Here is a 56,359-nt window from a genome sequence, read left to right on the forward strand (position 1 = left end):
GTACCGCCTGTACAACAATATTTCCTCTGAAACGGTTTCCATCTCTTTCGCTGATGACGATGGCAAAATTTGATTTTATTTTTTCGAAGTTCTGAAGTCTTTTACCGGTCCAGCTGGTGTTATTGATAAAATCCCGGAGGCTTTTCTCCAAGGCCTTGTAAGCGGCCTGGTTACTTCCTCCCAGCTGTTGGGCATTCACCTGCACGGTAGCCAGCAGTTCCTGAGAAAAACTAAAATTACACAAAAAGAGAAGTAAAAATATGCTTAAAAATTTTTTCATTTTTATAGTAAAGATTGAGAACGGAAATTTATTAAAATTATTCTTATCAAACGACAAAAATATCCGGAATTGAGTGCCGCATATCCGCATTTTCTGCTAAAAACGGAAATCCAAAGGAGCAAAGAGAAAATTGTCCATCAACTTGCGTAAATAATCCATTTTAAAGTTCCCTGCGCTGTAGCAATTTTGTACTGTCAATAATGACACAACATAAAACATAAAAAAAATGACACATTTTCAAGTTCCGGCAAGAGATGAAGTATCTGCGGAAAACCAGGAGATTTTTGATAATCTTAAAAAAAATTTAGGAATGGTTCCAAATCTGTATGCGGTAATGGCATCATCTGAAACCGCACTAAAAAACTATCTCGCTTTTCAGAATGCTAAAACCTCCTTTTCAAACAAAGAAAAACAGGCTGTAAATTTAATAGTAAGCCAGGTAAATGATTGTCACTACTGTCAGTCGGCACATACACTGTTAGCTACACTTGCCGGATTCACCGAAGAGCAGACTATAGAAATCAGAAAAGGAGATGTTTCTTTTGATCATCAACTGAATGCCCTGGTTGCTCTTGCAAAAGAAATAACCGTTAAAAGAGGATTTGCCTCAGACGAGACTGTCGACGCTTTTATCAATGCCGGCTATACAAAAGCACATCTGGTAGAGCTCGTATTATTGGTTACAGAAAAAACAGCAATGAACTATCTGCATGCGGTCACTAAAGTAGAAATCGATTTTCCTCCGGCTAAAGTTATTTAAATTTTAATTCTAAAAATGATGCTGTCATTTTATCATATTGCAGCATCATTTTTTTAACAAAAAAAGAATGGAAGAAAAAAGATTACCTCTGCCGCCGTTTACAATGGAAACTGCTTTACAAAAAGTTCAGATGGCCGAAGATGCATGGAATACAAGAGACCCCGAAAAAGTATGTTTAGCTTACACGGAAAATACCGAATGGAGAAACCGCACCGAATTCATTAACGGAAGAGGAGAAGTGAAGCAGTTTTAAAAAAAGAAATGGGAAAAGGAACTGGAATATAAACTTAAAAAAGAACTGTGGGGTTTCAGAGAAAACCGAATGGCTGTCCGGTTTGAATATGAATGGCGCGACAAGAGCGGGCAATGGTTTCGCAGCTATGGAAATGAGCTTTGGGAATTTGATGGAAACGGATATATGCAAAAGAGATTTGCAAGCATCAATGATATTCCGATTAAAGAAACAGAGCGTAGATTAAAATAATATATTTGTGATATGGAAAATCAAATGGTGCATACTCTTATCAATCCCCAGAACGGAAATCTGGCGTTCAAAATTTTCGCATTTGAAGATGGCTGTTATTTTGATCATATTCAACGCAATAATTATTATTCTCTGATATGGTTTCATCAGGGAAATGGTACTGTAAGAGCTGATTTTTCCGAGTATGAATTTGCTGCCGGAAGCCTTTTTGCCTTTTCACCGTATCAACCCTTTATGATAAGTTCAGGGGAACAGATCAGCGGTATTGTATTACAGTTTCATCCGGATTTTTTCTGCATCCACAAGCACCAGACAGAAGTTGCCTGCAACGGGATATTGTTCAATAACATTTACAACCCGCCATTTGTAACGATTGATGAAGGTACTTCATTAAAACTCAGCACGCTCATAGAGCAAATGAAAGCTGAGATACAAAACCCGGCGTTAGCTCAATATGAGCTATTAATTTCTTACCTGAAAATATTTTTAATTGCATTATGCCGGCTAAAGACAGAACAGGAACCAGGTGCTTTCCAGACTGCAGCCGATCTGAAAGAGCCATTCATTCTTCAAAACCTTAAAGAGGCCATTGAAAGGGATTTTAAGACGAAACATTCGGCAAGTGATTATGCGGAATCTTTAAATATTTCTGTTAAAGCTTTAGCTAAAATTACAAAGGGCCATTTCAACAGAACACTTACGGAACTGATTTCAGAAAGAATAATTATTGAAGCCAAAAGAGAGCTTTATCTCAGCAACAAAGCAGTAAAAGAAATTGCATTTGAACTGGGTTATCAGGATGAATATTATTTCAGCAGATTCTTCAAGGCCAATGTAAGCATTTCTCCTCAAATGTACAGGGAAACCGTAGGTTTTGGCCGTAGCATGTTTAATTAACCAAATTGTTACTTTTCATGAACCGCAAAAACTTTAAATAAAATAAATAATTTAAACTTATTATTTATTTAAAAGCTGATCTTCGATACAGTCCAGAATATCTTTAGCGACCTCATCTTTAGATTTCAGATCAAATACTTTCTTTTCGGTCTTTGTAAATATTTTTATCTTATTGGTATCATTTTTAAATCCTGCTCCTTCATCACGAAGAGAATTCAGGACGATCATATCGAGATTTTTCTTTTCAAATTTTGCTTTGGCGTTTTCTTCTTCATTTTGAGTTTCCAGCGCAAAACCAACCAAAAACTGATGCGTTTTCTTTTCGCCCATGGTCCTCAGAATGTCAGGATTTTTAACCAGTTCAATGGTTAAATTTTCATCATTCTTTTTAATTTTTTCCGGCGCCACTTCTTTGGGAGCATAATCTGCGACTGCTGCGCTGGCAATTCCTATATCTGCGGAATCATAAAATTCAAAAACTTTTGCCAGCATTTCTTTTGCCGAGGTTACTTTGTGCAGTTCAATGTTTTTGTGAACTGCTTTTTCAGCGCTTGGTCCCGAAATCAAAATAACCCTCGCACCTCTTCTGGAAGCTTCTTCTGCAAGGGAGAAACCCATCTTACCCGAAGAATGATTTCCGATAAATCTTACAGGATCAATCGCTTCGTAAGTGGGTCCTGCTGTAATTAAAACGGTTTTGCCTTCCAGCGTTTTATTTATCTCCGAATTAAAAAAATCTTCAATGATCCGGGCGATGGTTGAAGGTTCCGACATTCTTCCCTGTCCGCTCAGTCCACTTGCCAGTTCCCCGGTCTCCGCAGGAATAATAACATGTCCGAAGCTTTCTGCGAGCTCAAGGTTTCTTTTTGTTGAAGGATGTGCATACATATCGAGATCCATTGCAGGAGCGATAAAAACAGGACATTTTGCGGACATATAGGTTGCTATTACCAGATTATCACACATTCCGTGAACCATTTTGGAGAGGGTATTTGCCGTACATGGAGCCATAATCATCACATCTGCCCACAGCGCCATCTCTACATGGCTGTTCCACGTTCCGTTATCGCTGTAAAAATCTGAGTATACCGGTTTTTTGGAGAGTGTGGAAATACTGAGCTTTGTCACGAAATGTTCTGCGTCAGGGGTCATAATGACCTGTACTTCTGCACCTTTTTTAATAAAATCCCTGATCAGAAAGTGAATTTTGTATGCTGCAATTCCTCCAGAAACCGCGATGAGAATTTTTTTCCCGGAAAGACTCATTCCATTTAATTTTAAGAATACTAAATTACTTATTTTTTCTTAGAAAGCTGTTTCAACAACAAAGGTCATAAAGAAAAGATTTCCTTTATGACCCTCATTTATTAAAAATACGTTGATTCTTATTTTCTTTCTTCAGTTTTTCTGAAGTAAATATCTTCGTTCAGCCATTCTTCGATAGCAATGGAAGTTGGTTTCGGAAGCTTTTCGTAATGCTTTGAGATTTCGATCTGCTCTCTGTTTTCGAAAACTTCTTCTAATGTAGAATTGTGAACAGCAAACTCATCAAGCTTATTGTGCAGTTCCGTACGGATTTCAGCATTGATCTGCTCTGCTCTTTTTCCCATGATAACAATCGCTTCGTAGATTGAACCTACTTTGTCTTCAATCTTATCCTTATCGTAAGTAATGGTATTTACTTCTGCTTTTGTATCTTTTACACTCATTTTGAGAATATTATTTTTATTTAAGTTCGCAAATTTACGAATTATCTTTGAATTTTGAAAGTCGCTGCCGGCGGAGGGGTGTTAATCGCTGCACTGTCCCTCTGGATCTGCATTGCTTTCTTCTCTGCCTCTACCTGATCTTTCATCTGCTGCTCAGTTTTTGTCTTTTCATCGTTCTGAGCCTGCAGTTTTTTCTGTCTTTCGGTTAATGCCGCAATTCTTGCTTCGGTCTGCTTTTTAACAACTACGAAATCTTTCTTTTCTTTTTCAAGCCTTTCTCTGATATCCAATGCTGTTTTGGCAAGCTCCGTATTCGGCATTTCTTTTTCGATCTGTCTGGAAAAGGCCAATGCGCTCTCTATACGCTCGTCTTTCAGGTCATAAACCGATTTTGTAGCCAGTTCATATCGTGATTTTATGATGTAATCATAAATCTGCGGACGAAGTTTCGTGCTTGGGAAATCTTCAAGAACATTCTCCAATGCTACGTTTGCTGCTTTATATTCACCCATTTTGAAGTACTGCCTTGCGTTTTCATACGCTTTGAATTCAAGCTTGTAAGACAATTCATCAATCAGGGTATTGATATTTTTAGATCGTTCCGAATTCGGATAGTTGTTAAGGAAATCCTGCAATTCTGTGATGGCAGACTGTGTGGTAGACTGATCCAGGTTGTAATCCATAGATCCTTCGTAATAACATAAAGCCGCCATGTAAGCTGCTTCTTCTGCTCTGGGATCTTTCGGGAAATTCACCGAAAAGTTTTTAAACTGGTTTCCGGCTAATCTGAAATTCTTATCATAGTAGTTGGCATACGCTGTATTAAACGCCACATTCGGGAAGTCATCCGTTCCTGCCACTAAGTTGGCAAGCCTGTCATAAAGAGCCAATGCATTCTTCCATTTCTTTTTAGCGAAATTTTCATTGGCGGTTTTCAGGATGAGGTTTTTATCCGCACTTTTCATTGCTCTTTCCTGCTTGCTTACGCACGATGAAAGTACAGCTACAGCAAAAAGACCTAAAATATATTTTTTCATATAAAAAATTCAACAGTTTTCGGATTATACAGCCGATTTACTAATTTGCAAAAATATAACTTTTTTGTCAATAGATTTTTTTTTATGATTATTTAACGTAATTTTAGTCTGCTGCGTATCCCAAAATGGCAAAAACACTCATTAAGAGATTCATTCTTACTTTTTTTTCGGCCTCTTTGGAATACGTTTCTTCACTTTTGCTGGGAACATAGAGTTCATAAAAATTCCGGTTCCGGATGACAAATAACGTAGACCCGATAATGGTTGTGAGAATATCTTCAGGCTTCGGAGTAAAGGTAAATACTCCTGAAGTCACTCCTTTTTTGATAACTTCATCCAGTTTTTTAACAAACAGCTGGTAGAAATCCATTAATTCGTCTTTGAGGTTTTCCGTATGCCGCAGTTCCTGGGTAACAAACCCGTGAAAGTAATTGTATTTAAATAATTGTGCGACAATATATTTGATGATTTCTTTCATCTGCATTTCAGGTTTACCTTCTTTAATGGTATCTGCAAATTCGGAAAAGTTTTCTCTGGTCTTCAAAACCCTGTATTGATAGAGATAAGACATCATTTTCTCTTTAGATCCGAAATAATAAGAAATCATTGCAACATTGATATTTGCTTTGGAACAGATGTCTCTTACTGATGTGCCCTCGTAGCCTTTTTTTGCAATAAGCTCTTCGGCGATGTCTAAAATGTGGATTTGTTTTTCTGTAAATTTTTTCTTCATGCAATGTACTTTTAAGTAAAGTTAAGAATTTTTAACAGATTTATAAACGTTCGTTTAAGGAATTTTACAGAACTTCCAAATTAATAGTATTTTTGAATATGGATTTTTTTGATTTTCATCACCATAAGAGAAATACTGCCTTTGGAATTTACAATCTGGATATGAATGATATTCCTCCGGGTGTCCCTTTTTCCGTCGGAATTCATCCTAAAGCAATTGATATACGCCTTATCGAAAAGCAGTTCCAGTGGCTTGAGGAGAGCATTACCGAAAAGTGTATCGCCATCGGAGAATGCGGACTGGACTCTTTTGCTGAGACGGATCAGAAAGTCCAGGAAGATGTTTTTCTGAGACAGATCAGGATTTCCAATGAGGTTAAAAAGCCTTTGATCATTCATTGTGTACGGAAATTTTATGAAGTGATTTCTTTAAAAAAATATGCAGAACAGCCGATGATTATTCATGGTTTTAATAAAAAAGAACGCATCGCGGAAGACCTGCTGAAAAATAATTTTTACCTGAGTTTTGGAAAAGCGGTTTTGTATAATTTATCTTTGCAAAATACTTTGAAAATTACTCCTTTAGACAAAATATTTTTAGAAACCGACAATGATGATTTCAAGATCAGGGATCTGTATCTTAAAGCTGCGGAAATAAAGGGTATTTCCCCGGAGAATTTACATAAACAAATTTTAGAAAATTTAGAGACAATAAAAAATGGATAAATACTGGTTGGAAAGAACAGAGCTTCTGATCAAGGAGGAAGGTCTGGAAAAGCTGACAAAGGCGAATGTGCTGGTGATAGGTCTGGGCGGTGTCGGCTCTTTTGCCGCGGAATTCATAGCCAGAGCCGGCGTCGGCAATATGACGATTGTAGATGGCGACACGGTAGATATTACCAACATCAACAGGCAGCTTCCTGCTCTGCATTCAACCGTAGGAAAGCATAAGGTGGAAGTCGTGGCAGAAAGGCTTTTAGACATCAATCCTAAGCTGAATTTAACCCAAATCAACGAATTCCTCAACCCGGAAAGAATGGGCCAGATTCTCGATGAGGGAAAATTTGACTACATCCTCGACTGCATCGACAGTGTAACGCCCAAACTGACCTTGCTAATTGCAGCAAGAAGAAGAAAAATAAAAGTGGTAAGCTCTATGGGAGCCGGCGGAAAAACAGACCCAAGTAAAGTCATGGTGCGGGATATCAGCAAAACCCACAACTGCTACCTTGCAAAACAGGTACGAAAAAGACTGAAAAAAGAGAAAATCAATAAAGGAATCCGCTGTGTTTTTTCAAATGAAATTCAGAATGAGGAAAGTTTAAAAATGACCGACGGAAGCAATTATAAGAGATCTTTCTACGGAACCATCAGCTATATCCCTGCGATTTTCGGGTTGTATGCAGCTGCAGAAGTAATTAATCATCTGGTAAAAAAGGATTAATTTTTACATATCTAAAGTGCCGGACTCGCTGCAGTGCATATCAGTTATGAATAACAATAATGCCGGACCGGTCTGAGTTATCATCACTATACTAAAAAATTATCCCTTATATTTACAATCTGTACATGACGAACTTCACCTATCCCAGAGCCGAAAAACTCAAAAAAAACACCGAGATCTCTTTGCTTTTTGAAAAAGGCAAATGGAAGAGTAATGGCAATCTCAGGATTATTATTCTGAAAGACAAGCCTGCCGCTCCTGTTGAGAGCACGAAGTTTGCGGTTTCGGTTTCCAAGAAATATTTCAAAAAAGCGGTGCATAGAAACCGTATAAAAAGGCTGCTCAGGGAATGCTATCGTCTGAATAAGGATCTTTTCAGAGAGAGTTTTGGGGAGAAAACAATGGCCATGCTTTTCTGGGTATCTCCTGAATTGCCGGAAAAATTCCAGGATGTCGAGAAGCAGTTTATGGCGCTTTGCCAGTCGATGAAAAAAAGTTCCTGAAGAACGATAATGATATATTAACTACCAGCAAAATAAAACGGGGCGGAAAAAATTTCCGCCCCGTTTTATTTTAATTTCTTTTTATAATCTCCCAGAATAATTCCCAAAGGTCCTATCACAGGAAAAAGAATGAGCGCCAGATAAGGCAAAAGGCCAGATTTGTTTCTAAAAAGTTTCGCTACCGCTGTAATATACAATACAGCAATGATCATAAGAACAGCTATTATCTGAAAACCGTTTATTGAAAGTAGATTCATAAATTTATCCTTTGGTTCTGAAGTCTTTTATTTCCTGAATCCTGTTTTCGTAATATTCTTTCTTTTCAGGCGTCTTTTTAATTAAAATCTCAAATGCTTTAATTGCTTTCATATAAAGCTTTTGTTCAAAGTAAAGAGTGGCTAGGGTTTCTGTCATTAAATGAGAGATATCGTCTCCCTTTTCTTTTACGATGAAACTGCTTTCTTCCTTTAGCTGACTGATTTTCGGATTATTTTCAATAAATGCTTCAATAACCTTTTTCTTGATTTCAGTTTTCTCTTTGGGCGCTTCCTCCGATCTGTCGATCTTCAGCCAGCTCTGCCAGGTGTTGATGAATCCCGGAATATTGCTGTCAAGGATATTGGATTTCTTCTCTTCAGCGGTATTATCAACAGAAGGTGTCACCTCATTTTTTTGCTTGATATCTTCCTTTGGCTGTTCTGTATTGTTCTCCTGCTGTTTTTCAGGTTTCGGAATCGTCCAGCCGGAACCGAAGAATGACACGTTCATTACAGGAGCTTCTTCTTTACTTTCCTCTACCCCCGGAACAGAATCTTCTTTCCGTACATTTTCTGCAGATTGATCTTCAACTGATTCTGTTATTTGTTCTTCTTTAGATTCAGAGATTGCCTCATCAGAAATATTTGGTTCAGGCTTTACTTCTACAGTTTCTTTGTGTACGGATTCCGTCGCTGTTTCTGCCGGAATTTGGGGTATTGACGGACTTGCTTCAGATGATTTACTCAATAGTGAATCAGGAAGATTGGATTCGAGTGACATCGGTTTCCAGGCAGCATTCAAGTTCGGAGTATTTTCAGTGACAGCCTCTGAACTATTTTCTGAAACCTCTTCTGCCGTTTTTTCCGAAGGTTCAGGCTGAACATTCGCTTCAGCAACAGATTCATCAGTTACCTGCTCAGATTTTGGCTCTTCAGGTTTAACCTCAAAGCTTTGTGTTTCTGAAAAGCTGATATCGTGTCCTTCATTTTCGGGCTCTTCTTCTTTTTTAGATGTTTCGGAAGCTGCTTTTTCTTTCATCTTTTTCTCAACCTCTTCAATCAGCCTGCGCATTTCATCTTCATGCTTACTGAAATTCGACCGGGAAATTTCAGTTACTTTTTCTTCCGTGTTGGGTTGTATTTTTACTTCAGGAAGGAAAGATTCCATGCCGTGAAAGCTTAATTCAGCATCATCATGAATTGGTTTTTCTTCTTCTGACGATGATATCCTGTCTTCATTAATAATTGTTTCCGGGGTGAAATCTGCAGTTTTTTCTGTTTCATTTAAAGAAGATTTGTCATCTTCATTAGTCTCCTCAATTTCGATTTCATGAGCTTTAGTTTCGCTTGCAGACACTTCAATCTCCGGAAGGAAAGATTCAGTTTCGTGAAAACTTAATTCGGAGGCATCCAGTAGCTCTTCTTTTTCAGATTCTGAAGTTATTTTTTCTTCTTCAATAATGGTTTCCGGCGTAAAATTATCAGCCTCAACAATTTCAGAATCTTTATTTTCGTGACTATTGTCTGTATCTTCTTCCTGTACTTCTTCTTTTTTATCCAGTTTCTGAGTGATGATAGATCCTGATTCTAATGTAGCTTCAAGATCAATAACTTCCACATTTTCATCTTCAAGAAAATTTTCTTCCCCTTCGAATAAAATTCTGTTCCGCTCTCCTTTTACGAAAACTTTCTTTATTTCAGGTTTCGGCGCAGGAGGTATGCCAAAACTGCTTTCAGCTTCTGGCATTGTCTCTTCTTCTGCTTCCATGATTTCAGGCCTTTCCTGAACCGTCGGTTCCTCTTCTCTTTTTAGAGGAAAAACGGAAGCTTTGGACCGTAATAGAAGCTGAAGCGGATTTTCTGTCGGAATGATTTTCTCTTTTACCGTCTCCACAGGAGCTTCAGCTTTGAGTTTCTGCTGGATTTTACCGTTGATCAGCTGATAAAGGATTTTTTTATCCGTCGTATATGCCGCCGTAGTAGACAGTACTTTCTGATAATTTTCTTTATCATACAGATGAACCCCGTATAGATATAAGGCTCTGATATTTTGAATATAGGGAAAAGAATTAATTTCCTCTTTCAGAAGATGGAGATCTTCCGACTGAATGCTTTTTGGCGTCTTTAATAATTCTAAAACTCTATGATTCATCTTACCAGTTCGCTACAATGTCGTTAAATATTTTATTAATAATCCTGTCGGTCGCAATTTTCACCTGAGAGCTTTCGATATCAGACTGGGATAAATTGCTGTTGAAAACCGCTTCATCAGAATAGGTTCTGTCGAAACTCAGCTCAGGATGAATTCTGTTTTCATAATGTACCTTCACCGTAATCGTAAGCTTATTCTGGGATTCCTGAACGGTACCTCCTGTATTGGTAGGGACGGTATTCGAGCTGATGGTCGTCGGGGTAATGGAATAATCCGTAATTTCCCCTTCCACCAGAATATCCGGGTTTTCTTTGGTTCCTTTCAGCGTTGTTCTCTGTAAAAACCGGTTCTGAATATCCGTAGAGAACTGTTGTGACAGCGTAGGGTTTACCAATGGTGCGTTATTGGGGAACTCGTTGATCTGAATGGTTTTCTCATCTTTAAGCGATGAACCCGAGAAAGTGTAACATGAGTTCAGCATTGATAAACACAGCAGTAAAAGCCAGAATTTTGGCTGTCCGATTTTAATATTTTTAATTTTAAAGTTCATTTTTAATTCCAATTTCCTGAATTTCATCATATGTAATCTGCTTCAATGCATCTTCATAGGCAAAATAATGAGATGCATATGCAAAAGGTATTGTAAAAATCAACCCGATAAAGCAGGCAATAATTCCAAGTTGAGATAAAAATCCTACCGCCAGTGAATACAAAAAGATTGATAACAGATTTCCTTTAGTCATTACAGAAGAGATCTTCCATGCTTCTTTAATGTCTATAATTCTTCCAAGAGAAATTAATGCAGGCATATAAAACCCTTTTAGACAAACAATCAAAATAGCTATATACACGAAAATCATATAAATTATAAAGATAACCGGAAGACCTGCAGAAGGATCTCTGTCTGCCATCATCGGCATCATAAACAGCATCGGAATATAGATAGCCATTACTCCGGCAAATAAAACCAGCTGTATCAAAAAGTAAGGCGTAAAATCATCGAAATTAAAAATATCTCCTGCACTTACATTTTTACCCGCTTTTAAATCACGGCAATATTTATAAAAATTTCCCACTGCCAAAAGTCCGCAAAAAGGAATAATGGACATGATCATGGCAAGGAGAAAAGCTCCCAGCAAACTTCCAAAATTTGCTTTATAAAACTCGTATCCGTTGCTTATGTAATCTCCTAATTTGAAATTGACAGGTTTTGCATTAATTTTAATCATGATTATTATTCTTCTAAATTATATTGTTTTATTTTTCTGTACAGGGTTCTCTGGGAAATCCCCAGTTCATCTGCCGCTTTATTTCTTCTGCCTTTATGCTTTTCCAACGCTTTGATGATCAAATCCTTTTCATTATTCTGAAGGGATAAAGATTCAGGTCTGTGTTCCTCAATTTCTATATCTTCCACATCTTCATAACTGTCTTCCTGCCCGGAAATGATCGTAGGATTCTGAATAACCGGCGCGTCATTATTTTTATTTTCAAAGAACAATAATGAATTCGGGGCTACATTCTGCTGGCTTTCAGGGGTATAAATCCTGTTGATCAGATTTTTCTCGTGGCTGCTGAGATCTGAGGTTCCGCGGTTTTTTATCAATTCCGAAGTTAAGGATTTTAAATCATTAATATCGTTTCTCATATCAAAGAGAATTTTATACATGATTTCCCTTTCACTGCTGAAATCGCTTTGCTTTTGAGTATTAGGCGTATTTACTACCATCGGAAGATGCGATTCCATCGGGATGTACTCTGCCAGTTTCTCCGGGGTTACGTGTCTGTTTCTTTCTACAACGGTCATTTGCTCAACAAGATTTCTCAGCTGACGCACATTTCCGGGGAACGTATAGTTTTCGATATAATGTACCGCACCGGGCTCAAGTTCCAGTTCCGGCATTCTGTATTTCTCGGCAAAATCGATGGCAAATTTCCTGAACAACAGATGAATGTCTCCTTTTCTTTCTCTCAAAGGCGGCATATCAATCTGTACTGTATTTAAACGGTAATAAAGATCTTCCCGGAATCTTCCGTCCTGGATGGCCTTCATCATATTAACATTGGTGGCTGCTACAATCCTCACATTGGTCTTCTGAACCTGTGAAGATCCTACTTTCATGAATTCTCCGCTTTCTAAAACCCGTAACAGGCGAACCTGCGTCTGCAAAGGTAATTCTCCTACCTCATCAAGAAAAATAGTTCCGCCGTCTGCCACCTCAAAATATCCTTTTCTGGTTGCTGTTGCGCCGGTAAATGCCCCTTTTTCGTGTCCGAATAATTCCGAATCAATGGTTCCCTCCGGAATTGCTCCGCAGTTTACCACAATATAAGGCTGGTGTTTTCTTTTGGATTCTGAATGGATGATTTTTGGGATAAATTCTTTGCCGACACCACTTTCTCCGATAACAAGGACTGAAATGTCTGTTGGTGCTACCTGAATGGCTTTTTCCAAAGCGCGGTTTAAAGCCGGAAAGTTTCCGATAATTCCGAAACGGTTTTTTATATTTTGAAGCTCGTTGCTCATATGTAAAGTTTTAGATTATTTTTTTACAGTTTTGCTGTAAGGTTTAGTTAAATGTTCGATTTTGTCTGAATATTAACCAATTGCACTTAAATAATCTTTATTTCTGACTTTTGAAACTTTAGTTTTAAAATATAAAATTTTAGCAAAAAATACTTGCTTGCTGTTTTTCTCGAAATTTTTAAGGAGCAGTTTATGTTTTTGCTTTTCGGCAATATCTGCTCCGTACTTATTTTTAAAAGAAAATTTTTGATCCTGATCAGGATAGCTTCGTCCAATAAGATCAGCAGCATTTTCTTTATGACTGATTGCAAAATTCCGTACGGACCTTGTATGAACATCAAATTCTTTAGAAGCTTCATGATCCTGCTGCAAAATCTTACTGTATAGCCTGTACAATTGCTGGCAATCGGTGCTTTCCACACAGCCATTGCTGACATGCGCCGAGATGTTAGTACAGATAATTACCAACAATACACTTAGGCAATACTTATGAAGCTTTTCCATTGTCTGAGTTTAAAATGTTAATAAAATCCTGTTTTCAGTTTCATAGAATTTTTCTGTCAAATGTAATGACAAATCTTTAAGAACAGCTTTACCATATTCTGCTCTATTTTCTCCATTCTGTTCATCCTTCACAATCATTCTTCCTATTTCGTAATAGGTAAGTACAATGGTTTTATTTACTGCCACAGTAGCTTTTTTCCTTGCATTATCGAGTAATGAAGAAATGTTTTGTAAAAGCTGTGTATTTTGTAAATCTTTCATTTGAAAGAATATATTCTAAATTTTATTTTACCGTTGAATTGCACGCAGCCCGACTTGAGTGACTAAAAAGGGTAGTCCTTCGACAAGCTCAGGATAAACTCCAAAACTGCCCAAATAATCTACTTCACGGTTTCCCCTAAAAGTGTGCCCTGTGTATTATCAAAAACAAAAACGTCCACAATGTCACCAATTTTCTGTCCTTCCAGTTTATCAAAAACGCAAACAGCATTCTGGGAATTTCTTCCTTTCCATTGGTTTTCATTTTTTTTGGAAGTTCCTTCGATTAAGATCTGATGGGTTCTTCCTACGTAAGACTTCATTCTTTTTCTGGACAATTCTCCCTGTAAAGCAATTACTTCCGCAAGACGTCTCTGTTTAACATCAGCCGGAATATTGTCCTCCATTTTCTTGTGAGCAGGCGTTCCAGGCCTTTCTGAATAGGCAAACATATAACCGTAGTCATACTCTACTTCTCTCATTAAGCTTAATGTATCCTGGTGATCTTCCTCTGTTTCATTGCAGAAACCAACGATCATATCCTGAGAAAACGCTACTTCCGGAACGATTTCTTTGGCCTTTTTAATTAAATCTAAATATTCTTCGCGGGTATGCTGTCTGTTCATTGCCAAAAGCATATTATTGCTTCCGCTCTGAACCGGTAAATGCACATATTTGCAAATATTGTCGTGCTTCGCCATCATTCTGAATACGTCCAGACTCATATCCTGAGGATTTGAGGTTGAAAAACGGATTCTCATCTGGGGAACTGCTTTTGCTACTAAATCCAGCAATTGCGCAAAATTAACAGCAGTTGCTTTCTGCATTTCAGATGCTTTGATAAAGTCTTTTTTCGGGCCGCCTCCATACCAAAGATAGGAGTCTACATTCTGCCCTAAAAGTGTTATTTCTTTATATCCGTTTTCCCACAGGCTTCGGCATTCTTCTAAGATTGAATGCGGATCGCGGCTTCTTTCGCGACCTCTGGTGAACGGTACAACACAGAATGTGCACATATTATCACAACCTCTGGTAATCGTAACATAAGCCGTAACACCGTTTCCTCCGAGACGGACAGGATTGATGTCTGCATACGTTTCCTCCTTAGAAAGAATGACGTTGATGGCATCTCTTCCATCTTCGGTTTCTTTCAACAAATTAGGCAAATCGCGGTACGCATCGGGACCTACTACAAGATCTACCAATTGTTCTTCTTCCAGGAATTTTGTTTTCAGCCTTTCAGCCATGCAGCCTAAGACTCCAACCGTCATATTGGGTTTTTCTTTTTTCAGGTTTTTGAATTGGGAAAGTCGCATTCTCACCGTCTGTTCTGCTTTTTCACGGATGGAACATGTATTGAGGAGAATAAGATCTGCTTCTTCTACTTTAAGTGTTGTATTATAACCCTGTTCGTTAAGAATGGATGCAACAATCTCGGAGTCGGAGAAATTCATCTGACACCCATAGCTTTCCAGAAACAATTTCTTAGAATTGCCGTCTTTTTCAGCAATCGCAAAAGCTTCTCCCTGTTTTGTTTCGTCTATATATTTTTCCTGCACGATAATCTTATTTAAGGTTTAAAATTTAAGGTTTATAGCTCTACACATACAGATTTGAACTCAAAACATTAAATACTGAACTTATTGAATTTGCAAAGATACAAAATTGTGACAGAATGTCAGGAGTTAATCATTTCTGAATTTTATTTTAACTACATTTCTTGAAGAGATATTTTGCCCTCTGAATTTTGCAGGTGTCCATTTATCCTTCATTCTTTTGGTAACGGTATTAATATCATTCACAAACTGTTCAGATGAAGGAGACTTGGGAAAAATATCAAAATTTGATGCTTTACCATTTTCATCTACCGTAAAAGATAATTCAAAAATTCCCTCCGGCTTATACAAATCTGAAAGATATTGCGCTATTAAATAAGCAAGTTCTTTTCTGAAAGCATCAGTTCCTCCTTCATAGATTGCTTTTTCTGTCTGCTCTTTAGCATTATAGCCTGCTTTATAATCATCTCCGATCAAATCATTTGAAAAAAAAGGAAACTCATAGAGTTTACCATCAGAAGATGCCACGTTCTTACTGGGAAGCCAATCGTGAAGTTCTCCGAGTGTTTTCATAACATATTCGTAAGCACAAGGAGATTTTTGTATAAACTCTTTGGTTCTCTTATCGTTTATAAGTCCCGGTTTTCCTGCATGATTTATTTTAAGTCTAACATAAAAATATTCGTTTTTAGCACATTTTTGAAGATTTTTTTTCATCATAACATCGTGTATATCCTGATACATCTTTTCAGCACCTCCTTTGTAAGCTTCTTCTCCTACTGAATAATAAGCATTGTTAATCTGTGCACAGAAAAACGAATAATATAATAAAGCAAGTAACGGAAATATCTTAATCATGATCATACACATTATTGGTGAAATTCACCTTCATTACAAATTTAGAATCCACGGGAATGCCGTTTTTTGTTGCCGGTTTCCATTTGCCTTTTACTTTTTTAGCAGCATATTTTATATCGTCAATAAACATTTCATTGTTTTTGAATTTTGGCAGTACATCAATGTTACTGATTTTGCCTTTGGTGTCAATATTTAGTACAAAAGTAACCTGCCCCTGAATCGCATACAGGGCAATATCAATGTAAGCATGCACCATATTCATGAATTCTTTCCGAAAGGCCTCGTCACCACCCGGAAATTCCGCTTTCTGATAATTTTCTGAAGTCTGATAGGTTTGTACTGCTGTCTGCTGAGAAAAGCCTTTATGACCTAAAAGCAATAAAGGCAGCATTAAAAAATATTTTTTCATGGTTAAAAGTTGAGCTACACATCCGTTGCGATGGTAGACAGATTCATTTTGATTTTGATTTGTGATGTTACAGATTTTCCGTTGCAGGTTGCAGGAATCCAGTTTTTTTTGATTCTTCTTACGATATATTTCATATCATCGAAGAATACCTGGCTGTTGGCAACTTTAGGAGTTCCTTCAATATTGGTGACTTTTCCTTTTTCATTTACGGTAATGGTAAATGTGAAATCTCCGTTCAGAACATAAAAATCGGTATTGAGATACACATACATATATTTTCTCAGGATTTCTTTATAAGCAGGAATTCCACCTTCAAAAGAAGCCGCCTGGAAATCGTTACAGTTTTTTACGGCAACCTGCAACAAGGGTTCTTTAATGTCTATTTTTAAAATACTCTTGTTATTTTCCGTAATAAAATTATCATCCCTGTCTTCTACATCAAACTGAGCCCATGCAAAGTTAGAGATGAAAAGCGCTGATAAAAACACAATAGCTTTCATAGGATTATTCATAGATTTAATATAACAAAGATAGCATTATCCTGCTTAAAGAAAAAGCTCCATACGAAGTATGAAGCTGATAATTTACAATATATCTTTTATATGTTTAAAATTGCTTTTCACGGTATCCAAAGCTTCTTCCATTTTCCCGCCGAGCATTAATTGAGCCATGGATTTCGTCATTCCGAGTACCTGGTCAAATTCAATTTTCGGAGGTAAAGCCAACGCATTGGGATTGGTGAAAATATTCAGCAGGTAAGGACCGTTGTAATCAAGGCAATCCCGAATTGCCGTCTCCACCTCTTCAGGCTTGTGAACATTCTTTCCGGGATACCCCATCGCATGGGCAATCATCGCAAAATCGGGATTCACCATATCGGTTTCATTATCGGGCATACCTCCCACTTCCATCTCCAGCTTTACCATTCCCAAAGATCTGTTGTTGAATACAATAATCTTCACGGGAAGTTTATATTGAAAGATGGTTGCCATATCTCCCAACAGCATTGAAAGCCCGCCATCACCACACATCGCAATGACCTGTCTTCCGGGATAGGCCAGAGAAGCTCCGATAGCCATCGGCATAGCGTTCGCCATCGAACCATGGTTAAAAGAACCCAGCATTTTTCTTTCGCCCGTTCCGGTAATATATCTTGCTCCCCACACGCAACACATTCCTGTATCTACGGTAAAAATTGCATCTTTTTTGGCTAATTGATCTAAAGTATAAGTGACAAATTCCGGCTGAATCTCGTTTTCGGTTCCGGGATCTTTTACGTAAGTTAATTGGTTCTCTTTGACTTTTTCATAAAACTCCAATTGCTGTTTAAGGAAATTTGCATCTGTTTTTTCTTTTAACAAAGGTAATAAAGCCTTGATCGTTTCCTTTACATCTCCTGTAAGTCCTAACTCCAGCTTTGCTCTTCTTCCCAGTCTTTCCGGGCTTTCATCTATCTGAATGATTTTATTTTTAACCGGCATAAACTTCTCATACGGGAAGTCGGTACCCAACAGAAGTAAAAGATCGGCTTCATGCATGGCATGATACGCAGAAGGAAGCCCGAGAAGCCCTGTAAGTCCTACTTCATTCGGATTATTCGGCTGGATAGCCATTTTCCCACGGAAAGAATATCCTACCGGCGCTTTCAGATATTTGGACAGTTCCACAACTTCCGGATTGGCATTTTCCGCACCGATACCGCAATAAATCGTTACTTTTTTACTCACGTTGATAAGATCTGCCAATTGGTTTAATTCTTCATCTGACGGACGGATTACAGGATTTGTTTTAAAAATTCTGTTAGATGTTGTCGCTTCTTCCGCATCCAGTTCTGAAACATCTCCCGGAAGGCCGATTACCGCCACTCCTTTTTTGGAAATTGCATGCTGAATGGCTGTCTGCACAGTTCTCTGTACCTGCTCCGGCCTTGTGATCATCTGGTTGTAATGGCTGCAGTCATCAAAAAGTTTTATGGTGTTGGTTTCCTGGAAATAATCCATTCCCATTTCATTGCTTGGAATTGTGGAGGCAATCACAAGCATCGGAACGTGCGAACGATGGGCTTCATAAACTCCATTGATAAGGTGAACGTGTCCCGGACCACAACTTCCCGCACATACAGCAAACCCGTCCAGTTCAGCTTCGGCGGCAGCGGCATACGCTCCGGCTTCTTCATGCCTTACATGAATCCACTCGATGCTGCTTTTTTTAACCGCCATATTCAAATGATTGAGGCTGTCTCCGGTGACAGCGTAGATTCTTTTAACATTGGCTTCTTCGAGCATTTCTACAATCTGCTCTGCGATGTTTTTGGCCATAATTAATATTTTTTGGTGTTATTATTGAACGTGAAGTGGAATGGATCAAAAAGCTTAATCCTGTAAAGATTATGCCATTAACAAATGTAAGAATTATAAAATCCGAATAAGAAGTTACAAATAAAAAAACTCTACATTTCTGTAGAGCTTTATATAAATATTAAATTATTTCAATCTGATTTCTTAAAAGATCTTCAAATTCATCTCTTTTTCTGATAAGATGTGCTTTTCCGTCTAAGAACAGCACCTCGGCAGGTTTTAGCCTTGAATTAAAATTAGAGCTCATTTCAAAACCGTAAGCTCCTGCATTATGGAATGCCAGAATATCCCCCTCTCTTACTTCATTCAGTTTTCGATCCCAGGCAAAGGTATCGGTTTCACAGATATTTCCTACAACGGTATAAATCCTTTCCGCACCTTTTGGATTGGATAAATTTTCGATCACGTGGTAAGAATCGTAGAACATCGGACGGATCAGATGATTGAAACCGGAATTCACCCCGACAAAAACCGTTGCCGTAGTCTGCTTAATAACATTGGCCTTCACCAAAAGATAACCGCTCTTTCCTACCAGAAATTTCCCCGGCTCAAACCAAAGCTCAAACTTTTTCCCCGTGGATTTTGAAAATTCGGCAATGACCTTTTCTACTTTTTTACCCAGCGTTTTTACATCCGTTTCTTCTTCGGTATCCTGATATGGAATTTTAAAACCGCTTCCCATATCCAGATATTTTAAATTCGGGAAGTGTTCAGACAATTCCAACATGATGTCCAAAGCCTGCAGGAAAACATCCGGATCTTTGATCTCGCTTCCGGTGTGCATGTGCAGTCCTTCTACATTCAGGTTGGTAGACTTCATCACTCTTTCGATGTGACGGACCTGGTGAATGGAAATTCCGAATTTGCTGTCGATATGTCCTGTTGAAATTTTATAGTTTCCTCCGGCAAAAATATGCGGATTGATTCTTACTAAAATAGGATAAGTATTTCCGTATTTGTTGCCAAACTGCTCAAGAATGGAAATATTATCAATATTAATGTGTACTCCGAAGGTCATTGCCTCTTCAATTTCTGCAAGATCAACACAATTCGGGGTGAATAATATTTTTTCTTTCGAAAAACCGGCCTTTAAACCAAGCTTCACTTCATTAATTGATACACAATCCAAAGAAGCACCCAGGTTCTTAACATACTTAAGGATATTGATATTGGTCAATGCCTTGGCAGCATAGAAGAACTTCGTGTGTTTAAGAAAAGATGATGTAAGTTTTTCGTATTGGATTTTAATCGATTCAGCATCGTAAACGTACACCGGTGTACCAAATTCGTTGGCAATCTTCAGTAATTCTTTTGGATTCATAATTAATTAAGTAAAACTTATTTGTGTTATTTAAGAAAGTACAAAGGTATAAGAAATTGTTTACCATTTAAAATCAAATACATAGAACATTATTCTTTTGTTTTAATTTTAACAGAATAAAAAACTTCTAAAACATAATAAAAAAGTATTTTTCACTTTAATAAAAAATCTAAAATGTTAAATATAGTACCGAAAGAGTAGATAGCAGTAAATTGACACACTTCCTAAACGCCCTTTGCTAAGGGAAAATGTGCGTATTTTATCTTTTAAAATTTTGATAAATTACTGATACGTAAAAATCAATTACTTAGGTAACGGCAGTGTTTCAAAATCTCCCCGCAGAAGCGCTAGCTGCAGTTCATTTACCAAATCACCCGACTGGTATTGCAGATCGATTTTTAATTTTGAAATTTTGCTCAGCGTCTGAATCTGTGTAAAAAGCTCGTAAAATCCATAGGAAGTCACTTTTCCGTTTTCAACAATAAGAAAAAGTTTTTCACCCAGCCTTCTGCCTGAGCCCAGCCAAAGCTCGTTGCGTTTTTTAAATTCTATTTTCTTTTTAAAAACCTCAACATCAGCATATTCTTCGAGTTTACTGATGAGCTCTACAGCCTTTGCACCTTGGGTAAAAGACCTGAATTTCAGGATCGGTTTTTCGGCTTTGTTCAGTTTGTTTTTCTCCACAAGATATTTTTGGTTGCGGGAATAAAGCCCGAATGGCAACGTTTCTTTTTTCCTGATTCCCTTTGAGTTAAGGATCAGCTTGGCGATAATATCGGTTCCGGTAAGCTCGTAATTGATCTGCTCAACAGCCTGCTGAATTTCTTCCCATCTTTTGGATTTGGAATTAAAAACTTTTTTCGAAAACTTATTAATATCCTGAACGTGATCGGTGAAGATTATTTTCCCTCCTTCATTCTGGAAATAAACGAATCCTTTTTCATTCGGAAGATCCTGGGTAAGCACTTTTATCTTATTAATATAAGTTTTTGCATTGGATTCTTCGTGCTGCTTTTGAATGATCTCGTTTTCCGTATCTTTTGAAATCAAGAGTTTGAAAAGCTCAAGTGTTGCACGGGCATCTCCATCCGCCCTGTGATGGTTCGTAAGAGGAATTCCCAGAGATTTCACCAGCTTCCCAAGCGAATAGCTTACCTCATCCGGAATAAGTTTTTTAGCTAACGGAATCGTATCTAAAGTATTGATTTTAAAATCGTAACCCAACCTTTGAAATGACTGGCGTAGCATCCTGTAATCAAAATCGATATTATGCCCCACCAAAGTAGTATTGGCCGTAATTTCCACAATTCTGCGTGCAATTTCATGGAACTTGGGAGCCGTTTTTACCATTTTGGGGGTAATATTGGTGAGCTTCTGCACAAAAGGCGTGATATCACTTTCAGGATTTACAAGAGAGATGAACTGATCGATAATTTTCTGCCCATCGTACCTGTAAATAGCAATATCTATAATGCATTCTTTTCTGTAACCTGCACCATTGCTTTCTATATCAATAATTGAATACATTTAAATTTTATACAACTTTCTTTAAGATTAACTTTAATAATGTACAGACTGTACTTATCTTAAATCATAACACAACGTATGCCATAACACTGACAATCTTGCCTTAAGACAATCCTGCTAAAATAGGAAAAATTCTATCAATTTTACAAAATCACGGATGAATACTGTATAACATCTTAAAACAAAACCATCCTTTTCTCCTGTCACCAAGACTGAACATTCCTAAGATCTCTTTCATCCCTTCCCACACCAGGGTATTGGTAAGGGCGCACCCTGCTTTATTCTGCAGAATTTTTTCAAACATTTTTGGCTCTTCTTTAACTGTTTTGTTTTTTGCGTTGAGGAAGCTTCCCCGGCAGCCTGCTCCATTCTTTTTACCAGTATTTCGTAGGCCGAATCGTTACTCACTACTTTTTCAGCATACTTTGAATTCACTTCTTCCATAAATTGCATTTTGTCTGTCATCCGATTTTTACATAAATATATTTTTTTTGAGATATGTATACAATCCCTTTTCATCATGATTAATTTCAGCCTGCAGGTATTAACAAATATAGCTAACTTAGTACCACAGAAATTCTGATGATGATAAATACCGCATAATGAGAACATCCGGACTTTATAGATTAATTCTATCAGTATCGATTTTTTTATTTTGCTTTTTTTAAAAAAATAAACACGATTTTTGCAGATATTAAAAAAAACTTAAAACAGTTACACCCCATAATGAAAGTCGAACAAATATATACCGGATGTCTGGCTCAGGGAGCCTATTATATAGTATCCGAAAACGAGGCAGCAATTATTGATCCTTTAAGAGAAGTAAAGCCGTATCTTGATCGTCTGGAAAAAGATCACGTAACACTAAAATATATTTTTGAAACGCACTTCCATGCAGATTTTGTATCTGGCCATCTGGATCTGAGCAAAAAAACAGGAGCACCTATTGTTTACGGACCTACTGCGCAACCGGAATTTGAGGCAATTATTACAGAAGACAATCAGGTTTTTGAACTTGGAAAGGTAAAAATAAAAGTTCTTCATACGCCCGGCCACACAATGGAAAGTACGACTTATCTTCTCATTGACGAAAACGGAGTGGAAACTGCTATTTTCACCGGAGACACCCTGTTTTTAGGAGATGTCGGCAGACCGGATCTTGCCCAGAAAGCAACCAACCTCACGCAGGAAGATCTTGCGGGAATTCTGTATGACAGCCTGCAGACGAAGATTATGCCGCTGGACGACAGCATTACCGTATATCCGGCACATGGAGCAGGTTCTGCCTGTGGGAAGAATATGCAAAAGGAAACGGTTGATATTTTAGGAAATCAGAAAAAAACAAATTACGCACTGAATCAGCCGGATAAAGAATCTTTTGTAAAAGAAGTTCTTGACGGCCTTACAGCTCCGCCCAAATATTTCGGGATGAATGTAGCTATGAATAAAGGAGGTTATGAAAGTCTTGACGTAGTAATGGATAAAGGTCTTACAGCAATTTCCGCTGAAGATTTTGAAGTATATGCAGAAGAAACGGGTGCGTTGATTTTAGATACAAGAAGCCCTGCAGAATTCCATAAAGGATTTATTCCTAATTCCATCAATATTGGTCTGAAAGGAGACTTTGCACCATGGGTGGGTGCATTAATTGTTGATGTGAAACATCCTTTACTGCTGGTAGTAGATGAAGGCACAGAAGAAGAAGCCATCACCAGATTAAGCAGAGTAGGATTTGATCATGTGGTAGGCTATCTGAAAGGAGGATTCGACGCATGGAAAAATAATGGAAAAGAAACCGATGAAATAAAAAGAATATCGGCTGAAGAATTTGCAGACCAGTTCAATAAGACTTCGAAAGTAATTGATGTCCGTAAAATCTCGGAATATTCTGCCGAACATATTGACAATGCTTACAACAGGCCTTTGGACGAGATCAGCGAATGGGTGAACACCATCGATAATGCGGAACATTTCTTCCTGCATTGCGCGGGAGGGTACAGAAGCATGATCGCGGCAAGTATTCTCAACTCGCATGGAATCAGAAATTTCACTGAAGTGGAAGGTGGTTTTAACGGAATTAAAAAAACAGGAAAGCTTCCGACTTCCGATTTCGTCTGCCAGTCTAAAACCATGTAATAATGAAGAAAACCTTTTATGGACTTTTGATTGTTTCAGTATTTATATGTAATTCATGCAAAACAAATCCTTCTGGAGCGCTTCCTGACAGAAATATCAGAGAAGTGATGAACAGTCAGGGCGTAGTTCTTGTAGATGTAAGAGTTCCGGAACAGTATGCAGAAGGTACCGCAAAAGATGCGATCAACATTCCTTTAGCTGAAATTTCCGAACATGCAGAATCACTGAAAGGAAAAAAAGTAGTTGTTTTCTGCAATAAGGGAATTCAGGCAGATCAGGCAGCAGAACTATTAAAAAAACAAGGAATCGAGGTATACGACGGAACGACGTGGAACAATGTAAAAGCCATTCAGGACGAAAACACTTCCGGAAAATAATTATCAACATTAATAACCCAAACCAATATAGCTATGTCACAAAAATTCCAGGAAATCATCAATTCGGAAAGACCTGTATTGATTGATTTTTTTGCAACATGGTGTCAACCCTGCAAAGTACAGTCTTCGGTCCTTAATACCGTAAAGGAAAACGTAGGTGAAGGCGCAAGAATCATCAAAGTGGATGTAGATCAATATCCTGCATTGGCAGCACAGTACGGAGTGCGCGGTGTTCCCACCCTGGCCGTCTTTAAAAAAGGAGAAATGCTTTGGAAAGAAAGCGGCGTACATGATGTGAATACACTGACGCAGCTTTTAAAACAATATGCTTAAAATGTTATATATATTATTGAATTTAAATAATAATTCTCTCACTATTCAGAAGATTCATGAAAAATAACTCATCTTATTAAAAGATATTTACAAAAAACTGCCTTTTTAAGGGCAGTTTTTCTCATATTCCTTAATAATCCCGAGATAAACTTCCGCTTGCCTGTTTTGAACTTTGCCTGAAACAACATCAAATAGCTTTCTGAATTGTTCTCTATCTTTTTTTAATTCCTGTAGTGTTGTTTTATAGATTTGCTGATATTCTTTTTGCAGAGTTTTATCCAACTGTTTCTCCTCCATCATTTCTTTTTGAAAAACACTAAGATACTGATTAAATGAACTACAGTTGCCACCAACAACCCTGAACGCATCTACTATATTCTCGATTGACGAGCCGATTTTATTATTAAATTGGCTTTTAGGCTTTACCGCTAAAACGGCATAAGGCTCGCCATTTCTTTTGATATAGAAATTGGAATGGGTATAATAGCAGTTGGTTAAGTCAATGCATTCAAAGACATTTGATCCATAAAGTTTAATTTCACCATCATAAAGCAGAAACTCGAAAATTTCATCCATATCATTTGATAGATTCTCTTTCTTGTCGACTGCTTTTACTTTAATTTTTTCTTGAACCTGTCTTATTTCATTTCCATTATAATAAATTACTTTCTTTACATCTTTAGCACTTACAGTATATTTTTTTTGATCTGTTAATGAGGTATATTTAAATCCTGAAATTTGGTTGTTAAGAATAATTTGCCCTAAACGTATAGTTTTAGTTACAGTACTCACATCATAAGATTTAAAAGAAGAGCCATCTTCCTTCTGGAACTCAACTAAATCTTCCTGAGCTTCTTTATTTTGTGAATTAAAAGATATACTAAGAAAACAGAAAATGCTGAATAATATTTTTTTTACCATCTAATTTGTTTTTTTATTTAAATATATAAAAATTTACATAATAGCAAAGTAGACGGAATATAGAAATAGAGTTGATTTAGAATTAAGAGGTTAATTCAAAAGAATCCCGGTCATTCAAAAACTGAAAATGATTCCTGAAATCTTTTAATTCTTCTAAATGCAATTCTGCAGTAACAAGATTTCGTTCTTTTATAGAAACTTCCTTTCCATCCGCAAAAAAACAATGTGAGCTTTCCTGATAAAAAAGATTATTCCCATCTGTCCCGATTCTGTTGAGCCCGAACACAAAAGATAAATTTTCAATAGCCCTTGCTTTCAGCAGATGCTCCCAGGCGCCTACTCTTTTTTCCGGCCAGTTGGCAACATACAGAATCATATCATAATCGTCATTATTTCTCGCAAAAACCGGAAAACGAAGATCATAGCATACCTGCAGTAAAATCCTGAATCCTTTATAATTAACAATAACACGTTTCTTTCCAGGTGTATAGACCTTATCTTCACCTGAAAAGGAAAACAGATGGCGCTTATCATAAAAATCAACGCTTTCATCAGGATGAACAAAATACATCCTATTATAGAACTTCCCATCCTCTTCTACAGGAGCGCTTCCGCTGAACGCCGCATTTTTCTCCTTTGCCATTTTCTTTAAAAAATCCAATGATTCCTGATTTCTGTCGGCTACTTCCGAAGCATCCATACAAAATCCTGTAGAAAACATTTCCGGTAAAAGGAAAAGATCGGCTTCCTGATTCCGCAGCTCTTCTTCGATCTGTTGAAAATTTTGTGCTTTATCTTTCCAGACAATATCTAAATTCAGTCCTGTGATTTTCATAAACTATGTTAAAAAACTTCCTTAAAAATACGATTTTCAGATGATTTCGGTTCTATCTTTGTTGCAGATATTTTTTAAATAATAACAATAAAAAGATACGATATGAAGAAATTGGCTTTTATGCTGATGCTTATTGTTACAGGAACTACAGTAAGCGCACAAGCGTGGACAGGTAAAGGAGATCAGAAAATCAATGCGGGATTGAGCGTTTGGGGATACGGAACCGGAATTACAGGAACGTATGATTACGGTCTTAACGGACTGATTTCCGTGGGAGCCGGACTGAACGGTTATTTCAGCAATTATAAGGATAATGATAATGACAACAGCGTTTTTATTTTCGGAAGGCTGAATTTTCATTTAAAGGATGCTTTGCAGCTTCCTGAGAAACTGGATATTTATCCGGGGATTGATGTAGGTGTTGTGGGAAGTGATTTCGGACTGGGAGCCCACATCGGAGCCCGGTATTTCTTCACAGAGAGAATCGGGGTTTTTGCAGAAGTCGGCAACAATGGCAGTCTCGGCGTTTCCATTAATTTGTAATAATCACCTTATTATATGACAAAGCTTCTCGTTTCGGGAGGCTTTTTATTTGGCATAGTTTTGAGAATTGTTACCTTTGCAAATTAACATACAAAAGCATTAATGGAAATAGCAATCAAACTGTTTCAATTTATATTGAGCATTTCTATCTTAGTAGTCCTTCATGAGCTTGGACACTTTTTACCGGCAAAGTGGTTCAAAACCAGAGCAGAGAAATTCTTCCTGTTTTTTGACCCTTGGTTTTCAATTTTTTCAATGAAAAAAATCAATGGAAAATGGCAGTATAAATTTCTTTCCCAAAACCTTCCTGATACTGAAGTTATCGAGGTAAACGGTGAAAAGAAAGAAGTTCCTATCGATATATCAAAACTTCCCGATAACGACTGGAGAAAACATCCCGAAAAAACAAAGTACGGTATCGGCTGGCTTCCTTTCGGAGGTTATGTAAAAATTGCCGGAATGGTAGATGAAAGCATGGACACCGAACAACTGAAGAAGCCTGCTCAGCCTTGGGAATTCAGGTCTAAACCGGCATGGCAAAGACTGATCATCATGCTGGGAGGGGTGACCGTGAATTTTTTCCTTGCATGGGTTATTTTTTCTGCCTTGATGGGCAATGGCGGAGAAGATATTTTTGACGCCAATAAAATTACTACCTCTCTTCATTATACGGAAGCGGCCAAAAAAATGGGATTCCAGGATGGTGACAAGATCATCAGCGTAGACGGAAAAACCCAAAAAGATTTTAAAAAATTAGCACTGGATGTTTTATTAAGCGATGAAATTACTGTTCTGAGAAACGGAAAGGAAGTAACCTTTCCAACGAATGACGACGGAAAGGCCCTTGCTTTCAACGATCCCGAACCGAGATCTTTCCTTACTCCGAGAATGGCTCCCATAGTAGACACTATTGTTACAAAATCAACAATGGACGCCGGCTTAAAGGTTGGGGACAAGATTCTTACCGTAAACGGAAAACCGATTGCTTATTATGATGAAGTAAAGCCTCTGGTGACTCCCAACGCAGGAAAAGTAACCGATTTTCAGGTATTACGAAACAATCAGGTAACTGATCTTAAAATACCTGTTTCAAAAGAGGGAACGATCGGCATTCTGGCATTTAAAGAGACCAAAAAATATTATGTTCACAATGATTATGATTTCATTGGGTCCATTAAGAGAGGTTTCACGCTGACGATTGAGAGTCTGACGTATCAGATCAAGCAGTTCAAGTTGATTTTCAACAAGAAAGTGAAAGGATATAAGAAAGTAGGAGGACCTCTTGCAATTATCAAAAATATGCCTGTAGATCAGAGTAAAGACGGAAGCGTATCGATTGACTGGAGGGCTTTCTGGGGCTTTACGGCAATGTTCTCGGTTTGGTTAGCCTTCCTGAATTTAATTCCGATTCCGGGATTGGATGGCGGCCACGTTTTATTCACTTTATATGAAATGATTGTAGGAAAACCTGTTCCTCAAAAAGTATTGGAAAACGCTCAGATGGTGGGAGTTATCTTCTTACTGGGATTAATGATTCTGATATTCGGAAGCGATATATTCAAGGCATTAACCGGAAGCTTATAAATTTTTAAAAAAATATTTGCAGGGTATAAATATTCGTCCTATATTTGCACCACTTAAAACAAAGGACATTCCTCCTTAGCTCAGTTGGTTAGAGCATCTGACTGTTAATCAGAGGGTCGCTGGTTCGAGCCCAGCAGGAGGAGCAGAAAGACTTACAGAAATGTAAGTCTTTTTTTATTTTATCTGTTCTGAAATAATATTTTCCGGTAAGATAAATTTAATCTCCTGAAAAATAATTATATAGCTTGCATCGCCCGCTGTTACAGGAAAATTCTCATTATTTTTAAACCAAAAATTTGTTTGATATTAATATTCCTTTTATATTTGCACCACTAAAACAATAGGAAATTCCTCCTTAGCTCAGTTGGTTAGAGCATCTGACTGTTAATCAGAGGGTCGCTGGTTCGAGCCCAGCAGGAGGAGCTAAAAGACTTACAGAAATGTAGGTCTTTTTTTATTTACTACATATAATATATTTTTAATACATTTTTCAAAACCATTGACATAAACGAGTTCTGATCTTTTTATTTCGTAATATCCATCTCTAATTAACTGAAGAAATACGTACCTGTTACTACTCACATTATTTGATTGCACAATCTGAATGAAAAGTCGGAACGCCAAGCAATATTTAGTAATATCTTATCGCGAGATAACTTTTTCAGAACTTTTATCAGAAAACAACAAGAAAATATTATGGATTTTTTTTATTTTTTTTGATTAAAAAGTACGAAAATATTACAGAATAGTGTAATTTTGAAAAAGAAAACCACCTCGTGGGGAGGTGGAAATTTCTAAAAAAGTGTTTCAATAGCTCTATTATTGAAATTAGGTTACGCAATAAAAGGCTATAAAACAAAATTTTTTTATCAATTTTTTCCTTTCGTCTTTTTCTTTTTGACATAATTTAGGAATTAATTGTAAAATTAAAGGCTTGAGGCTTAGAACATTTCCAAAACAATTTCTTAGTCTTAAGCTTTTTTATTTAAACAAAGTTAGAAAACGAGAATTACATTCGGAATAGCGAAACACTAAATGATAAAAAAAACATTGCTAAAGTTTTCCACATTTATCCCTAGTCAATTATCCATACAATTTCATCAAGTAAGAAATTAGCATTTCCAGGTTTAATTAGCAACTCGCAAAAAAAATATATCCATTTGTATGTTTGTAATCTAACAATCAAATTTGTTAGTTTTAAATATGGAATTTTTGATACAAGGCCAAGTATACCATGCAGTTATTAAAAGAGTTAAAGGGAAACTGAAAGTTTTTTTCGAAACCGATGATGTTTATTACAAACACAATGGATTTGATTTACCTTATTTTTGCTGTAAGAGAATGAAATGTAGGTGGAAAATCCTTCGGACATGGAAGGAAGATTTAGTGAATCAAAGGCTTAAAAACGTAGTCATATTTCCTGAATAAAGACAACTAAAGGCAATTACTGAACATAACATTTACAGCAGGAGGAGCAAAAAGACTTACAGCAATGTAGGTCTTTTTATTTTAACTCGACACCATTTACTTTAACAAAATAATAACAACACATCCGCTCATCAACCACGTTATTTCATTACATTTGCAGTTTTGTATTTATTTACTTGAAAAATTAAATATTATTGACCTTTTACAATAAATCTGCATACTTTTTGTTTATGCAATAGCTTGAAGAAACAACAAATGTTAATTAACAGACCGCGATATTATCCCTTTTTAATTTTTATCCTTCTTACCCATTTTGTACATGCCCAAAATGCAGCCAGCGGAAAAATCACAGACGCTAAAACCAATAAAGAAATTAGCGGCGTAGACGTTTTCATTAACGAAAGCAATAAGCCGGCAATGACAACGACTACCGGTAATTTTATGGTGCAGTCGGACAGTATTATTTATAAGCTTAAATTTTTAAGAAAAAATTACGCTTTAGAAAGCGTAGATGTTACGCCCGATAATGCCAACAATATTTTCGTGAAACTTTCCCAGGAAAAGGAAAGCAATATTCAGGAAGTTGTAATCCATAACGAAAGACCCAAGTACAAAAACAAAAAGGAAAACCCGGCGTATGCCATCATGCAGAAAGTCTGGGCCAGAAAAAGAAACAACGGACTGGATAAATTCGACACGTACACCTATAAAGAATACGAGAAGATTCAGTTTGATGCCAATAACCTCGACAGTGCTTTTATGAAGAAAAAGATATTCAATAAGCTTGAATTTATCTTCGAGTATAAAGATTCTACTGCGAGTGGAAAAATAGGACTTCCCGTCTTTCTGAACGAGGCAGTCTATGAAAATTACGGCGAGAACAGGCCTTCCAAAAGAACAAAAAAACTTCTGGTCGCACAGAAAACCTCCGGGTTTCAGGACAACCAGATTGTGACGCTTACTGCCAAAAACCTTTACAGGGATATCAATATTTATGACAATACCTTAAATTATTTCGATATTGGCTTTCCGAGTCCTGTGGGAGAAACAGGCTTCAGCACGTATGATTACAACCTTGTCGACACCATCTCCATCCGCGGAGAGAATGCTTTCAAAATCAGGTACCTTCCGAAAAGAGAAGATGTACTGGCCTTTCAGGGATATCTGTATATCGATACCGACAGCTATGCTGTGCTGGGAGCTACATTGAAATCTACCCAGAAGATTAATGTTAATTTTATCAACGGCATTTCCACCGAACTGGAGTATGATAATCCTGATGAAAATACCTTCTTACCCAGAAAATTTGTTACGGAAATTGAAATGACCCCGTTTTCCAAAAAGAAAACCGCAAAAAGTATTGTCGCCAAACGATCCGTTGATTATTCCGAATATGAATTTAATAAACCCATTGAGGATAATCTTTTTAAACGAAAAGAAGAAGAATATTCTGACAGTTTCACCGACAAGGATGATGCGTACTGGCTTAAAGCCAGACCCGATTCTTTATCGAAATCTGAACAGGGAATTTACGACATGCTTGACAAACTTCAGCAGACTCCGAAATTCAACAGGATCGTAAAACTTTACGAAACGCTGGGTTCCGGTTATTATAATGTGAAAAAATTAGGCATTGATATCGGCCCGATCTTCTCCGTTTACGGTAAAAACGAGGTGGAAGGAGACAGAATAAGACTGGGTGCAAGAACGTATTTCACAAGAAACGATCCGTGGAGGGTACAGTTTTATACGGCTTACGGTTTCAAAGACCAGCAGGTAAAATACGGTGCGGAAGCGAGATTTATGTTCAACAGGGTCAACCGTTTTACAATAGGAGCCGGAACACGGAGAGATGTTCTCCAGTTGGGAGTACAGCTTACCAATGATGATGGAATCATGGCCAGAACTTTTGCTTCTTCAACCATTTTTGCGAGAGGAGACAACGCTTCACTGAGTTCTCTCAATCAGACGAACGTTTTTACATCTATCGAACCGTGGAAAAACTTCCAGATCCGTCTCGACGGAACGATGCAGAGCGTTAAATCTGCCAATCCCGACGGTTTTAATCTGATGTACTACAAAGACGGTGCATTAAGAAAAACAACGAATGATTCGCACTTTACCTTAAGCCTAATTGCAAGGCCGGGAGCCAAATTTTCCCAAACGGGAATCGACCGTTATGAGCACGGCACTTTAGCTCCTACCATTGTTCTAAAATACACGAGAGGCGTTGAAGGAATATTTGGTTCAGACTTTAATTATAATAAGCTGCAGTTCCTTTTCTATAAACCGCTTTTAGTCGGAAGCTGGGGAAAATTGCTGGTAAATTTTGAAGCGGGAAAAAATTTCAACACTGTTCCTTTGGCATTGCAGAATGTCATCCCGGGAAACCAGTCGTACAGCCTTGCCCAGAATACTTTTGCACAGCTTAATTATTATGAATTTGTAGCAGACACCTATACTACACTGCATCTGGAACACCATTTTAACGGCAAGATTCTTTCTTTTATCCCATTGATAAAGAAACTGAAACTTAGAGAAATTGCCTTCATCAGAGGAGCTTACGGAACATTGAGTGATGCTTCGAAAGCCATTAATGTAGAAGGATTTAAATATTCTGCTCCAAGCGAGCATATTTACTATGAATATGGTTTCGGAATCGAAAATATAGGTTTTGGTAACCTGAGGATTTTCAGGGTAGACTTTAACTGGCGCGGGAATTACCTCGACCGGCCTGATATTTCAACCTTTGGCGTAAAAGCCGGATTCCAGGTGAATTTCTAGAAAAAAAAATCTCCTTTTTTATGAAGGAGATTTTTTTGTGGGTTAAGACTCTGAAGGATAATTCTTACAGCCATTGCAATGCGCCACAATATACACAATATTGCACGGCGGTCTTTCTCCTTCCGGGATACTGCAATAAATATTACATGGCAAACATTCTTTTACGGGAGCGATACCTCCTGTTACTTCTTTAAGATCCTGTCTTGTGATTTTCTTTAAATTTTTCATATCAGTTAAATTTTGTTTGATTTGTTGTTAAATATAAGAAATATATTCATTTTTAATTATGATTTAATAAAATAAAAAAGCCTCAGCGTTTGCTGAGGCTTTTTTATGTATAAAAACGCGTATTATTATGCGTTTGTTTCTACAGATACGTAAGATCTGTTATTTGCTTTCTTTCTGAAAACTACTTTACCATCTACTAAAGCGAACAAAGTGTGGTCTTTACCGATTCCCACGTTTGCACCTGGGTGGTGTTGCGTACCTCTTTGTCTAACAATAATATTACCGGCAATAGCTTCCTGACCACCAAAAATCTTTACTCCTAATCTTTTGGAGTGAGATTCTCTACCGTTTTTGGAACTACCAACTCCTTTCTTATGTGCCATTTTATTTTAAGGTTTTTTGGTTTAACAATTATTCTGCACTTTCAGCAGCTTCAGCGTCTGCCTTTTTTGTTGTTTTCTTAGCAGGTTTTTCTGCTTTTTTAGCTCCTTCAAATCCTGTAATACCAGTAATCTGAATTTGAGTTAATGATTGTCTGTGACCGTTTTTCACTTTGTAACCTTTTCTTCTTTTCTTTTTGAAAACGATTACTTTATCAGCTTTTACGTGATCAAGGATCTCTGCCTCTACAGTGATTCCGCTTACAGCTGGGGCGCCTACAGTGATTGCTCCGTTTACAGTAAGAAGTACTTTATCGAAAGATACTTTACCTCCTTTGTCTCCTGCTAAACGGTTTACAAACAACTTCTGGTCTTGCTCAACTTTGTATTGAAGCCCTGCTATTTCTACAATTGCAAACATTGTTTATAAAATTTTTAGTTATTTCGAGGTGCAAATATAAGGATTATTTTCTAATCTCCTCAAATTCAACCCAATCTTTTTTAATTAAAATTTTAACTATGTTTTGAATAATTTATCACAATAAAGTGATAAGATTTTCCGTTAAATAATTTAACTTCGCTAAACCAAAATATTTTATATGAAAAGAAACTTTAATTTCCGCCTCGTTGCGGGAGCAATTGCTGCACTCTCTTTATCAGCATGTAACGACGACTCACTGGAAACTCCTGTACAGCCAGAACAACAACAGGCCGAAAGCCTGAAAATCGACCAGCCCAACGCTCTTGAAAAAGTATGTTATTATGTAGATCAAAACTGGAGCTCGTCTGCAGTACTGCTTACCAGCTTACAAAATTCTACGGATACCAACTTCATGAACGGTCAAATGACGAAAATTGCGAGCCTGTGGGGAAGAAGCAATCCCACACTCCGTTTTGTGAATGATCCCTCCAATTACAACTCTACGTATAATGCCATATCCTACTCTACCGGAAAAATATATTACGGTTATGCGATATATTATGATGCCAAATCGAAAGGCGGAGATATTGTTAATGCCATGATCTTAGCCCATGAATACGGTCACCAGCTGCAGTACATCTTCGGACTTCCATCAGTAAACGAATCTACGGCAAGACCTAATGAACTGGAAGCAGACGGATTTGCAGGATACTATTTAAGAAGACCGAACGGTTATAACCAGACAAGCTTTACACAAATCGCAGCGGCATATGAATTTGCACAAAGCATCGGAGATTACCAGACAAACAGTCCGGGTCACCACGGAACTCCGCCGCAGAGAAGATCTGCCGTACGTTTGGGGTTCCTTTTAGGACAATATGATCTCTCAGCTGCTGATTTTGATTATAATTTCTTTTATTATTATCAGGGAGTTTTGAACGGAACATACAAAACTGCAAAAAACTCCCGTTTTCCTGAGCTGGATGCTTATATGAGCCAATATCTTGATGAACTGAAGAAAATTCAGACGGGAGAAATCTCTGCTGATCAATTCAGAAATTTAAAATAACATTCATTTTCGATATATCTTTTTTAGAGGCGGGCCAATATTCCCGCCTCTTTTCTTTTTGAAAATATTCATAAAGTTTATTTACTTTTGAACATTATATATACCTAATGAAAAGAGATCTCTACATTGATTTTGCAAAAGGACTGGCAACATTATCCATTATTTTCATTCATACGGCTTTCTGGTCGGGGCAGTTTTATATTCCGGCAGAAGTAAGAGTATTTTCCCTGGTCTTTGATGTAGCATTGTTTTATGGATTAAGCGGGATCACTTCAGGTTCAAATATTGAAAAAACTTTTTACCGTTTGCTGAAACTGCAGATTACGTATATGATTTTTGTAACTTTCCTGTTCTTTCTGGATTATTTCTTTAAAATTTTCGGACTGAATTTTTTCTCTCTGGAATGGCTTCAGAATTTCTATTCTACCTTTGGATCAAAATATACAATTACCAATATTTCAACCGTTCCGCAATGGGAAAATCTAGGCAATTGGTACCTTCATCAATATACCAATGCAGATACATTTCCGGTCGTAATGGGAAGTTTCTGGTACTTAAAAGTTTATTTTATTCTTACCGTCTTCGGAGTGCTCATCTTGCGGTTTTTCCCAAAACATATCAATTGGTTTATCGCATTATGCATTGCTTTGACTCTATTATTTAATATTTTCCCGGAAATATATCCTGACGGGCAGGTGGGATATGTCGCCTTTTACCTGGCCGTTTTTCTGATCGGCAACAGAATGAAGGGCAAAAAAATTCCTGGCAAAATAATTCCTATACTGTACGCCTGTGTTGCTGCAGCTTTAATCTGGATGTTCTGGCATTACGGCAATGAAATTTTTTACAAAATCAACAGAAATAAATTTCCACCGAAAATTCCATATATCATCTGGGCATTATTTTCTCTTGTAACGCTTTTTGTTTTTTATAACCGTTTAAAAATTTCTAAGGAAAGTTTCGTAACTTATATCGGAAAGAACGCCATATTTTTCTATTTTGCACAAGGTATAAGCTCTTCCCTTGTGTATTTTCTGGTAGTTCCCCTAAAAGAATATATGCCCTGGTGGACCTTAATGGTACTAATTTATATCATCAACGTGATCCTTGCCTTCGGAATTTCAGCCATACTAAAGAAAGTAGACCGTTTTGGATGGAATATCCTTGAAATACTAAGAAAAAAAACTGCTATTGAATAGCAGTTTTTTATTGTTTATTAGTCCCTCCTTCCGCTTCGCGCAATCAGTGCAATAATAATGATGAGAACAATAGCGCCACCAATAATATATACCGGATTGGCATACCATTCTGTAGTAGTCGTTGTACTGTTTTCTGTGGTGACTACCCCTCCTGCGTTATCTTGAGCAAACGCATAAAAAGACATGAATACTGAAAATGTAAATGCAAGCAAAGCACTCATCTTACTTTTAATAGCTGTAATTGTTTCCATAATGTTTATATTTTTTAATTGGTTTTAAAACAATAACAAAAAAAGTACCATCAAATTTAGATTTTCTATAAAAAAGATGAATTTGAATGAAAATCTTCAACGAAAATAAACTTCTGTCATATCACAAAATATTTTAATTTTACACAAAATTTTAAACTATGTTTAAGTTGAAACTTCCCACTGATCCAAGGTGGGCAAATATAGCAGAGGGAAACATTGAAGAAATTTTGACGGATCACGCATGGTGCGAGCAAAAAGCAGCCACGAATGCGATCGGGCTTATTACAATGCTTCCCGAGTATCCCGAAATTGTGACCGAACTTCTTGCCATTGCACAGGAAGAGCTTGAGCATTTTAACCAGGTTCATGAAATCATCAAAAAAAGAGGCTACACATTCGGGCGTACCAGAAAAGATGATTATGTAAACGAGCTCGTACAGTTCATCCAGAAAGGCGGTAACAGAGATGATCTTATTGTCGACAAAATGCTTTTTGCAGCCATGATTGAAGCCAGAAGCTGCGAACGGTTTAAGGTCCTTACCGAGAACATCAAAGATGAAGAGCTCAAAACGTTTTACCGTGACCTGATGGTTTCGGAAGCCAATCATTATACCACATTCATAGGATTTGCAAGACAGCTAGGAGATCCTGAAAAAGTAAATAAACGCTGGGAAGAGTGGCTGGAATATGAAGCCAAAATAATCCAGTCGTACGGAAAAGGTGAAACCATTCACGGATAATAATAAAGTAAGGTGAAAAAGCTGACATTTGAATATATTGCCAATTCGTTCCTGAAAAATTTCTTTCAGGGACTTGTAATCATCGGCCCTATCGGACTGACCATGTTTGTCATCTGGTATGTCGTGACTTCCATTGACAATATTATTCCTTCTGTCGCTAAAGAAATACCGGGGCTTGTTTTCATTTCAACTATTTTCTTTACAGCACTCTTAGGATATCTGGGCAACAAATTTGTTGTCGGCAGATTCTTTTTCGATGCTATGGATCGCCTGCTTGAAAAAACGCCGGGCGTAAAACATATTTATACCCCAACCAAAGACGTTATGTCTTCTTTCGTCGGAGATAAGAAAAAGTTCAACGATCCGGTCTGGGTAAAAACCAACGAAAATCCCGAAATCTGGAGAATCGGTTTTCTCACCCAGAAAGAGATGGCAGACGTTGAAAAGCACAATTATGTTGCGGTATACCTGCCACATTCTTACGCCATTTCGGGATGGGTAATTGTTACGGAAGAGAAAAACATCAAACCAGTAGTGGGCATGACGGCAGCTTCTGCAATGAAATTTGCTGTAAGTGGCGGTGTAGCAGGCTTTCACTCGGATGATAATATTTTTAAGGCTCCGGAGTAATACGGCTTAAAAAACATATCCTTTGATGAATTTGAATTATTTCAAATAAAAATTCTTTACAAAACAATCTAATAAATACTATCATGAACTTACCGTACGCGGAACCTTTCCGCATTAAAATGATTGAGGAAATTCGTCAGTCTACCAGAGAAGAAAGAGAACAATGGCTTAAAGAGGCAAACTATAATTTATTCAACCTAAAATCTTCACAGGTTTTCATCGATCTTCTTACCGACTCCGGAACCGGAGCGATGTCCGACAGACAATGGGGCGCTTTGATGATGGGTGATGAAAGCTACGCCGGCTCGCGTTCTTTTGAGCAGCTTCACCAGACCGTTGAGAATATTACAGGATTTAAATATCTTTTGCCTACTCACCAGGGAAGAGCTGCAGAAAATGTACTTTTCTCCGTTTTGGTAAAAGAAGGAGACGTGGTGCCGGGAAATTCTCACTTTGACACCACAAAAGGGCATATTGAATTCAGAAAGGCACACGCTATTGACTGTACTATAGATGAGGCTTTTGACATCAATGACCTTCATCCTTTCAAAGGAAATATCAATATTGAAAAGCTTGAAGAAGTTTATAAAACACATCCGAAGGAAAATATTCCTTTCTGCTTAATTACAATTACCTGCAACTCATCCGGAGGACAGCCTGTTTCATTGGAAAATATGAAAGCCGTAAAAGAACTTTCTGACAAATACGGTGTTCCTGTATATTTTGACTCAGCGAGATTCGCAGAAAATGCTTATTTCATCAAAAAAAGAGAAGCCGGGCAGGAAAACAGGAGCATCAAAGAAATCTGCAAAGAGATTTTTTCTTACGGTGACGGGATGACCATGAGTTCTAAAAAAGACGGACTGGTAAATATTGGAGGTTTTATTGCTTTAAATAATGAAGAAGTTTTTAGAAAAGCTTCCAATTTCACCATTATTTATGAAGGTTTCATTACTTACGGTGGAATGGCCGGAAGAGACATGGCTGCTTTGGCAGTTGGTCTTGATGAGGCGACAGAATTCGCTTATTTAGAAAGCCGGATTTCTCAGGTTGAATATCTCGGAAATAAATTAATCGAATACGGAATTCCGGTTCAGAAACCTATCGGCGGACATGCTGTATTCATTGATTCCCTTAATTTCCTTCCAAAAGTTGACCGTTCAGAATATCCTGCACAAACGTTAGGACTTGAAATTTACAAAGAAGCCGGAATCAGAACGGTGGAAATCGGAACATTATTGGCTGACAGAGATCCTGAAACAAGACAAAACCGTTATCCGAAGCTTGAATTAGTACGTCTTGCCATACCAAGAAGAACGTATACCAACAACCATATGGATTATATTGCCGCTGCTATCAAAAACGTTTATGAAAGACGTGATGAGATTGCAAAAGGCTATAAGATAACCTGGGAACCGGATCTGTTAAGACATTTCACGGTTCAGCTTGAAAAAGCTTAAAATCGGTTCGGGCTCAAAACTTCGTTTTGAGCCCGAACCTTTATATAAAAGACTACAATAAGATTATTTTTTCGAAATTCTGTATAGTTTTCCGCTATCGGTTACCGCATACAAATTGCCATCACTTCCGTTCAACACATCACGAAAACGTTCTTTCTCGTCTGACAAAAGTCTTTCTTCCCCAACTACTTTATTATCCTTCATCACAATTCTGTTGATATGTTCTCCGCTGAGACATCCGATCATCAGGTTTCCTTTCCATTCATTAATATTTCCGGTGTAAAAAGTAACACCGCTTGGAGAGATTACCGGATCCCAATAATAAACAGGCTGCTCGGTTCCTGCTTTTTGAGTCGTTCCGTTATTTATTTTTTCACCGGAATATTCAATTCCGTAGGTAACATCACCCCATCCGTAATTTTTTCCGGCTTTAATTAAATTAATTTCGTCACCACCTCGTGGTCCCATTTCCACATCCCATAAGTTTCCGTTGGGATCAATGGCCATACCCTGAGGATTTCTGATTCCATAGGCATAAATTTCGGGTTTAAACCCAGTTTTACCGATAAATGGATTACCGGGAGCAGGCTTTCCTTCTTTTGTGATTTTTAATACTTTACCTAAATAATTATCTGTTCGCTGTGCGTACACTCTTGTCTGCTTATCGGACCGTTCTCCTGTGCTCACAAATAAATTTCCGTCTTTATCGAAAGCCAGCCTGCTTCCGTAATGCTTATCTCCATCATATGTCGGAGTTGCACGGAATATCACCTGAACATCAGAAATATTTTTGAAATCTGCAGAAAGCTTTCCTTTTCCTACGGCAGTATGATTTCCTTTGTCATAAGGTTCCGAAAAGCTGAAGTAAATGATATTGTTGTTGGAAAAGTCGGGGTCTAGCGCAACATCAAGCATTCCGCCCTGCCCTTTAGAATCAACTTTTGGAAAACCGTCAATTTTTGAGATTTGTTTTCCGTCAGATGAAACGACATTCATATAACCTCTTTTGTCCGTAATCAGAAGTCTTCCGTCCGGAAGGTTAATAATTCCCCAAGGCTTCCCTAAATCTTTACTCAAGACTTCAACCTTGTAAGGTGTCGAAGTTTTTACTGCTTTAATTCTCGTCTGTCCTGTAAAAGCAGGTTTATATTCCGGAGAATTCGGTGCTTTTGTTTCAACACTTCCGTCGCTTCCGGTTTGCTGAGCATTAACTTTGCTTTCTTTACATGATGCCAGAATAAGAAACAAACTGACCGCTGAAATATAAAATTTATTGGTTTTCATATGATTAAGATGAATTATTTTGCTGGAGAATGGAAAAATAATGCCACAATAATTTGTCAGTTTAAATTTTTATTCTACATTTGTAGAAACAATTGCAAATCTGTAGAATATGAAAGAAATAAAATTGACCGATTCTGAAAAAGATCTTATGGAAATACTTTGGGAAAAAGAAAAGGTTTTCATGAAAGATATTTTAGAATCTTATCCGGAACCCAAACCTGCCACAACAACAATCGCGACTCTCCTGAAAAGGATGCAGAATAAAGATTTTGTAGGGTATACACTGTATGGAAATTCTCGCGAATATTATCCCAAAGTCGCAAAAGGAGAATATTTTAAGGAAGAAATGTCTTCCATGATTGATCGTTTTTTCAATAATTCTGTGACACAGTTTGCTTCTTTTTTCACATCTAATGCTAAACTTTCACAAACACAACTGAAAGAACTCAGAGAGATAATTGACAAGCAAATTGATGAAAGATGATAATTATTTTAAAAATAATCTTAGGGTCTTCTATGCTTCTGGCCGTATACTATCTGTTGTTACAGAAGGAAAAAATGTATCGGTTCAACAGGTTTTACCTAATGTTTTCTATTCTGTTTTCTTATACCGTTCCATTTATTTCTATTCAATCGGAAAACTTAAAACCGAGTACCCGAATTCAAACGGCCTTTGAGACAACACAACAGGCTTTAGACATTACTCCGGGCCAGGAAAATTTTAACTTCATTAACTGGATCTGGATTATTTACGGAACTGTTACGCTGATTTTTTTAATAAGGATGATCAGGGCATTTATAGCAATTAAAAAGATGAAGGGCAGGCGGGTAGAGTATCAGAATCAAAACATATTGATTACCAAAGAATATACTTCACCTTTTAGCTTTTGGAATACTATTTATTTAGGGCAAAATTATCTTTTGGACAATAAAATAGATCCCCGGATTTTTTTGCATGAAAAAAGTCACCTCGAACAGAAGCATAGCGTTGATGTTATAATTATCGAAATCCTGAAAGCTTTTACCTGGTTTAATCCTTCGATATTTTTTTACCGGAAAGCTATTATTACCAATCATGAGTTTTTGGCAGATGAAGCCGTATTGAAGAAAAATTTTAACGTTAAAGATTATCAGCACCTTATTCTCGACGAAATTATTTCAACTAAAAACCATAACCTTAGCCATACATTCAATTTTACTAACACCAAAAAACGATTTATTATGATGAACACTAAAAAGTCTAAACTGACAAATCTTAAAAAAGTAATCTGCATCCCTGTTTTAATGATTACCTTCGGATTATTTGTACAAAAAACATACGCCAATCCAATTGAAAAAATGGTTGAAGAAACACAAAAAAGGATTTCTGAACCTGTAAAAAATGTAATTTCTGAAAGCGAATCTACTCTGAACAATACTGAAAATGAGTTTTCGGATCATCAAAGTGAAACACAGGAAGGACTTATCACAAGCAGAAATGAAGAGAGGGTCGTTCAGGATACCATCCGGCCTAAAGAAAGTGAAAATATTGTAAATAAAAATAAAACAGGCCAGAACGCAATAAATCAAACAGATACACCATTGGCTCAAAACGAGACGACATCACTTCCACAATATCCGGGAGGAATTAACGAAATACGGGCCAAAATCGCAAAAGTATTCGACGCAGCCAAACTTAATCCCGGCAAAACCAAAGAAGTATATAGAACTGAATTAAGCTATATCATTGCAGAAGACGGAAGTATAACGGATATAAAAGCTATGGGAAATAATGAAGCTTTCAATATAGAAACAATTGTTTCATTTAAAAAAGCCAACGAAAATATTACCTGGAAGCCAGCCAAAAAAGATGGGAAACCTGCACCTTACAAGATGAGAATTCCGTTGACGATGTCCTTTGAAAATTAATATAAGCTTCCACAAGTTAAGCAGCACTCAACTGAGTGCTGTCTTTGTTTGAAGCATAACGAGGGAGCAATTAAAATGTGGCAGCAAATACATTCAATGTCAAATATATCTTTCGTATTTTTGTTAGATAAGATCACAATTTTCTATGCAATTCAAACTTCAATCAGAATATAAACCTACCGGCGACCAGCCACAAGCTATTGAAAAACTTACCGAGGGTGTTAAAATCGGTGAGAAATACCAAACGCTTCTGGGAGTTACCGGATCTGGGAAAACTTTTACGGTAGCGAACGTCGTTCAGAATGTTCAGAAACCAACACTGGTTCTGGCGCATAATAAAACACTCGCGGCACAGCTTTTTATGGAATTCAAGGAGTTTTTTCCTGAAAACGCCGTTGAATATTTTGTCAGTTATTACGATTATTATCAGCCGGAAGCTTACATTGCTACCACCGGAACCTATATCGAAAAAGACCTCAGCATCAATGAGGAAGTTGAAAAACTAAGGCTTTCTGCTACAGCAAGTTTATTATCCGGAAGAAGAGATGTTTTAATTGTCGCTTCTGTATCGTGTATTTACGGTATCGGAAATCCTACAGAATTTCACAAATCATTGATTTCAATTGCTATAGGAGAAAAGGTAACGCGAACCGCACTGCTTCACTCTTTAGTTAATGCATTATATTCCAGAACATTAAATGAGTTTCAAAGGGGTACGTTCCGGGTAAAAGGAGATGTTATTGATGTTTTCCCGGCATATGCTGATAATGCTGTGAGAATTCAGTTTTTCGGAGATGAAATTGAAAAAATCCAGAGTTTTGACCCTGTTTCGGGAAATGTAACTTCCAGTTTTGAACAGATTCAGATCTATCCGGCCAATCTTTTTGTAACTTCAAAAGAAACGCTGAACGGTGCCATCCGCAATATTCAGGATGATCTGGTAAAGCAGGTTGACTTTTTCAATGCGATAGAAAAACCTTTAGAAGCTAAAAGATTACAGGAAAGAACAGAACTGGATCTTGAAATGATTAAGGAGCTTGGTTATTGTTCGGGAATTGAGAACTATTCCCGATATCTCGATGGAAGATTACCCGGTACAAGACCTTTCTGTCTTCTTGATTATTTCCCGAAAGATTATTTAATGGTAATTGATGAGAGCCACGTTACGGTTCCTCAGGTTCATGCCATGTACGGAGGCGACCGCAGCAGAAAGGAAGCTTTGGTGGATTACGGGTTCAGGCTTCCTGCCGCAATGGATAACAGACCTTTGAAGTTTGAAGAATTTGAAGCCATCCAGAATCAGGTTATCTATGTTTCCGCTACGCCTGCAGATTATGAGCTTGAAAAAACCGGAGGTGCTTATATTGAGCAGATCATCCGTCCGACCGGTCTTTTGGATCCCATCATTGAAATACGGCCTACGATAAATCAGATTGATGATTTGATGGAGGAAATTCAGAAAAGAGCCGATGTGGACGAAAGAGTTCTGGTAACGACTCTAACCAAAAAAATGGCCGAAGAATTAACCAAATATTTTACGAAATTCGGAATCAGGACAAGATACATCCACTCTGATGTTGAAACCCTTGAGCGTATCCAGATCATGCAGGACCTGAGAGTCGGCCTATTTGACGTTCTGATTGGGGTAAATTTATTAAGAGAGGGTCTTGATTTACCGGAAGTTTCTTTAGTAGCCATTCTGGATGCCGATAAGGAAGGAATGTTGAGAAGCCGCCGGTCTATGATTCAGACGGTAGGTCGTGCCGCAAGGAACCTTAATGGCAGAGCCATCATGTATGCCGATAAGATTACAAAATCCATGCAGGCTACACTTGATGAAACCGAGTATCGTAGAGCCAAGCAAATGGAATACAATAAAGCACATGGAAAAGTACCCGTTGCCCTGAACAAGAAAATCTCTGAAAGTTTGGTCGGAAGAACAAAAGATTTCCCGGACGAAAAGTATACTCAGAAAGAGATCCTTCAGAAGGTTGCAGAGGCCAAAGCGAGCTATACCAACGAGGATATTGAAAAGGTGATTACACAAAAGCAGAAAGAAATGGAATCTGCTGCGAAAAACCTGGATTTTATTAAAGCCGCAAAATTAAGAGATGAGATTGCTGCTTTGAAAGGATAAAAGTTTCGGCGGCAGCTTCGCTGCCGCCGAAACTTCAAAAGATAAACCTAACTAACTATAATCAAATGAAAAAAGTAACAGGAATCGGCGGTATATTCTTTAAATGCAAAGATCCGAAGGCTCTGAAAGAGTGGTATAAAACCCATCTGGGAATTGATGTAAATGAATATGGTGCAACTTTCGACTGGAAAGGCATGGCAGATTCAAATTCGAAAGGCTCGCTGACATGGAGTCCTTCTCCTGAAACAACAACGTATTTTGAACCTTCAGCAAAAGAATTTATGATCAACTATACAGTTGACAATCTGGAAGCACTGGTTGAAGAACTCAAAAAAGAAAATGTTGAAATTTTAGATGAAATAGCAGTGTACGATTTTGGAAAGTTCATACATATTCTTGATCCTGAAGGAAATAAGATTGAGCTCTGGGAGCCAATGTAATTAGAATTAAAAATTTCGGCGGCACCAAAGGTGCCGCCGAAATTTTAAAACTTATAGGTTTTATTTTTATATTTCTCGTAGTTTACATTTCCACCCCGGATGGGGATCAGCAGATCCGTTAAACCATTCAGTTTTATTTCATAAATGGTAGACAGCTGCATTCCCAGTTTCCCCTTTGGCATTCCTGACCGCTGAAACCATTCAAGGTAACTTACCGGCAAATCTGCCAAGATCGTTCCCTGATATTTACCGAAAGGCATTTTAACCTCGCAGATTTCTTTTAAAATTTCCGGGTTTATTCCGTTTTCCATGCTATACAATTAAATTAATTTTTTCTTCAAGCTCTTCATCTTTGTCCGGAAGCTTAAGATCCGGCGTATCATCATCCGAAAATTCATTTCTGTAGACCTGAATCAGAAGCAATGTTAATGATATAAGAATAGGTCCGAAAACAAGTCCCATAAAACCGAAAAGATTCATACCCATGATGATTCCGAAAACGGTATTCAAAGGATGGATATCTTCTAATTTTTTGAGAAGGGTAAAACGTAAAACATTATCCGTTAATCCAACAACAATCATACAATATGCAGCCAGTCCCAATCCGGCTCCCGTATTACCCTCTGCAATCATGTAGATACAGATTGGCACATAGATAATCGCTGCTCCCACTACAGGAATCATAGAGGCCGCAGCCGTTAGGGCAAACAGCAGCACTGGACTTGGCGCTCCGAAGATAAAATATCCTACAATAGCAACGATACCCTGCCCGAGAGCAACCACAGGAATTCCGATCGCATTTGCCATAATAAGTTTCCTCATTTTCTCCCCAATTAAAGATACATTCGATCTTTTCAGCGGTGCGGAAGATGATAATATCCTTTCAAAGAATCTCGGTTTTTCAAGCATAAAATAAAGGATAAAATACATTGACATTACAACCGTCAGAGTATTAAAAGTGCCGCTTAGTGCTTTTGTTGAGAATTGTCCAACATTATTTTTAAGCTTATCCATATTTTCTTTGCTTAAAATATCAAAGCCTACTTTTGAATAGATATAAGTATGAATTTTTTCAAGAAAAATATTAAACTTGTCCATATAAGCCTGCGCATTACCAAGCTTCTCAATTAAAAGGTCCCCGATAAAATAGACCGGAAGGATGAGAACAATAAGACTTGCAAACATTAATGTGAGTGAAGAAGCCCAGGGTTTCCATTTTTTTTCTTCCTGAAGGTAAAAGTTGTATTTCCTGCAGACCACATAAATGGTGATTGCCCCTAAAACTGCCGGGATGAAAAGTGCGAGATTAAAGCAGATCAGCCCCGCCAGAACGATGATTATGGCAAGCAGTGAGACCTGTTTTATTTTTACGCTGCTTATTTGTTCTTCTTTATTCATTATTTATTCAGCATTATTTGTCTTGGTTTTCCCAGGTAAGCGCAGTATGCAGAATACATTACTGCCAGGATAAATGGAGCCGTCACAATAATTCCTATACAACACAATACCAATCCGGCAGCACTGATAAGAAGCCCCAAAAGTGATGTACCTAAAAATGTACCATAATTATTTTTCGCAATACTATATGTCTTATTAAGCGCATCCATAGCCGTAGCATTTTCAAATAAAAGGATAGGATAACCCAATAAAAAAAGAGGAAAAACAAAAAAGAAAGGAAGCCCGCATAATGCTATGGAAATTCCTAAAATAATATTTGTAATTAAACTGTAAAGAAGAATATTCCCAAGGTTTTGTCTATAGCCGATGAAAAGATCCGAGAAATCAATATGAATCTTCGTGTTATACTTATTAGCAATATAGATGAGTCCTACATAAAGTGGTGACAGCAAAATATTCGTAATACCAGAAAACGAATAGTAGAAAGAAGCTCCCGGCTGATTCCAGTATTCATATTTAGAAAAATCACCGTCATCAAAATCATTGAAACTGCTAAAGTCTCTGAAGCCGCCCCAGGAATTATACCCTGTTAACGACTGTACAATTACATCGGCAATTATACAGATAATCATGGCTACAATCGCATAAAGAAAAATTCCTTTGTACATCTCAAAAGCATGAGAAATGATGGATCCCGTATTCCTTTCCGGAACAGAACCCTGCTGTTCAAATTCACTGAATTCTGACATGGTGTTATATTTTTAATGTTGTCTACCAAATTTAATTTTTTTTAGCAGAAAACGCATTAAAAACTATCCTAAATTAATTCTTTTCTGAAAAAATAACTTTATATAGTGAATAAATCATCGCATTCCAGAAAGGAAATGTAAATAAACCTCCAATGAAAAACGCCATAAAGCCGACATATTTAAAAATAAAAGCCACTACCATGCAGACTAATATTTCTATGAAAAATACTTTCATCGCTTTAAAATGCAGAGCAATAGATTCAAAAATACTTTTATTCATAAAAAACATCATCGGCGCCACAAATAAAGTGATGCCCACCCAGACAACGCCCAGAATAATCGTCTGAAAGCTGTACGCAAAAATAAAATACCAGAAAATATAATACCCGATGTATTTGAAAAAATTAGTTCCGTTGTAACCCACGAAAAGATCACTCAGACTAGCCTGTTCACCAAGGTCCATTTTCCTGTAAATCTGGAAAAAACCAAGGTTCAACGGATATAAAAATATATGTGTTCCTACCATCCATAAAGAAAAACTCTGAAAATTCTCCGTCGATAAAAGCTTCTGCAACTGTTCTGTATATACCTGAACGCCATCCTTCGCATACTTTGAAGTTTCCATATAACCATTTAAGATATCGTACTTCGCATCGCAGAAAAAGAATACCGTCATCAGAATTCCGAAATACATGATTGAAAACATCAGCTGAAAAACCAATGTTTTATTCCAATAAAAAAATGCCTGCTTCAGTATAAAATCAAGACCCGGTTTCTGAGGATATTTATTTTCCATTAAAAAAATTTTGTGCAAAAGTAAACATCAATAATTACTTTTGCGGAATGTTTTCAGTGAATCATCAAAAATTTATGGAAATGGACGAACTTTCACTCAGGAAAGTTCCCTATTTTTTCATTGTCGATTTCCTTGCACAGAATGTTAAAATATTCAAACAAGATGAAATTGAAAAATCAGGCTTATTAATTGATTTTCAAAATTTTTCAAACACCAAAGTACAACAAGCTTTATCTAAAAATGTACAATGGAAATCATTCCCCGAAACCTTAGAGAGTTTTAAAACGGGTTTTGATAAAGTTCAGAAAAATATTCGCTTCGGAAACTCTTACCTGGTAAATTATACCCGGAAAACCAAAATTGAAACCAATTTGACTCTTGAAGAAATTTTTCATCATGCTTCTGCCAAATACAAAGTTTTTTATAAAGATTTTTTCGTATTTTTTTCTCCTGAAACTTTCATAAAGATAATCGACGGAAAAATATTCACTTATCCTATGAAAGGCACCATTGATGCTTCGGTTGAAAATGCCGCTGAGGTGCTGAGAAATGATATTAAAGAAAAAGCGGAACATTACACCGTGGTTGATCTTCTCCGAAATGACCTGAGTATGGTTGCAGATGATGTGAAGGTAGACAAGTTTCAGTATATTGATTTCATTAAAACCCAACAGAAAGATTTGTACGCCATGAGTTCGGAAATTTCAGGGGTTCTGAAACCGGAATTTGACGGAAAGCTTGGCAGCATTATGAAGAAACTGCTGCCGGCAGGTTCCATTTTAGGAGCTCCCAAACCGAAAACACTGGAGATCATCCTGGACGCCGAAGGTTATGACAGAGGTTATTATACCGGAGTCTGCGGCTGGTTCGACGGCGAAAACCTAGACAGCTGTGTGATGATCCGTTTTATTGAAAAAGAAGGCGATGCACTGTATTTCAAAAGTGGCGGCGGAATTACCCATATGAGCAGGCTTGAAGACGAGTATCAGGAAATGAAAAATAAAATTTATGTACCAATTCATTGAAAGTATAAAGATTGAAGACCAGAAAATCTTCTTATTGGAATTACATCAGAAACGTGTAGATGCCACTTTTGTCCACTTTGGAAAAGAGGGCACCATTGATCTTGCTAAAATCTATAAGCATCTTGAACATGACGAGGATGGTCTGTTTAAGCTCAGGATCGTTTATGATCTCGATAAAAAAATCAGGACCCAAATGATCCCTTATGCCATCCCCGAAATTGAAAGTTTCCAGCTGGTGGAAAATAACAGCTTCGACTATTCTTTTAAATTTGAAGACCGGAAGGAATTTGAAAAAATGAAGATGAAGGCTAAAGCTGAAGAAATCATCATCGTTAAAAACAATCATATTACTGATACGTCCTACTCCAATCTTCTTTTTCTAAAGGGAAAAACCTGGTTTACTCCTACTTCTTATCTTTTGAACGGCGTACAAAGACAGAACCTCTTAAGAAAAAAGGACATAAAAGAAATGGAAATAACGCTCCAGAATATCAAAGAATTCTCTCATTTCCAGATAATTAATGCATTGAATGACTTTGATGAAAGTTTTATTTATCCTATCGACAGAATCATTAATTTACCCGGAAATGAAGAATATGAAGATCTTTAATTCTCTTTAAGAGCATTAAAATATGCCTTCTGGATATCTGCATTGTTTTTACCATACGTATTAACTTCCAGTATTTTAGGCTGACTGTCAGGTTTGAAGAAATTTTCAAGGACGCGGTCTAATGTAATATCGTCATCCACCCTGGTATAGGAAAATCCGAAATGTTTTGCCAGAAATTCCGCATTTTTGTGATGTTTGGTCGCAATAAACTCATCCAGTGTATTTGGATTGGCATTTCCTGGCCCCGGAATAATTTTAAAAATATTTCCTTCTCCATTATTAAAAATCATAATTCTCACAAATGGCGGAATATACTGATTCCACAGACCATTGGTATCATAAAAGAAACTCAGGTCTCCTGTAATAAGCAAAGTAGGGTTTGTATTTTTTATGGCAAAGCCCATCGCCGTAGAGGTTGATCCGTCGATTCCGCTTGTACCTCTATTGCAGTAGATTTTCCTTTTACCGTAATCAAAAAGTTGTGCATAGCGTATCGCAGAGCTGTTGCTGAAGTGTACATTGTAATTTTCCGGAATCATCTGCGATGTTTTATAGAAAAAATAAAAATCGGAAAAATCTACTGTACTCAGAAACTTTTCATGCTTTGCATCTTTTTTGTCCCTGAGAACATCCCAAAGGTTAAAATATGGACTCGGCTCCAGATTGATAAATTTCAGCAATTTAGAGAAAAAAAACTCGGGTTTTACCTGTACTTTTTCCGTCAAAGCAAAATAAGTGTCGGGCTGCCATACTTCATCCAAGTGCCAGTGCTGTTTCGGATGTGCTTTTCTCAGAAACTGCTTTACCTTTTTCGAAACTACATTCTGCCCTACTGTAATCAGTAAATCGGGAGCATACGTTTTAAAATCTTCTTCCGTAAAATTAAAAACATACCGGTCGATATGCCTGAAGAATTTTTCATGATGAAGATTAGAATTGGCTTCACTTAAAACCACAACAGAATGATTTTTAACAAGCTGGGTAAGCTGATTTTCCAGCTCAGGACTGTAATCTCTTGTTCCTACCAGAATCATAATTCTCTGGGAAGTATTCCATTCCGCAACCAGATTGGATGGAATCTCATACTCTTTCTGTCGGATTGTTTTTTCAACTGTCGGGAAGGTCGGCAGTTCCGAAACCAGTTCATAAAGAGGTTCTTCCAAAGGGATATTGATATGAACCGGGCCCTGCTTTTCAATGCACAGTTCAATAGCTTTCTTTATCGTATCAAAATTAAGGTCTTCTGCATTTTCTTTCCCATCTTCCAACAGCTGGAAATCTCCGTAAGAATGCTGATGAAAAAGATTATTCTGCCGTATCGTCTGTCCGTCAAAAATATCAACATAATCCATTGGTCTGTCAGCCGTTAACACCAAAACCGGAATATTGGAATAAAAAGCTTCCGTAATCGCTGGATAGTAATTGGCCGCCGCAGAACCGCTGGTACAGGTAACTGCAACCGGCTTTTTTTCACTCATCGCCATGCCAAGCCCTACAAAAGCAGCACTTCTTTCGTCAACAATGCTGTAACAGTTAAAACTGTCCGTCTCGGAAAAGTGGATGGCCAAAGGGGCGTTTCTGGATCCCGGGGAAATAATGATATCTGAAATTCCGTACTGCTGAAGAAGATGCGCCAATATCTGAATACTTCTTTTGGAAGAATATTTTTTCATAGTACAAATTTAATTTATAAATAATTAACTGTAAAAAGATTTTCATTTAAAATCTGTAATTTAGCCATTCGTTAAATTTCTAAAAATGGATAAAATACCTAGTGTAGACCTGCGTGATTTCCTTTCGGGTGACCCGGAACGCAAACAGAAATTTGTAAATGAAATCGGAAAAGCTTATGAAGAAATTGGTTTTGTTGCCTTAAAAGGCCATTTTCTTGATGACAAACTAGTAGATGAATTGTATGAAGAGGTAAAAAACTTTTTTGAACTGCCAACGGAAATGAAACAAAAGTACGAGATTCCGGGAATTGGTGGACAAAGAGGCTATGTAGGATTCGGTAAAGAAACTGCAAAAGGCTTCAAAAAAGGCGACCTGAAAGAGTTTTGGCATTTCGGACAGTATGTTTCCGAAGATTCCAAATACAAAGCAGAGTATCCTGATAATGTAATTGTAGAAGAGCTTCCAAAGTTCAACGAAGTCGGTAAGGAAGCATACCAAATGCTGGAAAAAACAGGAAAGTATGTGCTCCGAGCTTTAGCCTTGTATCTCGGATTGGACGAATTTTATTTTGATGATAAAATTGCAGAAGGAAATTCTATCCTAAGACCCATCCATTATCCTCCGATTACACAAGAGCCGGATGATGCAGTGAGAGCTGCCGCACACGGAGACATTAACCTCATTACATTATTGATGGGATCTCAGGGAAAAGGGCTTCAGGTTCAGAATCACAAAGGTGAATGGATTGATGCTATTGCAGAGCCGGATGAACTGATGATTAATGTAGGAGACATGCTTTCCAGACATACCAATAATAAACTGAAGTCTACCATACACCGAGTGGTGAACCCGCCAAGAGAATTGTGGGGAACTTCAAGGTATTCAATCCCTTTCTTTATGCACCCGGTAAGTTCAATGTCATTGAATGCACTGGAAAACTGTATTGATGAAAATCATCCGAAACTGTATGAAGATACAACAGCAGGAGAATTTCTTCATGAACGATTGATAGAATTGGGACTAATCAAAAAATAATTAACAACCGGGCAATTTGTCCGGTTTTTTTTATTCTAAAATTTTAAAATAAAACAAATTTATGTTAACATAAAAATAATATACCACAAATGTTTGACATATTCATTTTTTAATTATCTTTACAGAAGTATCAAATTTTTAACTAAAACAATATGAAAAATTTAAAAAAACTAAGCAAAGGCCAATTAAAAAGTATTACAGGAGCTGGAATTAATCTTCCTGAACCGGAATTTTGTATGTATGTATGCGGAAACGTAGTAGTATGTGCAACGTGCAGTAAAGATTTCAAATGCCCGGTGGTAGATGATACCATGTAATTGAATTCAGAAACATTTTTTCATAAAAGAAGCCGTTCCTTTGGGAGCGGCTTTCTTATTAATCAAACAACCTTAATTGGTGATCTCTGGAACCCGTAAAATTCTTTGTGGAAAGCTTCGGAAATTCTTTTCCATCAAAAAATTTCTTTCTTCCGATCTTAAATGTATTGTGAATCATTTCTGCAATATTGCCTTCCCCTTTCTGGCGGTCAAAAAACTTTTTTTCGCCCAGCTTTCCTCCGCGCATAGAGCGGATTAAGTTCAAAACTTTTTGTGCACGGTCTGGAAAAGCACCTTCTATCCAGTTTACAAAAACAGGTTCTACCGTATCATTCAGCCGTACCAGAGTGTACCCAAAACTCTGTGCTCCTGCGTCCGAAATTGCTTTTAAAATAGCCAAAGGCTCATCGCTGTTCAGCCCGGGAATAATTGGGGCTACCATTATATTAACCGGAATCTTATTTTCTGAAAGAATTTCTATTGCTTTTAATTTGTTTTTTGCAGAACTTGTCCGCGGTTCCATCTTTCTTCTCAGTTCCTCATTAATGGTTGGAATACTTAAAGAAACACTGACAATATTCTGTTCAGCCATTGGTTTTAAAATATCCAGGTCTCTGAGGACGAGGGCATTTTTTGTAAGGATATTTACCGGATGTCTGTAATCAAGGCAAACCTGAAGAATTTTTCTTGTAATCTCAAACTGCCGTTCTGCCGGCTGGTAACAATCGGTATTTCCGGAAAGCAGAATAGGTTCAGGCTGATATCCTCTTTTCTGAAAAAATTTTTCCAACAGTTCCGGAGCGTTTTTCTTTACCATGATCTTTCTCTCAAAATCAATTCCGGCGCTGTATCCCCAGTATTCATGGGTAGGTCTTGCAAAACAATAGGAACAGCCGTGCTCGCAACCCTGGTAAGGATTCATGGAATATTCCATCGGGAGATCTTCGCTTTTTACCTGATTTACAATAGTTTTCGGAAACACTTCGGTAAAAGATGTTTTTACCGTTTCATAATCTTCATCTTCCGGCTCATAGGTGTATTTATCGAAACGATTGGTAACATTTCGCTGGGCTCCCTGTCCTTTTATGATGTTTTCATTCTGCATGATATGGTAAAATTAGGATGGAATTTCAATAAAATAATGAGTTTTAACATTAAAGTTTTCCACAAAAATATCCGGCACCTAATGGAGCCGGACTGCAATAATTGAATATATATTGTTTTATTATTTTAATGCATAAAATTCAATACCGTGATAATCTTCCTCAGGGTTTCTGCTATCAAAATGCCGATGATAATCTGAGTAGGAATCATTGTACTTTTTATCTTTTCTATGTAATATTTTTTTTATTCCGATGATACTTAATACTGCCAGAAGACCGACTCCTCCTGCCAGTAAAACGCCAACTTCCTTTTTCATATTTCGTCTGATTTATTATTGTCTTTATTGCAAAAAGTATACCCAATATTAAATTATAAATATAATTTTTGTTAACAAAAGACCTGATATATAAAATATACGTTTTTAAGTGATTGGTTTAATTATTGTATTTTAGAAGGAAAATATTATTATGGAAGGTACAGGAAATATTGACAAAATGACCACACTGAGTCAGGTGATGACAAGGCTCACGCAAAGAGGTATCCACAGAGAATTCAGAATGAATGAAGACTGTGAAATGAAACTGGAAAATTCTGAGAAAATATATCAGCCTAACGAGCTTACTATTATAAAAGCTTATCGTTTCGAAGGCCCAAGTAGTCCTGATGACAATGCCGTTTTGTATTTGGTAAAAGATACTGAAGGAAATATCGGAATGATCATCGATTCTTATGGTGCAGGCAGCAATTATCCTAAAGAATTTGATAATTTCCTCCGCGAAGTTCCTATTCTCGAAAGTGACGAATTTGATTTTGATTAATATAAAAAGGCCCGAAACTAATTAGCTTCGGGCTTTTCTTTTTTCCTGAATACTCCTTTTAGAAAACCTTTCTTCTCAGAATCCTTTTCTTTCTGCTCCTGCTTGGCAGGATCTTTTTTTACAGCCTGCCCGATTTCTTTGGCAGATGTTTTCATTTCCTTTATGTCAGATTTTACATTTTTCACTGTAGAAACAGCTTTTTCTGTTGTTTTTTTGGCTTTATCAATATTGATTCCGATCAGTGTTTTCTTTAAACCCTGCTCAATTCCTTTCCAGAAAAGGTTGAAAAACGATTTGGTAGGATCTCTTTCCACATCTTCTACATCTACATCTTCCGGAAGCTTCCCGGAATCCGATTTCACCAGCAGGTTGGCAACAGCCGTAAGAAAACCTTTTTTCTCGTTGTTTTCTTTATCAAGGATCGTTACTTTAAGATCTTTATGTTTAAGATTGAATTTTCCGCTTAATCCTTTAGGATTTCCTCTGAAATTAAAAAGCATTTCCTGAATGGTTCCGGTAGCCGTTACGTGAAGATAAGGTCTTATGAATGGATTGATTCCCGTAGCCGGAAGATTGTTGGTTTTCCCCGAAATAGCAAAATGATCACCCTGATCTGCCACATCAAAACTCCAGTTTACCGAAAGAGGAGCCAGATTCATAAAAGAACAGTTGATTTTAATATCAACTTTTGTTGGGTTTCCCTTGATTTTCGCAGAGTTTAAATTTTTAACATTCATATTAAAATTACCGAACGTAAGCTTTCCGGGGCCTGCACTTTCCGGTGTATCTTCTTCATAAACCAATTTTGAATCTTTAAGGTTAAGATTATTGACAACCATCGGAATTTTAATCGACCTCAGCATTCTTGAATACAAAGGTTTTTCTTTCGGATCATCTTCAGGAATTTTACTCCTGAAAATATTGGCATCCGCATTACGGATTGTAACGTTTGAAGCACGTATTAATTTCTGATCAGAAAACAAATCCCAGGTCCCATTTGCTGTAATCTGTTTTGCCGTGATATCATACAAATCACTTTCCACAGGAATCATTCTGATAAACTGCGCTCTCGAAACAAGAGGCTTCATTGCAAATGCCGTTACGTTTATCGTATTTTGGTCCAGCTTTAAAGACCCTGCCGTCATATTGTAGAACTTCGTCTTATAACCGAAGTTTTTAGTTGAGACCACGTATTTACTTATTTTTGCTTCAATCCCGGAATTATCCTTTTTATTAATGAGCTGAATATCATTTACGGTTGCATCCAGATTCTGAAAACTGAGCGGCTGATTGTTTTTAGAATATACAATATCCGAATTCTGCAGTACAACTTTCCTGATTATTATGGGAAACTGAATCCCGTTAAAATCCTGCTTTTTGCGATTAACTGTTTTATCCGTGCCTGCAATAATTTCTCCCTTGACGCGACTTACAAGAATATCGTTGATGTCAAGATTCATTTTTTTATCTGCAAAATCCCATTTATTAATATTAAAGCGGATATAATCTGATGCAAGATTCATTGACGTTTTTTCCGGAGCATTTCCATTAGGAATGACAGAAATTTTTCTTAATTCTCCTTTTTTAGGATTCAGGCTGATACTTCCGATTGTAAAGTCCTGGTGATTCGAAAACAAGACATCCCTCCCTGAAACCTGAAAGTTCTTATACCCTACAGGAATAAGTTCTTCTCTGGTTTCTTTGTCAAATTTAAGTTGACTGACATCAATATTAAGGTTTTTTGCATATAAGAGCTTATGTCCATTTGGCTTCATTACCTGAATGGTTGCATTGCTCATCTTTATATTCTCGAGATTCAGCTCGAAATCGGAAGGCTTTTTCACCTTTACAGGAACAGCATCTGTCGTGTACACTAGAAAATCAGGCTGATAAAATCGGGCATTGGCCAATGAAACTTTATTCTTTTTCAGCAGCAGATCTTTGAATTCCATTTTTTTAATGGCAAACTGGAAAAGCTTATTTTTTTTAGGATAATATTTTTTAAACTGATTAAAATCCAATACAGGAATAAGCTGAAAATTATCAATCGTCATTTGCCCGTCAGATGTTTTAATAGAATCAATCTTGAGAGCATACACATCATCGGGACGAACAAAAAAATTCTTTCCTTTAATATCGTAGGTGTCAAAAACAACAGGAAGCCGGTCTTCCA

The 56,359-nt window shown here is 37.3% G+C and carries 60 protein-coding genes, 2 tRNA genes and 1 pseudogene (2 of these 63 running past the window's edge); 28 read left to right on the forward strand and 35 right to left on the reverse strand.

The features are described from left to right. Nucleotides 1–280, reverse strand: partial view of a type IX secretion system protein PorD gene (porD, locus tag ACYT6F_RS04745; protein ID WP_472600110.1) — the 5' end (the start) only. The gene continues 629 nt to the left of window position 1, outside the view; the window shows 280 of its 909 coding nt (coding positions 1–280); its start codon is at nt 278–280; its stop codon lies off the left edge, out of view. A 226-nt stretch (nt 281–506) separates the two neighbouring features. Between porD and ACYT6F_RS04750 the strand changes: the two genes are divergently transcribed. From ACYT6F_RS04750 to ACYT6F_RS04760, 3 genes and pseudogenes are all read left to right on the forward strand, one after another. Continuing rightward, the gene (locus ACYT6F_RS04750) at nt 507–1,040 is read left to right on the forward strand and encodes a carboxymuconolactone decarboxylase family protein (RefSeq protein ID WP_472600111.1); all 534 of its coding nucleotides are present in this window, start codon (nt 507–509) and stop codon (nt 1,038–1,040) included. Between the two features lie 67 nt (nt 1,041–1,107). Then, nucleotides 1,108–1,524 (forward strand): annotated as a pseudogene (locus ACYT6F_RS04755) (DUF1348 family protein). A gap of 12 nt (nt 1,525–1,536) precedes the next feature. Then, on the forward strand, nt 1,537–2,421 hold the full coding sequence (locus ACYT6F_RS04760; protein WP_472600112.1) for a helix-turn-helix domain-containing protein: 885 nt from the start codon (nt 1,537–1,539) through the stop codon (nt 2,419–2,421). 60 nt (nt 2,422–2,481) lie between these two features. Here the strand turns inward: ACYT6F_RS04760 and coaBC are convergent, their stop codons facing one another. The 4 genes from coaBC to ACYT6F_RS04780 all read right to left on the reverse strand — a co-directional run bounded on the left by coaBC (nt 2,482) and on the right by ACYT6F_RS04780 (nt 5,900). Next, nucleotides 2,482–3,687: a bifunctional phosphopantothenoylcysteine decarboxylase/phosphopantothenate--cysteine ligase CoaBC gene (coaBC, locus tag ACYT6F_RS04765; RefSeq protein ID WP_472600113.1), complete on the reverse strand. Its 1,206-nt coding sequence runs from the start codon at nt 3,685–3,687 to the stop codon at nt 2,482–2,484. 119 nt (nt 3,688–3,806) lie between these two features. Next, nucleotides 3,807–4,130, reverse strand: a complete 324-nt coding sequence (locus ACYT6F_RS04770; protein WP_027378789.1) for a DNA-directed RNA polymerase subunit omega — start codon at nt 4,128–4,130, stop codon at nt 3,807–3,809. A gap of 41 nt (nt 4,131–4,171) precedes the next feature. Continuing rightward, nucleotides 4,172–5,167: an outer membrane protein assembly factor BamD gene (locus ACYT6F_RS04775; RefSeq protein ID WP_472600114.1), complete on the reverse strand. Its 996-nt coding sequence runs from the start codon at nt 5,165–5,167 to the stop codon at nt 4,172–4,174. Nucleotides 5,168–5,270: 103 nt separating this feature from the next. Then, a complete protein-coding gene (locus tag ACYT6F_RS04780) occupies nt 5,271–5,900 on the reverse strand; it encodes a TetR/AcrR family transcriptional regulator (RefSeq protein WP_472600115.1) in 630 nt (209 codons plus the stop codon). Between the two features lie 98 nt (nt 5,901–5,998). On the opposite strand from ACYT6F_RS04780, the gene ACYT6F_RS04785 reads away from it, so the two are divergent. From ACYT6F_RS04785 to rnpA, 3 genes are all read left to right on the forward strand, one after another. Continuing rightward, on the forward strand, nt 5,999–6,625 hold the full coding sequence (locus ACYT6F_RS04785) for a TatD family hydrolase (protein ID WP_472600116.1): 627 nt from the start codon (nt 5,999–6,001) through the stop codon (nt 6,623–6,625). Next, the gene (locus ACYT6F_RS04790; RefSeq protein WP_472600117.1) at nt 6,618–7,343 is read left to right on the forward strand and encodes a tRNA threonylcarbamoyladenosine dehydratase; all 726 of its coding nucleotides are present in this window, start codon (nt 6,618–6,620) and stop codon (nt 7,341–7,343) included. Before ACYT6F_RS04785 ends, ACYT6F_RS04790 begins: the two co-directional genes overlap by 8 nt. A gap of 125 nt (nt 7,344–7,468) precedes the next feature. Then, entirely contained in the window at nt 7,469–7,846 is a 378-nt protein-coding gene (gene rnpA, locus ACYT6F_RS04795; protein ID WP_472600118.1) for a ribonuclease P protein component, read from the forward strand. Between the two features lie 65 nt (nt 7,847–7,911). Here the strand turns inward: rnpA and ACYT6F_RS04800 are convergent, their stop codons facing one another. The 15 genes from ACYT6F_RS04800 to ACYT6F_RS04870 all read right to left on the reverse strand — a co-directional run bounded on the left by ACYT6F_RS04800 (nt 7,912) and on the right by ACYT6F_RS04870 (nt 21,876). Beyond that, nucleotides 7,912–8,103: a hypothetical protein gene (locus ACYT6F_RS04800; protein ID WP_472600119.1), complete on the reverse strand. Its 192-nt coding sequence runs from the start codon at nt 8,101–8,103 to the stop codon at nt 7,912–7,914. A 4-nt stretch (nt 8,104–8,107) separates the two neighbouring features. Continuing rightward, complete coding sequence (locus ACYT6F_RS04805) at nt 8,108–10,255, reverse strand: hypothetical protein (RefSeq protein WP_472600120.1); 2,148 nt, start codon at nt 10,253–10,255, stop codon at nt 8,108–8,110. Nucleotide 10,256: 1 nt separating this feature from the next. Then, entirely contained in the window at nt 10,257–10,805 is a 549-nt protein-coding gene (locus ACYT6F_RS04810) for an LptE family protein (protein ID WP_472600121.1), read from the reverse strand. Continuing rightward, nucleotides 10,795–11,484 carry a hypothetical protein gene (locus ACYT6F_RS04815; RefSeq protein WP_472600122.1) on the reverse strand — a complete coding sequence of 230 codons (690 nt, stop codon included), beginning with the start codon at nt 11,482–11,484 and terminating at the stop codon, nt 10,795–10,797. Before ACYT6F_RS04815 ends, ACYT6F_RS04810 begins: the two co-directional genes overlap by 11 nt. Before the next feature lie 5 nt (nt 11,485–11,489). Beyond that, nucleotides 11,490–12,782: a sigma-54 interaction domain-containing protein gene (locus ACYT6F_RS04820; RefSeq protein WP_472600123.1), complete on the reverse strand. Its 1,293-nt coding sequence runs from the start codon at nt 12,780–12,782 to the stop codon at nt 11,490–11,492. 72 nt (nt 12,783–12,854) lie between these two features. Further along, on the reverse strand, nt 12,855–13,286 hold the full coding sequence (locus ACYT6F_RS04825) for a hypothetical protein (RefSeq protein ID WP_472600124.1): 432 nt from the start codon (nt 13,284–13,286) through the stop codon (nt 12,855–12,857). A 9-nt stretch (nt 13,287–13,295) separates the two neighbouring features. Next, complete coding sequence (locus ACYT6F_RS04830) at nt 13,296–13,547, reverse strand: DUF1016 N-terminal domain-containing protein (protein ID WP_472600125.1); 252 nt, start codon at nt 13,545–13,547, stop codon at nt 13,296–13,298. A gap of 119 nt (nt 13,548–13,666) precedes the next feature. Further along, entirely contained in the window at nt 13,667–15,103 is a 1,437-nt protein-coding gene (gene miaB, locus ACYT6F_RS04835) for a tRNA (N6-isopentenyl adenosine(37)-C2)-methylthiotransferase MiaB (RefSeq protein WP_472600126.1), read from the reverse strand. A 126-nt stretch (nt 15,104–15,229) separates the two neighbouring features. Next, nucleotides 15,230–15,958, reverse strand: coding sequence for an energy transducer TonB (locus ACYT6F_RS04840; protein ID WP_472600127.1), 729 nt, complete (start codon nt 15,956–15,958; stop codon nt 15,230–15,232). Further along, nucleotides 15,951–16,367, reverse strand: coding sequence for an energy transducer TonB (locus tag ACYT6F_RS04845; protein WP_472600128.1), 417 nt, complete (start codon nt 16,365–16,367; stop codon nt 15,951–15,953). The genes ACYT6F_RS04840 and ACYT6F_RS04845 overlap by 8 nt, the downstream gene beginning before the upstream one ends. Before the next feature lie 14 nt (nt 16,368–16,381). Further along, a complete protein-coding gene (locus ACYT6F_RS04850) occupies nt 16,382–16,879 on the reverse strand; it encodes a hypothetical protein (RefSeq protein WP_472600129.1) in 498 nt (165 codons plus the stop codon). Nucleotides 16,880–16,951: 72 nt separating this feature from the next. Then, nucleotides 16,952–18,685 carry a thiamine pyrophosphate-dependent enzyme gene (locus ACYT6F_RS04855; protein ID WP_472600130.1) on the reverse strand — a complete coding sequence of 578 codons (1,734 nt, stop codon included), beginning with the start codon at nt 18,683–18,685 and terminating at the stop codon, nt 16,952–16,954. A 160-nt stretch (nt 18,686–18,845) separates the two neighbouring features. Continuing rightward, nucleotides 18,846–20,045 carry a diaminopimelate decarboxylase gene (gene lysA / locus ACYT6F_RS04860; protein WP_472600131.1) on the reverse strand — a complete coding sequence of 400 codons (1,200 nt, stop codon included), beginning with the start codon at nt 20,043–20,045 and terminating at the stop codon, nt 18,846–18,848. A 303-nt stretch (nt 20,046–20,348) separates the two neighbouring features. Beyond that, nucleotides 20,349–21,572 (reverse strand): 3'-5' exonuclease, encoded by a 1,224-nt coding sequence (locus ACYT6F_RS04865; protein WP_472600132.1) that lies wholly within the window; start codon nt 21,570–21,572, stop codon nt 20,349–20,351. Nucleotides 21,573–21,723: 151 nt separating this feature from the next. After that, complete coding sequence (locus ACYT6F_RS04870; protein WP_472600133.1) at nt 21,724–21,876, reverse strand: hypothetical protein; 153 nt, start codon at nt 21,874–21,876, stop codon at nt 21,724–21,726. 422 nt (nt 21,877–22,298) lie between these two features. On the opposite strand from ACYT6F_RS04870, the gene ACYT6F_RS04875 reads away from it, so the two are divergent. From ACYT6F_RS04875 to ACYT6F_RS04885, 3 genes are read left to right on the forward strand one after another with little or no spacing between them, the layout of a single operon-like run. Then, nucleotides 22,299–23,708, forward strand: coding sequence for an MBL fold metallo-hydrolase (locus ACYT6F_RS04875; protein WP_472600134.1), 1,410 nt, complete (start codon nt 22,299–22,301; stop codon nt 23,706–23,708). A 2-nt stretch (nt 23,709–23,710) separates the two neighbouring features. After that, entirely contained in the window at nt 23,711–24,085 is a 375-nt protein-coding gene (locus ACYT6F_RS04880; protein WP_472600135.1) for a rhodanese-like domain-containing protein, read from the forward strand. A gap of 33 nt (nt 24,086–24,118) precedes the next feature. Further along, a complete protein-coding gene (locus ACYT6F_RS04885; protein ID WP_472600136.1) occupies nt 24,119–24,418 on the forward strand; it encodes a thioredoxin family protein in 300 nt (99 codons plus the stop codon). 105 nt (nt 24,419–24,523) lie between these two features. Here ACYT6F_RS04885 and ACYT6F_RS04890 read toward each other — a convergent pair whose 3' ends face one another. Both ACYT6F_RS04890 and ACYT6F_RS04895 read right to left on the reverse strand, forming a co-directional pair. After that, nucleotides 24,524–25,339 carry a hypothetical protein gene (locus ACYT6F_RS04890; RefSeq protein ID WP_472600137.1) on the reverse strand — a complete coding sequence of 272 codons (816 nt, stop codon included), beginning with the start codon at nt 25,337–25,339 and terminating at the stop codon, nt 24,524–24,526. 82 nt (nt 25,340–25,421) lie between these two features. Continuing rightward, a complete protein-coding gene (locus tag ACYT6F_RS04895) occupies nt 25,422–26,174 on the reverse strand; it encodes a nitrilase family protein (protein ID WP_472600138.1) in 753 nt (250 codons plus the stop codon). Nucleotides 26,175–26,276: 102 nt separating this feature from the next. On the opposite strand from ACYT6F_RS04895, the gene ACYT6F_RS04900 reads away from it, so the two are divergent. The 5 genes from ACYT6F_RS04900 to ACYT6F_RS04920 all read left to right on the forward strand — a co-directional run bounded on the left by ACYT6F_RS04900 (nt 26,277) and on the right by ACYT6F_RS04920 (nt 32,513). Further along, nucleotides 26,277–26,717: a DUF6646 family protein gene (locus tag ACYT6F_RS04900; protein ID WP_472600139.1), complete on the forward strand. Its 441-nt coding sequence runs from the start codon at nt 26,277–26,279 to the stop codon at nt 26,715–26,717. A gap of 102 nt (nt 26,718–26,819) precedes the next feature. Next, entirely contained in the window at nt 26,820–28,301 is a 1,482-nt protein-coding gene (gene rseP / locus ACYT6F_RS04905; RefSeq protein ID WP_472600140.1) for an RIP metalloprotease RseP, read from the forward strand. Nucleotides 28,302–28,370: 69 nt separating this feature from the next. Beyond that, nucleotides 28,371–28,444, forward strand: a tRNA-Asn gene (locus tag ACYT6F_RS04910). 206 nt (nt 28,445–28,650) lie between these two features. After that, nucleotides 28,651–28,724, forward strand: a tRNA-Asn gene (locus ACYT6F_RS04915). Nucleotides 28,725–29,984: 1,260 nt separating this feature from the next. After that, nucleotides 29,985–32,513, forward strand: coding sequence for a DUF5686 family protein (locus ACYT6F_RS04920; protein WP_472600141.1), 2,529 nt, complete (start codon nt 29,985–29,987; stop codon nt 32,511–32,513). Nucleotides 32,514–32,555: 42 nt separating this feature from the next. Here the strand turns inward: ACYT6F_RS04920 and ACYT6F_RS04925 are convergent, their stop codons facing one another. The 3 genes from ACYT6F_RS04925 to rplU form a co-directional block, all read right to left on the reverse strand. After that, nucleotides 32,556–32,741 (reverse strand): bacteriocin-like protein, encoded by a 186-nt coding sequence (locus ACYT6F_RS04925; protein WP_283420840.1) that lies wholly within the window; start codon nt 32,739–32,741, stop codon nt 32,556–32,558. A 125-nt stretch (nt 32,742–32,866) separates the two neighbouring features. After that, nucleotides 32,867–33,124 (reverse strand): 50S ribosomal protein L27, encoded by a 258-nt coding sequence (gene rpmA / locus ACYT6F_RS04930; protein ID WP_029298240.1) that lies wholly within the window; start codon nt 33,122–33,124, stop codon nt 32,867–32,869. 28 nt (nt 33,125–33,152) lie between these two features. Further along, nucleotides 33,153–33,542: a 50S ribosomal protein L21 gene (gene rplU, locus ACYT6F_RS04935; RefSeq protein WP_169231544.1), complete on the reverse strand. Its 390-nt coding sequence runs from the start codon at nt 33,540–33,542 to the stop codon at nt 33,153–33,155. A 178-nt stretch (nt 33,543–33,720) separates the two neighbouring features. Here rplU and ACYT6F_RS04940 point away from each other — a divergent pair, with 178 nt between their 5' ends. Both ACYT6F_RS04940 and ACYT6F_RS04945 read left to right on the forward strand, forming a co-directional pair. Then, nucleotides 33,721–34,611, forward strand: coding sequence for a neutral zinc metallopeptidase (locus tag ACYT6F_RS04940; protein ID WP_472600142.1), 891 nt, complete (start codon nt 33,721–33,723; stop codon nt 34,609–34,611). A gap of 107 nt (nt 34,612–34,718) precedes the next feature. Beyond that, complete coding sequence (locus ACYT6F_RS04945; protein WP_472600143.1) at nt 34,719–35,810, forward strand: acyltransferase family protein; 1,092 nt, start codon at nt 34,719–34,721, stop codon at nt 35,808–35,810. 17 nt (nt 35,811–35,827) lie between these two features. Here ACYT6F_RS04945 and ACYT6F_RS04950 read toward each other — a convergent pair whose 3' ends face one another. Next, entirely contained in the window at nt 35,828–36,061 is a 234-nt protein-coding gene (locus tag ACYT6F_RS04950; protein WP_472600144.1) for a hypothetical protein, read from the reverse strand. 158 nt (nt 36,062–36,219) lie between these two features. On the opposite strand from ACYT6F_RS04950, the gene ACYT6F_RS04955 reads away from it, so the two are divergent. From ACYT6F_RS04955 to ACYT6F_RS04965, 3 genes are all read left to right on the forward strand, one after another. Then, a complete protein-coding gene (locus ACYT6F_RS04955) occupies nt 36,220–36,801 on the forward strand; it encodes a MiaE family protein (RefSeq protein ID WP_169231548.1) in 582 nt (193 codons plus the stop codon). A gap of 12 nt (nt 36,802–36,813) precedes the next feature. After that, nucleotides 36,814–37,431, forward strand: a complete 618-nt coding sequence (locus ACYT6F_RS04960) for a DUF502 domain-containing protein (protein ID WP_472600145.1) — start codon at nt 36,814–36,816, stop codon at nt 37,429–37,431. Nucleotides 37,432–37,514: 83 nt separating this feature from the next. Continuing rightward, complete coding sequence (locus ACYT6F_RS04965; RefSeq protein WP_472600146.1) at nt 37,515–38,891, forward strand: tryptophanase; 1,377 nt, start codon at nt 37,515–37,517, stop codon at nt 38,889–38,891. A gap of 63 nt (nt 38,892–38,954) precedes the next feature. On the opposite strand, the gene ACYT6F_RS04970 is transcribed toward ACYT6F_RS04965, so the two are convergent. Beyond that, nucleotides 38,955–40,175 carry a PQQ-dependent sugar dehydrogenase gene (locus ACYT6F_RS04970; protein ID WP_472600147.1) on the reverse strand — a complete coding sequence of 407 codons (1,221 nt, stop codon included), beginning with the start codon at nt 40,173–40,175 and terminating at the stop codon, nt 38,955–38,957. A 109-nt stretch (nt 40,176–40,284) separates the two neighbouring features. Between ACYT6F_RS04970 and ACYT6F_RS04975 the strand changes: the two genes are divergently transcribed. The 4 genes from ACYT6F_RS04975 to ACYT6F_RS04990 all read left to right on the forward strand — a co-directional run bounded on the left by ACYT6F_RS04975 (nt 40,285) and on the right by ACYT6F_RS04990 (nt 44,660). Next, nucleotides 40,285–40,659 carry a BlaI/MecI/CopY family transcriptional regulator gene (locus ACYT6F_RS04975; protein ID WP_472600148.1) on the forward strand — a complete coding sequence of 125 codons (375 nt, stop codon included), beginning with the start codon at nt 40,285–40,287 and terminating at the stop codon, nt 40,657–40,659. Next, nucleotides 40,656–42,083: a M56 family metallopeptidase gene (locus ACYT6F_RS04980; RefSeq protein ID WP_472600149.1), complete on the forward strand. Its 1,428-nt coding sequence runs from the start codon at nt 40,656–40,658 to the stop codon at nt 42,081–42,083. The genes ACYT6F_RS04975 and ACYT6F_RS04980 overlap by 4 nt, the downstream gene beginning before the upstream one ends. Before the next feature lie 145 nt (nt 42,084–42,228). Further along, nucleotides 42,229–44,220: an excinuclease ABC subunit UvrB gene (gene uvrB, locus ACYT6F_RS04985; RefSeq protein WP_472600150.1), complete on the forward strand. Its 1,992-nt coding sequence runs from the start codon at nt 42,229–42,231 to the stop codon at nt 44,218–44,220. Nucleotides 44,221–44,285: 65 nt separating this feature from the next. Next, nucleotides 44,286–44,660 (forward strand): VOC family protein, encoded by a 375-nt coding sequence (locus ACYT6F_RS04990; RefSeq protein WP_472600151.1) that lies wholly within the window; start codon nt 44,286–44,288, stop codon nt 44,658–44,660. 44 nt (nt 44,661–44,704) lie between these two features. Here the strand turns inward: ACYT6F_RS04990 and ACYT6F_RS04995 are convergent, their stop codons facing one another. From ACYT6F_RS04995 to ACYT6F_RS05010, 4 genes are all read right to left on the reverse strand, one after another. Further along, nucleotides 44,705–44,959, reverse strand: coding sequence for a DUF3820 family protein (locus ACYT6F_RS04995; RefSeq protein ID WP_472601100.1), 255 nt, complete (start codon nt 44,957–44,959; stop codon nt 44,705–44,707). Nucleotides 44,960–44,972: 13 nt separating this feature from the next. Beyond that, entirely contained in the window at nt 44,973–46,058 is a 1,086-nt protein-coding gene (locus ACYT6F_RS05000; RefSeq protein WP_472600152.1) for an AI-2E family transporter, read from the reverse strand. Next, the gene (locus tag ACYT6F_RS05005; RefSeq protein WP_472600153.1) at nt 46,058–46,807 is read right to left on the reverse strand and encodes a beta-carotene 15,15'-monooxygenase; all 750 of its coding nucleotides are present in this window, start codon (nt 46,805–46,807) and stop codon (nt 46,058–46,060) included. The genes ACYT6F_RS05000 and ACYT6F_RS05005 overlap by 1 nt, the downstream gene beginning before the upstream one ends. Before the next feature lie 73 nt (nt 46,808–46,880). Then, nucleotides 46,881–47,603: a hypothetical protein gene (locus tag ACYT6F_RS05010; protein ID WP_472600154.1), complete on the reverse strand. Its 723-nt coding sequence runs from the start codon at nt 47,601–47,603 to the stop codon at nt 46,881–46,883. Between the two features lie 47 nt (nt 47,604–47,650). Between ACYT6F_RS05010 and ACYT6F_RS05015 the strand changes: the two genes are divergently transcribed. After that, nucleotides 47,651–48,628: an aminodeoxychorismate synthase component I gene (locus ACYT6F_RS05015; protein WP_472600155.1), complete on the forward strand. Its 978-nt coding sequence runs from the start codon at nt 47,651–47,653 to the stop codon at nt 48,626–48,628. Further along, nucleotides 48,612–49,238, forward strand: a complete 627-nt coding sequence (locus ACYT6F_RS05020; RefSeq protein ID WP_472600156.1) for an aminotransferase class IV — start codon at nt 48,612–48,614, stop codon at nt 49,236–49,238. The genes ACYT6F_RS05015 and ACYT6F_RS05020 overlap by 17 nt, the downstream gene beginning before the upstream one ends. Here ACYT6F_RS05020 and menD read toward each other — a convergent pair. After that, on the reverse strand, nt 49,235–50,911 hold the full coding sequence (gene menD, locus ACYT6F_RS05025) for a 2-succinyl-5-enolpyruvyl-6-hydroxy-3-cyclohexene-1-carboxylic-acid synthase (protein WP_472600157.1): 1,677 nt from the start codon (nt 50,909–50,911) through the stop codon (nt 49,235–49,237). The two genes, ACYT6F_RS05020 and menD, sit on opposite strands and share 4 nt — an antisense overlap. An 85-nt stretch (nt 50,912–50,996) precedes the next feature. On the opposite strand from menD, the gene ACYT6F_RS05030 reads away from it, so the two are divergent. Together ACYT6F_RS05030 and ACYT6F_RS05035 are read left to right on the forward strand one after the other, a co-directional pair. Further along, nucleotides 50,997–51,947: an isopenicillin N synthase family dioxygenase gene (locus ACYT6F_RS05030; RefSeq protein WP_472600158.1), complete on the forward strand. Its 951-nt coding sequence runs from the start codon at nt 50,997–50,999 to the stop codon at nt 51,945–51,947. A gap of 152 nt (nt 51,948–52,099) precedes the next feature. After that, nucleotides 52,100–52,264: a bacteriocin-like protein gene (locus tag ACYT6F_RS05035; RefSeq protein ID WP_472600159.1), complete on the forward strand. Its 165-nt coding sequence runs from the start codon at nt 52,100–52,102 to the stop codon at nt 52,262–52,264. Nucleotides 52,265–52,322: 58 nt separating this feature from the next. Here ACYT6F_RS05035 and ACYT6F_RS05040 read toward each other — a convergent pair whose 3' ends face one another. Further along, the gene (locus tag ACYT6F_RS05040; protein ID WP_472600160.1) at nt 52,323–53,369 is read right to left on the reverse strand and encodes a PA0069 family radical SAM protein; all 1,047 of its coding nucleotides are present in this window, start codon (nt 53,367–53,369) and stop codon (nt 52,323–52,325) included. 120 nt (nt 53,370–53,489) lie between these two features. Further along, entirely contained in the window at nt 53,490–53,684 is a 195-nt protein-coding gene (locus ACYT6F_RS05045) for a hypothetical protein (protein ID WP_472600161.1), read from the reverse strand. A gap of 151 nt (nt 53,685–53,835) precedes the next feature. Here ACYT6F_RS05045 and ACYT6F_RS05050 point away from each other — a divergent pair, with 151 nt between their 5' ends. Beyond that, a complete protein-coding gene (locus tag ACYT6F_RS05050; RefSeq protein WP_472600162.1) occupies nt 53,836–54,186 on the forward strand; it encodes a hypothetical protein in 351 nt (116 codons plus the stop codon). A 17-nt stretch (nt 54,187–54,203) separates the two neighbouring features. Here the strand turns inward: ACYT6F_RS05050 and ACYT6F_RS05055 are convergent, their stop codons facing one another. Continuing rightward, on the reverse strand, nt 54,204–56,359 hold the 3' portion of the coding sequence (locus ACYT6F_RS05055) for a hypothetical protein (RefSeq protein WP_472600163.1). It continues 526 nt past the right edge of the window; the window shows 2,156 of its 2,682 coding nt (coding positions 527–2,682); the start codon falls outside the window, past its right edge — the gene reads right to left on this strand; the stop codon is at nt 54,204–54,206.

It is taken from the genome of Chryseobacterium sp. NG-CE01, assembly GCF_055695505.1.

What these genes read in the sequence shown, in the direction of transcription:
- rplU (WP_169231544.1), bottom strand. Translation starts at nt 33,542, where the DNA reads ATGTTTGCAATTGTAGAAATAGCAGGGCTTCAATACAAAGTTGAGCAA.
- ACYT6F_RS05020 (WP_472600156.1), top strand. Translation starts at nt 48,612, where the DNA reads ATGTACCAATTCATTGAAAGTATAAAGATTGAAGACCAGAAAATCTTC.
- ACYT6F_RS05050 (WP_472600162.1), top strand. Translation starts at nt 53,836, where the DNA reads ATGGAAGGTACAGGAAATATTGACAAAATGACCACACTGAGTCAGGTG.
- ACYT6F_RS04855 (WP_472600130.1), bottom strand. Translation starts at nt 18,685, where the DNA reads ATGGCCAAAAACATCGCAGAGCAGATTGTAGAAATGCTCGAAGAAGCC.
- ACYT6F_RS04790 (WP_472600117.1), top strand. Translation starts at nt 6,618, where the DNA reads ATGGATAAATACTGGTTGGAAAGAACAGAGCTTCTGATCAAGGAGGAA.
- ACYT6F_RS04965 (WP_472600146.1), top strand. Translation starts at nt 37,515, where the DNA reads ATGAACTTACCGTACGCGGAACCTTTCCGCATTAAAATGATTGAGGAA.
- ACYT6F_RS04900 (WP_472600139.1), top strand. Translation starts at nt 26,277, where the DNA reads ATGAAGAAATTGGCTTTTATGCTGATGCTTATTGTTACAGGAACTACA.
- ACYT6F_RS04845 (WP_472600128.1), bottom strand. Translation starts at nt 16,367, where the DNA reads ATGAAAAAATATTTTTTAATGCTGCCTTTATTGCTTTTAGGTCATAAA.
- rpmA (WP_029298240.1), bottom strand. Translation starts at nt 33,124, where the DNA reads ATGGCACATAAGAAAGGAGTTGGTAGTTCCAAAAACGGTAGAGAATCT.
- ACYT6F_RS05045 (WP_472600161.1), bottom strand. Translation starts at nt 53,684, where the DNA reads ATGAAAAAGGAAGTTGGCGTTTTACTGGCAGGAGGAGTCGGTCTTCTG.
- ACYT6F_RS04885 (WP_472600136.1), top strand. Translation starts at nt 24,119, where the DNA reads ATGTCACAAAAATTCCAGGAAATCATCAATTCGGAAAGACCTGTATTG.
- ACYT6F_RS04945 (WP_472600143.1), top strand. Translation starts at nt 34,719, where the DNA reads ATGAAAAGAGATCTCTACATTGATTTTGCAAAAGGACTGGCAACATTA.
- ACYT6F_RS05040 (WP_472600160.1), bottom strand. Translation starts at nt 53,369, where the DNA reads ATGCAGAATGAAAACATCATAAAAGGACAGGGAGCCCAGCGAAATGTT.
- lysA (WP_472600131.1), bottom strand. Translation starts at nt 20,045, where the DNA reads ATGAATCCAAAAGAATTACTGAAGATTGCCAACGAATTTGGTACACCG.
- ACYT6F_RS05010 (WP_472600154.1), bottom strand. Translation starts at nt 47,603, where the DNA reads ATGGAAAATAAATATCCTCAGAAACCGGGTCTTGATTTTATACTGAAG.
- ACYT6F_RS04925 (WP_283420840.1), bottom strand. Translation starts at nt 32,741, where the DNA reads ATGAAAAATTTAAAGAAAATCACAAGACAGGATCTTAAAGAAGTAACA.
- ACYT6F_RS04920 (WP_472600141.1), top strand. Translation starts at nt 29,985, where the DNA reads ATGTTAATTAACAGACCGCGATATTATCCCTTTTTAATTTTTATCCTT.
- ACYT6F_RS04820 (WP_472600123.1), bottom strand. Translation starts at nt 12,782, where the DNA reads ATGAGCAACGAGCTTCAAAATATAAAAAACCGTTTCGGAATTATCGGA.
- ACYT6F_RS04805 (WP_472600120.1), bottom strand. Translation starts at nt 10,255, where the DNA reads ATGAATCATAGAGTTTTAGAATTATTAAAGACGCCAAAAAGCATTCAG.
- ACYT6F_RS04830 (WP_472600125.1), bottom strand. Translation starts at nt 13,547, where the DNA reads ATGAAAGATTTACAAAATACACAGCTTTTACAAAACATTTCTTCATTA.
- ACYT6F_RS04780 (WP_472600115.1), bottom strand. Translation starts at nt 5,900, where the DNA reads ATGAAGAAAAAATTTACAGAAAAACAAATCCACATTTTAGACATCGCC.
- rnpA (WP_472600118.1), top strand. Translation starts at nt 7,469, where the DNA reads ATGACGAACTTCACCTATCCCAGAGCCGAAAAACTCAAAAAAAACACC.
- ACYT6F_RS04895 (WP_472600138.1), bottom strand. Translation starts at nt 26,174, where the DNA reads ATGAAAATCACAGGACTGAATTTAGATATTGTCTGGAAAGATAAAGCA.
- ACYT6F_RS04785 (WP_472600116.1), top strand. Translation starts at nt 5,999, where the DNA reads ATGGATTTTTTTGATTTTCATCACCATAAGAGAAATACTGCCTTTGGA.
- ACYT6F_RS04850 (WP_472600129.1), bottom strand. Translation starts at nt 16,879, where the DNA reads ATGAATAATCCTATGAAAGCTATTGTGTTTTTATCAGCGCTTTTCATC.
- rseP (WP_472600140.1), top strand. Translation starts at nt 26,820, where the DNA reads ATGGAAATAGCAATCAAACTGTTTCAATTTATATTGAGCATTTCTATC.
- menD (WP_472600157.1), bottom strand. Translation starts at nt 50,911, where the DNA reads ATGAAAAAATATTCTTCCAAAAGAAGTATTCAGATATTGGCGCATCTT.
- ACYT6F_RS04815 (WP_472600122.1), bottom strand. Translation starts at nt 11,484, where the DNA reads ATGATTAAAATTAATGCAAAACCTGTCAATTTCAAATTAGGAGATTAC.
- ACYT6F_RS04890 (WP_472600137.1), bottom strand. Translation starts at nt 25,339, where the DNA reads ATGGTAAAAAAAATATTATTCAGCATTTTCTGTTTTCTTAGTATATCT.
- ACYT6F_RS04880 (WP_472600135.1), top strand. Translation starts at nt 23,711, where the DNA reads ATGAAGAAAACCTTTTATGGACTTTTGATTGTTTCAGTATTTATATGT.
- ACYT6F_RS04870 (WP_472600133.1), bottom strand. Translation starts at nt 21,876, where the DNA reads ATGTTTGAAAAAATTCTGCAGAATAAAGCAGGGTGCGCCCTTACCAAT.
- ACYT6F_RS04875 (WP_472600134.1), top strand. Translation starts at nt 22,299, where the DNA reads ATGAAAGTCGAACAAATATATACCGGATGTCTGGCTCAGGGAGCCTAT.
- ACYT6F_RS04825 (WP_472600124.1), bottom strand. Translation starts at nt 13,286, where the DNA reads ATGGAAAAGCTTCATAAGTATTGCCTAAGTGTATTGTTGGTAATTATC.
- ACYT6F_RS04775 (WP_472600114.1), bottom strand. Translation starts at nt 5,167, where the DNA reads ATGAAAAAATATATTTTAGGTCTTTTTGCTGTAGCTGTACTTTCATCG.
- ACYT6F_RS04810 (WP_472600121.1), bottom strand. Translation starts at nt 10,805, where the DNA reads ATGAACTTTAAAATTAAAAATATTAAAATCGGACAGCCAAAATTCTGG.
- ACYT6F_RS04970 (WP_472600147.1), bottom strand. Translation starts at nt 40,175, where the DNA reads ATGAAAACCAATAAATTTTATATTTCAGCGGTCAGTTTGTTTCTTATT.
- ACYT6F_RS04840 (WP_472600127.1), bottom strand. Translation starts at nt 15,958, where the DNA reads ATGATTAAGATATTTCCGTTACTTGCTTTATTATATTATTCGTTTTTC.
- ACYT6F_RS04770 (WP_027378789.1), bottom strand. Translation starts at nt 4,130, where the DNA reads ATGAGTGTAAAAGATACAAAAGCAGAAGTAAATACCATTACTTACGAT.
- ACYT6F_RS05015 (WP_472600155.1), top strand. Translation starts at nt 47,651, where the DNA reads ATGTTTTCAGTGAATCATCAAAAATTTATGGAAATGGACGAACTTTCA.
- ACYT6F_RS04800 (WP_472600119.1), bottom strand. Translation starts at nt 8,103, where the DNA reads ATGAATCTACTTTCAATAAACGGTTTTCAGATAATAGCTGTTCTTATG.
- coaBC (WP_472600113.1), bottom strand. Translation starts at nt 3,687, where the DNA reads ATGAGTCTTTCCGGGAAAAAAATTCTCATCGCGGTTTCTGGAGGAATT.
- ACYT6F_RS05035 (WP_472600159.1), top strand. Translation starts at nt 52,100, where the DNA reads ATGAAAAATTTAAAAAAACTAAGCAAAGGCCAATTAAAAAGTATTACA.
- ACYT6F_RS04975 (WP_472600148.1), top strand. Translation starts at nt 40,285, where the DNA reads ATGAAAGAAATAAAATTGACCGATTCTGAAAAAGATCTTATGGAAATA.
- ACYT6F_RS04950 (WP_472600144.1), bottom strand. Translation starts at nt 36,061, where the DNA reads ATGGAAACAATTACAGCTATTAAAAGTAAGATGAGTGCTTTGCTTGCA.
- ACYT6F_RS04865 (WP_472600132.1), bottom strand. Translation starts at nt 21,572, where the DNA reads ATGTATTCAATTATTGATATAGAAAGCAATGGTGCAGGTTACAGAAAA.
- ACYT6F_RS04980 (WP_472600149.1), top strand. Translation starts at nt 40,656, where the DNA reads ATGATAATTATTTTAAAAATAATCTTAGGGTCTTCTATGCTTCTGGCC.
- ACYT6F_RS04750 (WP_472600111.1), top strand. Translation starts at nt 507, where the DNA reads ATGACACATTTTCAAGTTCCGGCAAGAGATGAAGTATCTGCGGAAAAC.
- ACYT6F_RS05030 (WP_472600158.1), top strand. Translation starts at nt 50,997, where the DNA reads ATGGATAAAATACCTAGTGTAGACCTGCGTGATTTCCTTTCGGGTGAC.
- ACYT6F_RS04760 (WP_472600112.1), top strand. Translation starts at nt 1,537, where the DNA reads ATGGAAAATCAAATGGTGCATACTCTTATCAATCCCCAGAACGGAAAT.
- ACYT6F_RS05005 (WP_472600153.1), bottom strand. Translation starts at nt 46,807, where the DNA reads ATGTCAGAATTCAGTGAATTTGAACAGCAGGGTTCTGTTCCGGAAAGG.
- uvrB (WP_472600150.1), top strand. Translation starts at nt 42,229, where the DNA reads ATGCAATTCAAACTTCAATCAGAATATAAACCTACCGGCGACCAGCCA.
- ACYT6F_RS04990 (WP_472600151.1), top strand. Translation starts at nt 44,286, where the DNA reads ATGAAAAAAGTAACAGGAATCGGCGGTATATTCTTTAAATGCAAAGAT.
- ACYT6F_RS04940 (WP_472600142.1), top strand. Translation starts at nt 33,721, where the DNA reads ATGAAAAGAAACTTTAATTTCCGCCTCGTTGCGGGAGCAATTGCTGCA.
- ACYT6F_RS05000 (WP_472600152.1), bottom strand. Translation starts at nt 46,058, where the DNA reads ATGAATAAAGAAGAACAAATAAGCAGCGTAAAAATAAAACAGGTCTCA.
- ACYT6F_RS04955 (WP_169231548.1), top strand. Translation starts at nt 36,220, where the DNA reads ATGTTTAAGTTGAAACTTCCCACTGATCCAAGGTGGGCAAATATAGCA.